The 56408-nt window shown below is 70.7% G+C and carries 53 protein-coding genes (2 of these 53 running past the window's edge); 31 read left to right on the top strand and 22 right to left on the bottom strand.

Annotated features, from left to right (window positions below; all coding sequences use genetic code 11):
- On the top strand, positions 1–2321 hold the 3' portion of the coding sequence (locus ABZ906_RS21985) for a BTAD domain-containing putative transcriptional regulator (protein WP_361385044.1). The gene continues 781 nt to the left of window position 1, outside the view; only the last 2321 of its 3102 coding nucleotides appear in the window; its start codon lies beyond the left edge, outside the window; its stop codon occupies positions 2319–2321.
- Between the two features lie 69 nt (positions 2322–2390).
- Here the strand turns inward: ABZ906_RS21985 and ABZ906_RS21980 are convergent, their stop codons facing one another.
- Positions 2391–4106 carry a bifunctional 3'-5' exonuclease/DNA polymerase gene (locus ABZ906_RS21980; RefSeq protein ID WP_361385041.1) on the bottom strand — a complete coding sequence of 572 codons (1716 nt, stop codon included), beginning with the start codon at positions 4104–4106 and terminating at the stop codon, positions 2391–2393.
- A gap of 439 nt (positions 4107–4545) precedes the next feature.
- Between ABZ906_RS21980 and ABZ906_RS21975 the strand changes: the two genes are divergently transcribed.
- The gene (locus ABZ906_RS21975; RefSeq protein ID WP_361191017.1) at positions 4546–5385 is read left to right on the top strand and encodes a nitrilase-related carbon-nitrogen hydrolase; all 840 of its coding nucleotides are present in this window, start codon (positions 4546–4548) and stop codon (positions 5383–5385) included.
- A gap of 772 nt (positions 5386–6157) precedes the next feature.
- Here ABZ906_RS21975 and ABZ906_RS21970 read toward each other — a convergent pair.
- Both ABZ906_RS21970 and ABZ906_RS21965 read right to left on the bottom strand, forming a co-directional pair.
- On the bottom strand, positions 6158–8518 hold the full coding sequence (locus ABZ906_RS21970; protein ID WP_361385038.1) for an ABC transporter permease: 2361 nt from the start codon (positions 8516–8518) through the stop codon (positions 6158–6160).
- A complete protein-coding gene (locus tag ABZ906_RS21965; protein WP_361385035.1) occupies positions 8518–9363 on the bottom strand; it encodes an ABC transporter ATP-binding protein in 846 nt (281 codons plus the stop codon). Before ABZ906_RS21965 ends, ABZ906_RS21970 begins: the two co-directional genes overlap by 1 nt.
- Positions 9364–9446: 83 nt before the next feature.
- Here ABZ906_RS21965 and ABZ906_RS21960 point away from each other — a divergent pair, with 83 nt between their 5' ends.
- Positions 9447–10634 carry a DUF2786 domain-containing protein gene (locus ABZ906_RS21960; protein ID WP_361385032.1) on the top strand — a complete coding sequence of 396 codons (1188 nt, stop codon included), beginning with the start codon at positions 9447–9449 and terminating at the stop codon, positions 10632–10634.
- A 74-nt stretch (positions 10635–10708) separates the two neighbouring features.
- Positions 10709–13054 (top strand): FUSC family protein, encoded by a 2346-nt coding sequence (locus ABZ906_RS21955; RefSeq protein ID WP_361385029.1) that lies wholly within the window; start codon positions 10709–10711, stop codon positions 13052–13054.
- Positions 13055–13085: 31 nt separating this feature from the next.
- Here the strand turns inward: ABZ906_RS21955 and ABZ906_RS21950 are convergent, their stop codons facing one another.
- The 3 genes from ABZ906_RS21950 to rpmB form a co-directional block, all read right to left on the bottom strand.
- A complete protein-coding gene (locus ABZ906_RS21950) occupies positions 13086–13595 on the bottom strand; it encodes a hypothetical protein (RefSeq protein WP_361385026.1) in 510 nt (169 codons plus the stop codon).
- Positions 13596–13736: 141 nt separating this feature from the next.
- Complete coding sequence (gene rpsN / locus ABZ906_RS21945) at positions 13737–14042, bottom strand: 30S ribosomal protein S14 (RefSeq protein ID WP_361385023.1); 306 nt, start codon at positions 14040–14042, stop codon at positions 13737–13739.
- Positions 14042–14278: a 50S ribosomal protein L28 gene (gene rpmB / locus ABZ906_RS21940; protein WP_361191030.1), complete on the bottom strand. Its 237-nt coding sequence runs from the start codon at positions 14276–14278 to the stop codon at positions 14042–14044. The genes rpsN and rpmB overlap by 1 nt, the downstream gene beginning before the upstream one ends.
- An 82-nt stretch (positions 14279–14360) precedes the next feature.
- On the opposite strand from rpmB, the gene rpmG reads away from it, so the two are divergent.
- From rpmG to ABZ906_RS21915, 5 genes are all read left to right on the top strand, one after another.
- Positions 14361–14525 carry a 50S ribosomal protein L33 gene (gene rpmG, locus ABZ906_RS21935; RefSeq protein WP_003999141.1) on the top strand — a complete coding sequence of 55 codons (165 nt, stop codon included), beginning with the start codon at positions 14361–14363 and terminating at the stop codon, positions 14523–14525.
- A gap of 5 nt (positions 14526–14530) precedes the next feature.
- The gene (locus ABZ906_RS21930; RefSeq protein ID WP_361191032.1) at positions 14531–14776 is read left to right on the top strand and encodes a type B 50S ribosomal protein L31; all 246 of its coding nucleotides are present in this window, start codon (positions 14531–14533) and stop codon (positions 14774–14776) included.
- Between the two features lie 44 nt (positions 14777–14820).
- The gene (locus tag ABZ906_RS21925) at positions 14821–15960 is read left to right on the top strand and encodes a GTP-binding protein (RefSeq protein WP_361385020.1); all 1140 of its coding nucleotides are present in this window, start codon (positions 14821–14823) and stop codon (positions 15958–15960) included.
- Positions 15961–16200 (top strand): 30S ribosomal protein S18, encoded by a 240-nt coding sequence (gene rpsR, locus ABZ906_RS21920; protein ID WP_361385017.1) that lies wholly within the window; start codon positions 15961–15963, stop codon positions 16198–16200.
- 369 nt (positions 16201–16569) lie between these two features.
- Entirely contained in the window at positions 16570–16788 is a 219-nt protein-coding gene (locus ABZ906_RS21915) for a DUF397 domain-containing protein (protein WP_361191231.1), read from the top strand.
- Between the two features lie 77 nt (positions 16789–16865).
- Here the strand turns inward: ABZ906_RS21915 and ABZ906_RS21910 are convergent, their stop codons facing one another.
- Complete coding sequence (locus tag ABZ906_RS21910; RefSeq protein ID WP_361385014.1) at positions 16866–17351, bottom strand: ATP-binding protein; 486 nt, start codon at positions 17349–17351, stop codon at positions 16866–16868.
- Positions 17352–17639: 288 nt separating this feature from the next.
- Between ABZ906_RS21910 and ABZ906_RS21905 the strand changes: the two genes are divergently transcribed.
- The 3 genes from ABZ906_RS21905 (at position 17640) to ABZ906_RS21895 (ending at position 20743) form a co-directional block, all read left to right on the top strand.
- Entirely contained in the window at positions 17640–18503 is an 864-nt protein-coding gene (locus ABZ906_RS21905; protein ID WP_361191039.1) for a helix-turn-helix transcriptional regulator, read from the top strand.
- Between the two features lie 69 nt (positions 18504–18572).
- Positions 18573–20030: an aldehyde dehydrogenase family protein gene (locus tag ABZ906_RS21900; RefSeq protein WP_361385011.1), complete on the top strand. Its 1458-nt coding sequence runs from the start codon at positions 18573–18575 to the stop codon at positions 20028–20030.
- A gap of 167 nt (positions 20031–20197) precedes the next feature.
- Entirely contained in the window at positions 20198–20743 is a 546-nt protein-coding gene (locus tag ABZ906_RS21895) for a DinB family protein (RefSeq protein ID WP_361385008.1), read from the top strand.
- On the opposite strand, the gene ABZ906_RS21890 is transcribed toward ABZ906_RS21895, so the two are convergent.
- On the bottom strand, positions 20740–21348 hold the full coding sequence (locus ABZ906_RS21890; protein WP_361385005.1) for a VOC family protein: 609 nt from the start codon (positions 21346–21348) through the stop codon (positions 20740–20742). The genes ABZ906_RS21895 and ABZ906_RS21890 overlap by 4 nt on opposite strands.
- A 42-nt stretch (positions 21349–21390) precedes the next feature.
- Here ABZ906_RS21890 and ABZ906_RS21885 point away from each other — a divergent pair, with 42 nt between their 5' ends.
- The 3 genes from ABZ906_RS21885 (at position 21391) to ABZ906_RS21875 (ending at position 23946) form a co-directional block, all read left to right on the top strand.
- Complete coding sequence (locus tag ABZ906_RS21885; protein ID WP_361385002.1) at positions 21391–22032, top strand: PadR family transcriptional regulator; 642 nt, start codon at positions 21391–21393, stop codon at positions 22030–22032.
- A gap of 118 nt (positions 22033–22150) precedes the next feature.
- Entirely contained in the window at positions 22151–23113 is a 963-nt protein-coding gene (locus ABZ906_RS21880) for an ATP-binding cassette domain-containing protein (protein ID WP_361191048.1), read from the top strand.
- Between the two features lie 83 nt (positions 23114–23196).
- Positions 23197–23946, top strand: coding sequence for an ABC transporter permease (locus ABZ906_RS21875; RefSeq protein WP_361191234.1), 750 nt, complete (start codon positions 23197–23199; stop codon positions 23944–23946).
- 24 nt (positions 23947–23970) lie between these two features.
- On the opposite strand, the gene ABZ906_RS21870 is transcribed toward ABZ906_RS21875, so the two are convergent.
- The gene (locus ABZ906_RS21870; protein WP_361191050.1) at positions 23971–25398 is read right to left on the bottom strand and encodes a glutamate decarboxylase; all 1428 of its coding nucleotides are present in this window, start codon (positions 25396–25398) and stop codon (positions 23971–23973) included.
- A 141-nt stretch (positions 25399–25539) separates the two neighbouring features.
- Here ABZ906_RS21870 and ABZ906_RS21865 point away from each other — a divergent pair, with 141 nt between their 5' ends.
- Both ABZ906_RS21865 and ABZ906_RS21860 read left to right on the top strand, forming a co-directional pair.
- Positions 25540–26298 (top strand): MerR family transcriptional regulator, encoded by a 759-nt coding sequence (locus ABZ906_RS21865; protein WP_361384999.1) that lies wholly within the window; start codon positions 25540–25542, stop codon positions 26296–26298.
- Positions 26299–26541: 243 nt separating this feature from the next.
- Complete coding sequence (locus ABZ906_RS21860; protein WP_361191054.1) at positions 26542–27234, top strand: VTT domain-containing protein; 693 nt, start codon at positions 26542–26544, stop codon at positions 27232–27234.
- Between the two features lie 75 nt (positions 27235–27309).
- Here ABZ906_RS21860 and ABZ906_RS21855 read toward each other — a convergent pair whose 3' ends face one another.
- Positions 27310–28998, bottom strand: a complete 1689-nt coding sequence (locus tag ABZ906_RS21855) for a threonine/serine exporter family protein (protein ID WP_361191056.1) — start codon at positions 28996–28998, stop codon at positions 27310–27312.
- A 133-nt stretch (positions 28999–29131) separates the two neighbouring features.
- Positions 29132–29620, bottom strand: a complete 489-nt coding sequence (locus ABZ906_RS21850) for an inorganic diphosphatase (protein ID WP_135330561.1) — start codon at positions 29618–29620, stop codon at positions 29132–29134.
- Between the two features lie 85 nt (positions 29621–29705).
- Here ABZ906_RS21850 and dacB point away from each other — a divergent pair, with 85 nt between their 5' ends.
- The 6 genes from dacB to folE all read left to right on the top strand — a co-directional run bounded on the left by dacB (position 29706) and on the right by folE (position 37856).
- Positions 29706–31328: a D-alanyl-D-alanine carboxypeptidase/D-alanyl-D-alanine-endopeptidase gene (dacB, locus tag ABZ906_RS21845; protein ID WP_361384996.1), complete on the top strand. Its 1623-nt coding sequence runs from the start codon at positions 29706–29708 to the stop codon at positions 31326–31328.
- 480 nt (positions 31329–31808) lie between these two features.
- Entirely contained in the window at positions 31809–32927 is a 1119-nt protein-coding gene (locus tag ABZ906_RS21840; RefSeq protein ID WP_361191060.1) for a zinc-dependent metalloprotease, read from the top strand.
- Between the two features lie 236 nt (positions 32928–33163).
- Positions 33164–34288, top strand: a complete 1125-nt coding sequence (gene tilS / locus ABZ906_RS21835) for a tRNA lysidine(34) synthetase TilS (RefSeq protein ID WP_361384993.1) — start codon at positions 33164–33166, stop codon at positions 34286–34288.
- 51 nt (positions 34289–34339) lie between these two features.
- Positions 34340–34900, top strand: a complete 561-nt coding sequence (gene hpt, locus ABZ906_RS21830) for a hypoxanthine phosphoribosyltransferase (RefSeq protein WP_135330538.1) — start codon at positions 34340–34342, stop codon at positions 34898–34900.
- Between the two features lie 192 nt (positions 34901–35092).
- A complete protein-coding gene (gene ftsH, locus ABZ906_RS21825) occupies positions 35093–37117 on the top strand; it encodes an ATP-dependent zinc metalloprotease FtsH (RefSeq protein WP_361191064.1) in 2025 nt (674 codons plus the stop codon).
- A gap of 133 nt (positions 37118–37250) precedes the next feature.
- Positions 37251–37856, top strand: coding sequence for a GTP cyclohydrolase I FolE (folE, locus tag ABZ906_RS21820; RefSeq protein ID WP_361191067.1), 606 nt, complete (start codon positions 37251–37253; stop codon positions 37854–37856).
- 26 nt (positions 37857–37882) lie between these two features.
- On the opposite strand, the gene ABZ906_RS21815 is transcribed toward folE, so the two are convergent.
- From ABZ906_RS21815 to ABZ906_RS21790, 6 genes are all read right to left on the bottom strand, one after another.
- Positions 37883–38368 (bottom strand): DUF3180 domain-containing protein, encoded by a 486-nt coding sequence (locus ABZ906_RS21815; protein ID WP_361191069.1) that lies wholly within the window; start codon positions 38366–38368, stop codon positions 37883–37885.
- A 72-nt stretch (positions 38369–38440) separates the two neighbouring features.
- The gene (gene folK, locus ABZ906_RS21810) at positions 38441–39052 is read right to left on the bottom strand and encodes a 2-amino-4-hydroxy-6-hydroxymethyldihydropteridine diphosphokinase (RefSeq protein WP_361191072.1); all 612 of its coding nucleotides are present in this window, start codon (positions 39050–39052) and stop codon (positions 38441–38443) included.
- Positions 39049–39408, bottom strand: a complete 360-nt coding sequence (folB, locus tag ABZ906_RS21805) for a dihydroneopterin aldolase (RefSeq protein ID WP_361191074.1) — start codon at positions 39406–39408, stop codon at positions 39049–39051. Before folB ends, folK begins: the two co-directional genes overlap by 4 nt.
- Before the next feature lie 134 nt (positions 39409–39542).
- Entirely contained in the window at positions 39543–40124 is a 582-nt protein-coding gene (locus ABZ906_RS21800) for a nuclear transport factor 2 family protein (RefSeq protein WP_361384990.1), read from the bottom strand.
- Positions 40121–40993: a dihydropteroate synthase gene (gene folP / locus ABZ906_RS21795; RefSeq protein ID WP_361191080.1), complete on the bottom strand. Its 873-nt coding sequence runs from the start codon at positions 40991–40993 to the stop codon at positions 40121–40123. Before folP ends, ABZ906_RS21800 begins: the two co-directional genes overlap by 4 nt.
- A 30-nt stretch (positions 40994–41023) precedes the next feature.
- Positions 41024–42898: a phosphatidylglycerol lysyltransferase domain-containing protein gene (locus ABZ906_RS21790; RefSeq protein ID WP_361384987.1), complete on the bottom strand. Its 1875-nt coding sequence runs from the start codon at positions 42896–42898 to the stop codon at positions 41024–41026.
- A 163-nt stretch (positions 42899–43061) separates the two neighbouring features.
- Here ABZ906_RS21790 and ABZ906_RS21785 point away from each other — a divergent pair, with 163 nt between their 5' ends.
- The gene (locus ABZ906_RS21785) at positions 43062–44186 is read left to right on the top strand and encodes an alpha/beta hydrolase-fold protein (protein WP_361384984.1); all 1125 of its coding nucleotides are present in this window, start codon (positions 43062–43064) and stop codon (positions 44184–44186) included.
- Positions 44187–44228: 42 nt separating this feature from the next.
- On the opposite strand, the gene ABZ906_RS21780 is transcribed toward ABZ906_RS21785, so the two are convergent.
- On the bottom strand, positions 44229–45386 hold the full coding sequence (locus tag ABZ906_RS21780) for a betaine/proline/choline family ABC transporter ATP-binding protein (RefSeq protein ID WP_361384981.1): 1158 nt from the start codon (positions 45384–45386) through the stop codon (positions 44229–44231).
- A gap of 131 nt (positions 45387–45517) precedes the next feature.
- On the opposite strand from ABZ906_RS21780, the gene ABZ906_RS21775 reads away from it, so the two are divergent.
- The 4 genes from ABZ906_RS21775 (at position 45518) to ABZ906_RS21760 (ending at position 49173) form a co-directional block, all read left to right on the top strand.
- Entirely contained in the window at positions 45518–46246 is a 729-nt protein-coding gene (locus ABZ906_RS21775) for an ABC transporter permease (RefSeq protein ID WP_361191089.1), read from the top strand.
- Positions 46243–46923, top strand: a complete 681-nt coding sequence (locus ABZ906_RS21770; protein ID WP_361191092.1) for an ABC transporter permease — start codon at positions 46243–46245, stop codon at positions 46921–46923. The genes ABZ906_RS21775 and ABZ906_RS21770 overlap by 4 nt, the downstream gene beginning before the upstream one ends.
- A gap of 79 nt (positions 46924–47002) precedes the next feature.
- Positions 47003–47980, top strand: coding sequence for an ABC transporter substrate-binding protein (locus ABZ906_RS21765; RefSeq protein WP_361384978.1), 978 nt, complete (start codon positions 47003–47005; stop codon positions 47978–47980).
- Positions 47981–48132: 152 nt separating this feature from the next.
- Positions 48133–49173 carry a hypothetical protein gene (locus tag ABZ906_RS21760; protein ID WP_361384975.1) on the top strand — a complete coding sequence of 347 codons (1041 nt, stop codon included), beginning with the start codon at positions 48133–48135 and terminating at the stop codon, positions 49171–49173.
- A 117-nt stretch (positions 49174–49290) separates the two neighbouring features.
- On the opposite strand, the gene ABZ906_RS21755 is transcribed toward ABZ906_RS21760, so the two are convergent.
- Entirely contained in the window at positions 49291–50616 is a 1326-nt protein-coding gene (locus ABZ906_RS21755) for a PH domain-containing protein (protein WP_361384972.1), read from the bottom strand.
- 14 nt (positions 50617–50630) lie between these two features.
- A complete protein-coding gene (locus tag ABZ906_RS21750) occupies positions 50631–51140 on the bottom strand; it encodes a PH domain-containing protein (RefSeq protein WP_361384969.1) in 510 nt (169 codons plus the stop codon).
- A 63-nt stretch (positions 51141–51203) separates the two neighbouring features.
- On the opposite strand from ABZ906_RS21750, the gene ABZ906_RS21745 reads away from it, so the two are divergent.
- Positions 51204–52355, top strand: a complete 1152-nt coding sequence (locus ABZ906_RS21745; RefSeq protein ID WP_361191104.1) for an NADH-quinone oxidoreductase subunit D — start codon at positions 51204–51206, stop codon at positions 52353–52355.
- On the opposite strand, the gene ABZ906_RS21740 is transcribed toward ABZ906_RS21745, so the two are convergent.
- A complete protein-coding gene (locus ABZ906_RS21740) occupies positions 52320–53294 on the bottom strand; it encodes an SAM-dependent methyltransferase (RefSeq protein WP_361385845.1) in 975 nt (324 codons plus the stop codon). The two genes, ABZ906_RS21745 and ABZ906_RS21740, sit on opposite strands and share 36 nt — an antisense overlap.
- A 161-nt stretch (positions 53295–53455) precedes the next feature.
- On the opposite strand from ABZ906_RS21740, the gene ABZ906_RS21735 reads away from it, so the two are divergent.
- On the top strand, positions 53456–54658 hold the full coding sequence (locus tag ABZ906_RS21735; RefSeq protein ID WP_361191105.1) for a sensor histidine kinase: 1203 nt from the start codon (positions 53456–53458) through the stop codon (positions 54656–54658).
- Between the two features lie 100 nt (positions 54659–54758).
- Positions 54759–55433 (top strand): response regulator transcription factor, encoded by a 675-nt coding sequence (locus tag ABZ906_RS21730; RefSeq protein WP_361385842.1) that lies wholly within the window; start codon positions 54759–54761, stop codon positions 55431–55433.
- 22 nt (positions 55434–55455) lie between these two features.
- On the opposite strand, the gene ABZ906_RS21725 is transcribed toward ABZ906_RS21730, so the two are convergent.
- On the bottom strand, positions 55456–56408 hold the 3' portion of the coding sequence (locus ABZ906_RS21725) for a DUF5937 family protein (protein WP_361385839.1). It continues 160 nt past the right edge of the window; the window shows 953 of its 1113 coding nt (coding positions 161–1113); its start codon lies beyond the right edge, outside the window; the stop codon is at positions 55456–55458.

Raw genomic sequence — 56408 nt, 5'->3', positions numbered from 1 at the left:
ACGCTGGGGGGAGCGAAGCGAGCGAAGTTTCCGGCGGCGCGGACCTCGCTGGAGAGACCCTGGCTGACCCGGTGGCCCCTGCGACCCCGGACGCCCCCGTGGCCCCGGTGACCCCGGACGCCCCCGCGACCGCTCCCACCCCCACCACCGCCCCCACATCCCCCTCCACCCGCCCCGCACAACTCCCCCCGTCCCCGCCCCACTTCACCGGACGCGAAGACGTCATGCGCTCCCTGGCCCGGCTCCTGACCAGAGCCGAGCAGAACGACAGCGGTGTCGTACCGCCCGTCGCCGTGCTGTCCGGAATGGCGGGCGTCGGCAAGAGCGCGCTCGCCCTGCACGTGGCGCACCGCCTGCGGGAGCACTTCCCCGACGGGCAGCTCTACGTCAATCTGCGCGGGGCCACGCCCGGAATGACGCCCCTCACCTCCGACCAGGCCCTCTCCGCCCTGCTCCGGGATCTCGGGGTCGAGCCGAGCCACAGCCCCGGCCATCCGGACGCCGCGGCCGCCTTGCTCCGCTCGCTGCTCGCGCCCACCCGCACCCTGCTCGTACTGGACGACGCGGCCACCGCAGCGCAGGTGCGGCCGCTGCTGCCCGCGGGGCCCGGCTGCGCGGTCATCGTCACCAGCCGCTCTCCGCTCACCGCGCTCGACGGCGCGGGACGTTTTCCGCTGGCGCCGCTCTCCGAGGGGGACAGCATCGCCCTGCTGCGCGCCGTATCCGGGCGCGCGGGGCTCGACGCGGGGCACCCCCTGGTCGAACTCGCGGGGCGGCTCCCGCTCGCCCTGCGCATCATCGCGGCCCGCCTCGCAGCCCGCCGCGCGCTCACCCCTGACGCCCTCGCCGAGCTCCTCACCGTAAGCGGCGGACGCCTGCACCACCTGGAGCACGACGATCTGAGCGTGCGGCGCTCGCTCGCCGTGGCCCTGGACGCGCTGCGTACCTCGGAGCGCGAGTCCGACCGGGACGCCGCCGCGGCCCTCGCCGCGATCGGCGCCCTCGACCTCCCGGCGTACGGAGTCCCGCTCGTGGCCCGCCTCCTCGGGGTGGAGGAGTGGCGCGCGGGGGCCGCGCTCGACCGGCTCGTCGACGTCGCGCTGCTCGACGAGACGGCCTACGGCCGCTATGCCCCGCACGACCTCGTACGCGACTTCGCACGCGAGGCCGCTCACCAGGACGAGGCGGGCGCGGCGCACGTCGTGGAGTCGGCGCTCCACTGGTACGCGGAGTCGGCGCGGCAGACCGTGGTGGCGATCATGCCGGAGGGACTGGACCTCGACGACCGGATGATGGGCGTCGACGACCGGCTGCGGCCCCGGCACACCGCCGACGGCTCCCCGGTCCCTGCCATGCCGCCGATGTCCTCCGACGACGCCTTCGTCTGGGGCGACACGGAACTCACCAACGTCATCGCACTCGCCGACCGCCACGGCCGCGAATCCGTCCTGCTGCCCGTCCTCGTCCGCTGCTTCTTCTCGTACCTCAAGCGCCGTGGCCGGCTCGCCGAGGCGGACCTCCTCAACCGGCTCGCGGTGACCGCGGCCCGCCACTGGAACGACACCGCCGCCGAGGCGCAGGCCCTCACCGACCTCGCGGGCCTCAACTACGTCTGCGGGCGCAGCAGCACCGCGCTCGCCCTGATCGACGAGGCCCTGGACCTGTGGCGCGAGCTCGACCTCATGTCGTTCGTGCACCGTGCCGTACTCAACCGCAGCCTCCTCCTCGAAGCCCTCGGCCGTTACGAGGAGTCCATCGAGGCCCTGCGGCAGACCCTGGAGCTGGCCAAGGCCTTGGGCGATCCGCTGAGCGAGGCGTTCGCGCTCAGCCACCTCGGCAGCATCTACGAGCACAGCGACGCGCGCGCCGCGCTCGACTATCACGAGCGCAGCCTGGCGCTCGGCGAGACCCTCGGCCACGCCGGTGTCCGGCAGGAAGCCCACTGCGACATCGGCCGCGTCTACCTCCTCCTGGGCCGGCCTGACGTCGCGCTCACGCACTTCGAGGAGAGCCTGCGCATCCACGGCGTGGCCGAGGACTGGCACAACGAGTCCAAGGTGCGCCTCGGGATGGTCCGCGCCCTGCGCGAGGTGTCCCGGCCGGGCGACGCGGCCCGCGAGTGCGCGGACCTCCTGGAGCGTGCGGAGCAGCGGGCCGACGCCCACATGGCGGGCCTGGCCCGCCACCAGCTCGGGCTCCTCCTGTACGCGGAGGGGCGCGCCGAAGAGGCGTACGCGCAGTGGCGGTCGGCGCTGGCGGCGCTGGACGGCACGGACAGCAGCGAGGTGGTCGGCGAGCTCAAGGGCTTGCTGGCGGGCTGATTACCCCGGGCCTTTCTGGGGGAGCCAGCCGGAGCCGGGATTCTTCGCGTCCGCTTACTTCGCGTCCGCTTACTTCGCGTCCGCGTAGCACTCCACCACGGCGACGGTGAACGGGAAACGCACCGGTGTCTCGCCGAACGTGATGCGCCCCGCCAGGTCACCGGCCGCGCGGATGGCCGCGGCGACCGTCTCGGCCTCCTCCTGCGGGCAGTGCACGATGACTTCGTCGTGCTGGAAGAAGACGAGCTCGGCGCGGAGCCCGGCCGCGGCCATGGACTGGCGCAGGGCGGCCAGCATCAGCAGCGCCCAGTCGGCCGCGCTGCCCTGGACGACGAAGTTACGGGTGAAACGGCCGCGGGCGCGGGTGTTGGTGGAGGCATAGCCCGGAGTGAACTCGCCGTCCCTGGCGGGGAGATCGGCCGGGTCCTCCTGGGGGATGCCCGCCTCGTCGAAGTCCTCCGCTCCGGCCGCCGGGGGGCTCGTCCTGCCCAGCCAGGTCCGTACGAGTCGGCCCTCCTCGCCCGCCTTCGCGGCGTCGTCGACGTACGCGACGGCGGCCGGGAATCTGCGGCGCAGCGCCGCCAGGTTCTTCAGGCCGTCGCCCGACGTCTGGCCGTACACCGCGCCGAGCAGGGCGATCTTGGCGTGGTCGCGGTCGCCGGAGAACGCGCGGTCCGAGAGGCGTGTGTAGAGGTCTTCGTGGCTCCCGGCGACCTCCATCAGGCCGCGGTCGCGGGAGATCGCGGCGAGGACCCGCGGCTCCATCTGATCGGCGTCGGCGACCACGAGCCGCCAGCCGGGGTCGGCGACCACCGCACGGCGGATGATCTTGGGAATCTGGAGCGCGCCGCCGCCGTTCGTCGTCCAGCGGCCGCTGACGGTGCCGCCCGGCGTGTACTCGGGACGGAAGCGGCCCTCGCGCACCCAGTCCTGGAGCCAGCTCCAGCCGTGCGCCGTCCAGATGCGGTACAGCTTTTTGTACTCGATGAGGGGCCGTACGGCGGGGTGGTCGATCCCCTCCAGTTCCCATCGCCGGGTGGACTTGACCCGGATGCCGGCCTGCGCGAAAGCCTTGATGACGTCGTTGGGCAGATCGGGGCGGACGCGGCGGCCGAAGGCGGCGGAGATCTCGTCGGCGAGCTCGGCGAGGCGGCGGGGCTCGGCCGCGCCCGCGTTCCTGCCGCCGCCCGCATAGCGCTCGCCGAGGAGCTCGGTGAGCAGGGCGTGGTGGACGTCCGCGCGCCAGGGCAGCCCCGACACGTTCATCTCGGCGGCCACCAGCATCCCCGCCGACTCGGCCGCCGTGAGCAGCCGCATCCTGCCGGGGTGCTCGGCGGCGCCGTGTCTTCGCTGCTGGTCCGCATACACCTCCAGGAGGGCGTCGAAGGGGAGGGTCGTCACGGGGGAGGGCTCGAAGAGGGAGTCCTGGGCGCCGGGGGCCGCGGCTCTGGGGGGCGGGTCGCTCGGCACGGGGGCGTTGTGCAGCCGGGCCCAGGCCGCGGCGGCCGAGCGGGGTTCGCCGAGGCGGCCCTCGTGACCGAGGAGGAGGAGCTCGGCGTCCTCGATGTCATAGCACCGGTCCACCCGGACGCCCGCCGCCAGCAGCGCGGGGTACATCTCGGCGGTGGAGCGCCAGACCCAGCGGGCCACGTCCGGTCGGGCGCGGACGGCTGTGGCGAGGTCCGGCTCGTGCAGGGTCGGTCCTGCGGGCAGGCCGTCTTCCCCGAGGGGGGCGAGGGTGGCGCCGCCGGCCTCGGTGGCGGCGAGGGCCCACCTTTCGGTCATGGGGTGAGTGTTGCAGGGGGGACTGACAATCCATGCGGGGTGCCCTGCGGGCTTGCTTGGGCGTGGGGGTGTGCGGGGCCCCGGCTTCCCTGACCGGACGGGCCTTTCCCACCCACCCGCCCGGCACCCCGCGGTCTTGCCTGGCCGAGCGGGCCTTTCCCGCCCAGCCGCGTGGCACTCTGCGGTCTTGCCTGGCCGAAGGGGCCTTTCCCACCCACCCGCCCGGCACCCCGCGTTCTTGTCTCGCCGAACAGGCCTTTCCCGCCCACCCGCCCGGCACCCCGCGTTCTTGTCTCGCCGAACAGGCCTTTCCCGCCCACCCGCCCGGCACCCCGCGTTCTTGTCTCGCCTGGCCGAACAGGCCCCTCCCACCCCCCCCCACCCACGTCCGGGGGTTCCCGACATGCGGGTGGGCGTTGGCGCTGCGAGGCTCGGTGCCATGAGAGTGGCCCTTGCGCAGACCGACTGTGTCCTCGGCGAGGTGGACGAGAACCTTGCCCAGGCCCGCGACCAGATCGGCCAGGCGGCGGCGCAGGGAGCCGACCTCGTCGTGTTTCCCGAGCTGAGTCTGCACGGCTATCACCTGGGCGGCCTGCAGCGGGACACGTCCCTTGACGCCTCGGACAACCGTCTGCGGGAGCTCTCCGCCGCCGGTCCCGATGTGATCGTGGGCCTTCACGAGCACACGAGCCTGCGCGCGTACAACACCTCCGCGTACTACGCGGACGGCCAACTCCTCCACTCCCACCGGAAGCTGTACCTCCCCAACTACCTGGCCTGGGAGGAGCGCAAGCACGTGAGCCCCGGTCAGCATCTGCGTGCGTACGACCTGCCGGGCGGGCACGGGCGCGCGGCGACCCTCATCTGCAATGACGCGTGGCAGCCGGTACTGCCGTGGCTCGCGGTGCAGGACGGTGCGGAGGTCATCGTCATCCCCACGAACAGCGCGGCGAGTCTGGATCCCGAGGCGATGGACACGGGCCTGTACTGGGACACGCTGCTCTCGTACACCGCCCGCATGCTCCAGTGCTGGGTGATCTTCGTAAACCGGGTCGGGAACGAGAACGGGGCTTCGTTCTGGGGCGGTTCGCGGGTGGTGGACCCGCGGGGGACGGTCGTCGCACAGGCCCCGAAGTGGGAGCCGAGCCTCGTCACGGTCGACATCGACGTCCACGAATCCCGCCGGCACCGGCGCGCGGTTCCTCTGGTGGCGGAGGCGCGACTAGGCCTGGTCGACCGAGAGGTACGCCGCCTGATCGACGAGGGCGGCGACAGCTAGGGCCTCACGGCAGCTTGCCCCCCTCCTCTTTGCCTCACCCCCAGCTGCGCCACCCCCGCCCAGACCTCTCCCACCCACCCGCCCGATTGCCCCGCATCCACCCCTGACCGAACAAGCTCTCCCGCCCACCCACCCGATTGCCCCGCAGCGACAGGGCGGGGTGGGCGGGTGTTCGGCAAGCGGGTGTGGGGTGGGGGGTGTTTCGGCGGAGGGGCGTGGGCCGGGCTGGGGATTCGAGCAGGCGTGAGGTGGGTGAGTAGATCGGCGGGGTGGGGGGAGCCCGCGGCCCCCGTACACCCGCACCCGGCGTCGAGGCGTGAGGGGGTGTGTCGGTATTTCCGCCCGGAGCACGGTTCGCGGCGCTCCGGAACCGAAGTGATCAGGCGCCCAGAGGCGGATGGCGAGGACGGACATACCGGCGCGCCCCCGCCCCCAAACCGACCCCGCCCCGTGCCCGTACGCGCCCGCACCCGGCATCGAGAGGCGAGGTCACCCAGCCGCGGGGCGCCGCACCGCACCGCACCTGCAACCGGGTCCGCCCCGCCCCCCGTACGCGCCCGCAGCCAGCGTCGAGAGGCGAGGTCACGCAACCGTGCGGTGCCGCCCCGCGCCGAACCGACCCCGCACCGCCCCCGTACGAACCCGCACCCGGCATCGAGAGGCGAGGTCACGTCACCCAGCCGCGCCGCGCGGCACGACTCCGCCCCCCCCAAGACGGACCCGCACCGCACCCCCGTACAACGCCAAAGCCAGCGCCAGCGCCACCGCCCCCTCACCCCCGCCGCCGCACCCCCAGCACCCCCGCCCCAACCCCCACCACGGCGCAGACCCCCGCAGCCACCCCCACCGTTTCCCACGGCACCACAACCCCCGCCGGTGCCGAAAGGCGGGTGAGGCCTGTGCTCAGGGCGCTCAGGTTCACCGCGGTGACCATCAGGCCCAGGACCGTACCCACCGCCACCGCAAGGAGCGACTCCCCGGCGACCACCATCCGTACCTGCACGCGCGTAGCCCCGGCCAGTCGGAGCGAGCGCAGCTCGGGGCCCCGTATGGACGTCGCCATCAGAAGCGTTCCGGCCAGGGAGATGGCCGTGTAGACCAGGGCGATACCCAGCAGCACAAGCAGCCCCAGCCGCGTCTGCGGCTTGGTCGCCGGATGCGTGTCCGCCAGCCACTGCTCGGCCGACCGCACCCGCACACCGCCCTTACCCCCACCCTCACCACCGGACCCGGCACCGGCCTCCGCCCCCGCCCCGTCCCCGGAACCAGCCGCCACCGCAGCCCCCAACGCCCCCGCCACCTCATCCCGATCCGCCCCCGCCCGCAGCCCCACGTCAACACGGTCCACCGGCGCCGCAGCAGCGTTCGCCGTGGTGACGTACGCCCCGTTGTCCCCCGTACCCCGCGCAAGGACCGCGACGATCCGCAGCCGCGCGGGCCTGCCGTCGCCGAGCCAGACGTCGACCCGCTCGCCCACCCGCCGCTTCTCCCACTCCTCGTTGACGACGATCGACCGGTCGTCGAGATCGCGTACGTCCCCCGCCACCACCGGAAGCCGCGACACCGAGGCGAACGCCGCCGGATCACTCACCGCGCGCGCCTCCGACCGGACAAGGGCGCTGCCTTCTTCCCGTACGAACACGGCAGTGGACGCGGACGACGCGGCCACAGCAACCCCGACCACATCCCCGGCGCCGCCCCTCAACCCGTCGCCCCTCGAACCGCCGCCCCTCAACCCTTCGCCCGTCAAACCGCCGCCCCCCAACCCGCCGCCCCTCAACCCCTCGCCCGTCACCACAAGATCAGCCCCGGTACGCTCCCGCGCCTCCACCGCCCGCGCCTCTCCCGCCGTCTCGGCGGAACCCAGCAGCGAGCCCGCCAGAGCCACCGTCACCAGAACCGGCGCGGCGACGGCCGCCGTGCGCCGCACCGACGCGGCGGAGTTCTCCCGGACCAGGAGTCCGACGGCGCCGGGAAGGCGCACGGCACGCAGGACGGGACGTACGAGAAGAGGGGTGAGCGCGGCGAGCGCGGTGATCAGGATCATCGGCTGAGTGGTGTACGTCTTCCGCTTCATCAGCGCGGACGGATCACTCCACAGGGTCCAGCCGAGCATGCCGAGCCCCGCCGCGAGCAGCGCGCCTCCCGCGATCCGGCGGCTCCACGGCATGACACCGGTATCGACGGACGCGTCCCGCAGCGCCTCGACGGGACCCACGCGCCCCGCACGCCGGGAAGCGAGCCACGCCCCCGAGAAGGCGACCGAGACCCCCACCCAGAAGGCGAGGTGGTACGGCCACACGGCCCCGCCGATGGCGAACCACTCCGGGGCGATCCCGGCGTCGACCAACATCTCCGCCAGCACCGGCGCGCCCAGCGCCCCCAGCACGCACCCCACACCGGAGGCCGCGACCCCCACCGCGAGGGCCTCCGCGAGCAGCATCCTGCGGACCTGCCCCGGCGTCGCCCCGGCCATCCGCAGCAGCCCGAACTCGCGCCGCCGCAGAGCCACCACAAAGGCGAAGGTGGAAGCGGTGACGAAGACGGAGACGAACGCGGACACCCCGCCCGCCGTCCCCAGGAACGAGTTCACCGCCACCAGCGCCTCGGCGTCCTGCGCCGGCTCGGGATCGGCGAGCCGCCGCTCACCCCCGGTCAGAACCCGGACCCGCTCCCCGGCGGCGTCCCGCTTCCCGGCGGCGTCCCGTTCCCCGGCGGCGGTGTCCGGCTCCCCGGCGGAACCCGGCGCCCCGCCGCTGTTCCGCGCCTCGACGACCCTCCGCACCTCCGCGACCGGGGCATCCACCCCCACAGCATCTCTTTTCGCCCCGTCCAGCTGCACAGGCCCGAGGCGTCGAAGGTCGCGCAGAAGTTCGATATCCACAGGGTGTGGATGAGCGAGCGGCTTCGTCACGTGCGCGGTGTTCGGCCCCCGCTTCACCGGGACGGTCAGCGTGTTCTGCCCCATGACGACCACCGGCGACCCGGCGAACCGCACGGGTTCCCGCTCCGGCGCGCTGAACGTCGAGGCAAGCCCGAGCCCCATCGCGGCGACGAGCGCCACGCCCAGCGCGACGGCGACGAACGCGCCGAGCAGCCCGGCCCAACGCGTACGAAGAGAAGCGAAGAACATCACCGACCACCCACGATCATCGACTCGCCGCCCGCGACGACCGAATCGCCGCCCGCCACCGAAGAACTGGCGCCGCCCGCCACCGAAGAACCGGCGACACCCACCCCGGAAGCCCTCGCCCCACCCACCCCGGACTCCAACCCCGCCATCCGCCGCGCCACTTCCCCCGCATCCGGCGCAAGCACCTCATCGGCCACCCGCCCGTCCACCAGGAACACCACCCGGTCCGCGTACGAAGCCGCCACGGGATCATGCGTGACCATCACCGTGGTCTGCCCTTCCCCGTCCACCAACTGCCGCAGAAGCACCAGCACTTCACGGCTGGTGGTCGTGTCGAGCGCCCCGGTCGGCTCGTCGCCGAACAGCACCGCGGGCCGCGTGACGAGCGCCCGTGCCAGCGCCACCCGCTGCTGCTGGCCGCCCGAAAGCTCCCCCGGCCGGTGCCCGGCCCGCTCGGCGAGGCCCACGTGCGCCAGCGCGTCCCTCACCTGCGTACGCGAGGGCCTGCGACCCGCGAGCCGCAGGGGCAGGGCGACGTTCTGGGCGGCGGTCAGCGACGGAAGCAGGTTGAAGGACTGGAAGACGAAGCCGATACGATCCCGCCGCAGCAGGGTCAGCCGCCGCTCGCTGAGTCCCGTCAGCTCCGTACCGCCCACCGCCACCGTCCCGGAGGTCGGCCGGTCGAGCCCGGCGGCGCACTGCAGCAGCGTCGACTTGCCGGAGCCGGAAGGGCCCATGATCGCGGTGAAGGTACCGGCACGTATCGCGAGGTCGACGCCGTCGAGGGCGGTCACGTCACGGTAGTGGCGGCGGACGGCGGTGAGCCGTACGGCAGTTGAGGTCATGCCTCAACCCAACCGTCCGGAGCCTCGCCGGGCACGACCACCAGAGGGCGTCCCGGGGGTAGGGCCAGCCATACCCTTGACGTATGGATCCGGTGACCGAGGTGATCGACAAGGCGTTCGCGGCGGCGTTGTACGCGGACGGCGACGAGGGCCTCGACATCGGCGCGTCCCTCCTCGCGGCCGCGCCCGAGGCCGACGCGGAGCTGTGGCGCAGGGGCGAGGAGCTGGTGCGCCGCGCCTGGGAGCGGGGCTGGCAGCCCGCGGACGTCATACGGATGGTCGGACGCGCCAGGGACGACATCGCGCACGGGACCGACCGCACCCACCAGACGCAGCTGGCCGCCGAGCTGATCATTGCGGAGACCAGGCGGTACGGCGACACGCTTCCGCCCCGCTGGCACGCGCAGCTCACCGAACTCGCCGAGCTTGCCCCGCAGGCGGGCCCGAAACCGGACCGCTTCTCCCGCGCCACCACCGTCCTCGCCCTCTACCGCCTCCTCCTGCGCCTGCCCGCGATCGAGCCGGTGGGTCCCGCTCCCGGCTCCCCGCTCCATACGCCCCTGCCGCCCGGTCACGACGAGCCGCGCATCCTCACCCGTATCCGCGCGCTCCTCGCCAAGGCCGAGGCCACCGGTTTCCCCGAGGAGGCGGAGGCGCTGACGGCCAAGGCGCAGGAGCTGATGGCCCGGCACACGATCGACGAGGCGCTGCTCGCCTCGCGCACCCGCGCCAAGGACGTCCCCGGTGCCTGCCGCATCGGCGTGGACGCCCCGTACGAGACGGCGAAGGCGATCCTCCTGGACGCGGTGGCCACCGCGAACCGTTGCCGCGCGGTGTGGAACGAGGCGTTCGGCTTCTCGACCGTCGTCGGCTTCGAGCCGGACCTGGAGGTCGTCGAGCTCCTCCACACCTCGCTCCTCGTGCAGGGCACGGCGGCGATGACGAAGGCGGAGGCGGGGCAGCGGGCGGGCGGCCGGAAGCGTACGAAGACGTTCCGTCAGGCGTTCCTGCTCGCGTACGCCGACCGCATCGGCGGGCGCCTGGCCGCGGCGGCGCGGGACGTCACCGCGGAGTCGCCGGACGCGGGGGAGTTGCTGCCGGTACTCGCGGCCCGCGATGTGGCCGTCACGGCCCGTGCGGAACGCATGTTCCCGCAAACCTCGACCACCCGCGTACGAGGAGCAACGGACCTCGCCGGCTGGACCCAGGGTGCCGCGGCGGCGGACGCAGCGAACGTAACCCCGAGCGGCCCCCGCCTCCCCCGGCGGTAACGGGCCCCCGCCTGATTGCCCCGCAGCACACCCCCCACCCCAACCCAGTCCGATATGCCCCGTATCATCACAGAGTGACCTGGCTTCGGGCGCTGAAGGAGACCACCCGCTCGGGGTTGACCGTCGAGCGGAAGCGGCTTGAGCCCCTTATTGCGATCCGGGGGGCGGCCGGGCTCGCGATCATCATCGGCGTCAGCCTCACCCTCTTCGGCCCCGCAGTAGCCGCCAGCTCGGCATTCGGCGCCTTCCAGGCCGCCATCGCCACGTTCCAACGCAGCTGGCGCCCCCGCCCGGAACTCGCCCTGGCCTCCGGCACGAGCCTCGCCGTCTCCACCTTCCTCGGCTACCTCACCGGCTCCCACACCCTCCTCTTCCTCGCCCTCCTCGCCCTGTGGACCTTCCTCTCGGGCCTGAGCTGGGCCGCGGGCCCGACCATCGGCATCATCGCCTCGTCCAACGTCGCGATCATGCTGGTCACGGTCACCCTGCCCGGCTCCATCGCCGCCGCCGCGGGCCACGCCGCGATGATGGTGGTGGGCGGCGCGGTCCAGGCCGCCCTCGTGGTCCTGTTCCCCGTACGCAGATGGGGTGCCCACCGCGACGCCCTCGCCGACGCGCTCGCCGCCGAGGCCGACTACGCCCGCCGCCTCCGCCACGACCCCCACGCCGACTTCGACCCGGAGCCCCTGATGGCGGCCCGCGACGCGGCGACCATCACCCCGCGCCAGGCCCGCACCCGCCCCGCCGAACTCCACGGCGCCCGCGGCCTGGCGGAACGCATCCGCCCGGTCCTCGCCTCCCTGGCCGACCCGGCGGTCGGCGTCCCGGAAGAGGGCGAAGAACGTGACCGCGTACGCGAGATCCTCGCCGCGGCAGGCGCGATCCTGGACGCGGCGGCCAGGGCGATCCGGAAGGGCGAACCCCTGAAGATCCCGCCCGCGGCCGTGGCCACCCTGCAGAGCCCCGACACCGGAGCGCTCCTCACGGGCCCGGCCCAGAGGGCGGCGAAGCGCCTGGCGGCACTGCTGCGAGACGTGGTCGAAACAGCGGGCAAACCCCCCGACAAGGCAGCCGCCCTCACCGCCACGACAGAACCGGGAGCCACCCCCGCAACAGAACCGGGAGCCACCCCCGCAACAGAACCGGGAGCCACCCCCGCAACAGAACCCGGAGCCACCCCCTCCCCAACCAGCACCCCAACCAGCACCCCCACCCCCCTCCTCCGCCCCACCTTCCCCGCCCTGCTCCCCGCGGCCCTCCGCGCCATGAGAACCGAACTCCGCCGCCGCCACGAGTCCCCCGTGACGCGCCACGCGATCCGCGTCACCGCGGTCGCCGCGGCGGGCTACCTCCTGGGCACCTGGCTCCCCCTCGGCCACGGCTACTGGGCCCCCATGGCCTCCGTCATGATCATGCGCCCGGACTTCTCACAGACGTACTCCCGCGCCGTCGCCCGCTTCGGCGGCACCCTCGTGGGCGTCGCCCTGGCCACGGGCCTGGTGCAACTGGCGAGCCCCGGCACCGGACTCTCCGCGGCGCTCGCCGTGCTCTGCGCCGGGATGATGTACCTGCTGATGCGCACGGGCCAGGTCGCCGCCCAGGCCTGCGTCGCCGCGTACGTCGTGTTCCTGCTCGGCATGGGCGGCGAGCAGTGGACGCAGACGGTGCCGGAACGCGTCGTCCTGACCCTCCTCGGCGGCATCCTCGCGATGATCGCGTACGCCGTGTACCCGGCCTGGGAGACCCCGCGCCTGCGCAACCGCCTCGCCGACTGGCTGGTGGCGGACGGCCGCTACTCCGCGGCGGTCGTCAGCCGCTACGCCGACCCCGGTGGCAGCTCGTGCCCGGACGTACGCGGTGCGCTCCTCGCAGCCCGCGACGCCCGTATCGCCTGGCAGGAAGCCGCCGCCCGCGCCAAGCACGAACCGGTACGCCATCGCGGCCTCTCCCGCGCGTCGGCCGGGGACGCCGAGGACGCCCTCGCCCAACTCGGCCGCGTGGCCATGCTGATGGAGGCCCACCTCCCGGACCGCGACGCGACCCCCGTCCCCGCCGCGGACCGCCTCGCGAAGGCCCTGCGCAAGTCGACCGAGGACGGCGCGAAGGCCGTACGGGAACGCCGCGTCCCGAAGTGGGAAGCGGTACGCAAGGCCCTGGACGAGTGGGACGGCGATGGCGTCCCCGACCGGGTCGTACGCAGAGGAGCGGGCCTCCTCCTGACGACCCTCGACGAACTCTCGGACGCCCTGGACACAGCGCCCCCGCCGATGCTGGTGGACGGCTCGGAAACAGGCACCCCACCAGGAGAAACCGCCCCACCGACAATGGCCGCCCCACCGACAGAAGGCCCCCCACCCACAGAAGCTGCCCAAAACAAAAGCGGACCGCAGGACCCCGAACAAGGCCCCGCGGCCCGCTGAGCCGCTCAACACCCCAGCACAGCTGGGAAACTCAGGACTCCGGAAGCCCCGCCGTAGGCAACCCCTCCGGCAGCTTCCCGCCCTCGGTCTTGGTGAACTGATCCTTGCCCGCGCCCTGCCAGGACACAGTCATCGAGGTCCCGTTGACCGACTCGACCGTGCCGTTGGTGCGATCGGAGTCGCCCTTGGCGCACTTGAGCGTGAGCGTGTCGCCCCCGGTGGTACCGCTGCACAGGACGTTCTCGCCGAGCAGCGTCGCCTGCTTCCCGGCGATGACCAGCGCGAGCGGATTCCCGTCGGCGGTGGCGACCCAGCTGCCCTCGGAGCTGCCGTCCTTCGCACCGGAGTCGGCCCCCGAGTCGGACCCTTCGTCCGGCGCATCCGCATCGGACGACCCCTCGGCCCCGGCGGACGACCCCGCCGAGCTCTTGTCCTTGCCCTCGTCATCACCGTCGCCGCCGTCACTGCTGCAACCGGTCAGGACGAGGGCGGCGACAAGACCCGCCGCCGCGGCAGCGATACGTACGTTCCGGACGTGCATCCGCACTGAAGTCCCCCTAGACGACACATACGCGACACCTGCCCGGCGTATGACCGGCCCATACCCAACACATACCCGGCACCCGCCCGGCACTCGAATCAGGGCATTGAATCGCGTCAGCTCACTGAATTGCGCGCCAAGCTACCAGGACGACTTGCGCACCCCGGGGAGAAAACCGGCGTGCGCTTGGTCACGCAGTTTGACCCTGGAGAGGCCGAACTTGCCCACGTATCCGCGCGGACGCCCGTCGACGCTGTCCCGATTGCGTACGCGCGTCGCACTCGCGTCCCGCGGCTGCCGCGCCAACTCGGCCTGAGCGGCGCGCCGTTCGGCTTCCTCCGTGTCGGGCCGGCGGATGAGTTCCTTCAGCTCGGCCCGTCGCGCGGCGTACCGCGCGACGATCTCGCGCCGCTTCTCGTTCTTCGCGATCTTGCTCTTCTTGGCCATCAGACCCTCACTCCACGCGCACGGATCCTGGCCACGGCGGCCTCGACGCCGATGGAGTCGACGGTCTTGATGCCCTTCGCGCTGAGCCGCAGCCGCACGAAGCGGCCCTCGCTCGGCAGCCAGTAGCGCTTGCGCTGGACGTTGACGTCGAACCGGCGTGACGTGCGCCGGTGCGAGTGGGAGATCTGGTTGCCGAAGCCCGGCGTGGCGCCGGTCAGCTGGCAGTGGGCGGACATGGTGACGCACCTCTCGGTCGGGGGGACGGGGTCCCTCGCGGAATCGTTTTGAAAACGGGATTCATTTTCATACACTACCGGTATGGCCAGAAACGAACTCCGCCCCGTCATCAAGCTCCGGTCAACGGCCGGAACCGGCTACACGTACGTGACCCGCAAGAACCGCCGTAACGACCCCGACCGCATGACGCTGCGCAAGTACGACCCGGTCGTCGGGCGGCACGTCGATTTCCGAGAGGAGCGCTGACCACCATGCGCAAGGACATCCACCCGCCGTACGGTCCCGTCGTCTTCCGCGACAAGTCCGCAGGATTCGCCTTCCTCACCCGGTCCACCGCGACCAGCGAGAAGACGGTCGACTGGGAGGACGGGCGCACCTACCCCGTCATTGACGTCGAGGTCTCCTCCGCGAGCCACCCCTTCTACACGGGCACGGCCAAGGTCCTGGACACGGCGGGCCGCGTGGAACGCTTCGAGCGCCGCTACGGCGCGCGGTGAACCCGGTGAATCCGGTGAACCCCGTGAATCCGAGGGAAGCGGCGATGGACATCGCGATCGTCGGCGGCCTGCACTCAGACGCCCGCAAGCAGGCCGTCGAGCGGCTCCTCGCCACCGTCCCCGGCAGCGTGGCGCTCCATCACGACCTGGCGACGGCCGTGCAAGGCACCGTCGTACGTACGGTGCGCGATGCCACCGGAGTGCTCTCCACCGGTGAGGCGCCGTTGGTCAACGACTGTGCGTGCTGCGCCCTGCGCGAGGACCTGGTGCCCGAACTCGAACGGCTCGCGGACTCCGGTCTCACGCGGCTCGCGGTCGTCGAGCTGTGGGACTCCGTCGAGCCCAAGGCGATGGCCGAGGTGATCACGGCGCAGGTGCACGCGCACGAGGGGCTGCGGCTGACCGGGGTGATCACGGCCGTCGACCCTGCCCTCCTCCTGCCGTACCTCGGCAACGGCGACGACCTCATGGAGGCGGGTCTCGCCGCCGCCCCCACGGATGAGCGCACGGTCGCCGACACCTGGGCACGCCAGCTGGAGTACGCCCCGGTGCTCGCCGTCGCGGACTCTCCCGAGGCCGACGACGAGGACCGCGCGCTCCTCGCCCAGCTCCACCCGACCGCCCGCCAGGTCCCGATCAGCGGTCACGGGGACCTGGCGGGCGCCGCGCTCGGCGGCTTCGACGTCGAGGCGGCCGCCGCCGCCCAGCATCCGTCCTGCGCGCTGCTGCCGACCGATGCCGACGAGGCGGGGGTCGCCACCCTCGTCTGGCACCGGGACCGGCCCTTCCATCCGGAGCGGCTCTATCAGGCCCTGGAGGACCTGACCTGTGCGGCGGCCCGCAGCCGTGGCCGGTTCTGGCTGGCCGACCATCCGGACACGCTGCTCGGCTGGGACGCGGCCGGCGGTGCGCTCTGCGTGGAGAGCGCGGGGCCCTGGCTGGCCTCGCTGCCGGATGCCGCGTGGGAGATGGTGCCGCCGGTACGGCGTGCCGCGGCGGCGCTGGACTGGCATCCGGAGCACGGCGACTGCTGCCAGCACCTGGTCTTCGTCTCGCCGGGTCTCGACCGCGAAGGGCTCGAAGAGGTCCTGGAGTCCTGCCTGCTCACCGACGAGGAGTACGCCGCCGGGCGCGACGCCTGGAAGCACCTGCCGCCCGCTTTCGACACCCTCCTGGAGGTCTGAATGTCCCCCCGCAAGCAGTCGCCGCGCGAACAGAAGCCGCGCCCCAACCCGCTGGACCAGGCGAAAGTCGCGTACATCGATTACAAGGACACGGAGTTGCTCCGGAAGTTCATCTCGGACCGGGGGAAGATCCGCTCCCGGCGGGTCACCCGGGTCAGCGCGCAGCAGCAGCGGCTCCTCGCCCGCGCGATCAAAAACGCACGGGAGATGGCACTGCTGCCGTACGGATCGGCTCGCTGATCGACATCACCACGTCATCCAGCCATCGTTTAAACCATTCAGTCATCGCGTAAACGTTGGAACAGGAACGGCATCCCGTGCGTCTCTACCTAGTACATGAACAAGCACGTGAGCACGGACATGAACACGTACGCGAACAAGCGGGCACGCTTCGTTCTGGATGGCGTTCGCATGGCATGCGGGGAGTTGGGCAGGTGCTGACAGAGCTGTAATCAAGGAAACACCCCGCGTGCACGTGCATCTGCCCATGCATCGGCATGTGAACACAGCTATGATCCGGGACAGTTGACCATTGCATCTAGAGAGATCTAGAGGCCACACCAGGCACTGCACCACCGGGGAGCGACTGTGCACGACGTGTTTAACGGCATGGCTGCCACGGAGCTTCACGGGGTGGTCTGGCAGAAGAGCAGGCACAGCAATTCGCAGGGTGCCTGCGTGGAGTTCGCGAAGCTGCCGGGCGGCGACGTCGCCGTCCGCAACTCGCGCTTTCCCGACGGTCCGGCGCTGGTCTACACGCGCGCCGAGATAGAGGCGATGCTGCTCGGGATGAAGGACGGGGAGTTCGACCACCTGATCGGCGGTTAGACCCCCTCCGCGGCCCACTCGGTCCTACGCGAGTCTTCGGCCCGCCCCGTCCTGCGCGAGTCCGCGGCCGATTGGTCCTACGCGAGCTGGAACAGCGCCCACACGACCTTGCCCCGCAGCGCGCCCGCGAGCGGGTGCCAGCCCCAGCTGTCGCTGAACGAGTCCACCAGGAACAGGCCGCGGCCGGACTCGGCGGAGAAGTCGTCGTCGGTCTCGCGCGCGACCGGACTGTCGTCGCTGGGGTCGCGCACCGCGCACACCAGGCGTGAGGTCCACCGCATCAGGTGCAGCCGCACCGGCGGGCTCTGGTCGCGCGGGGTGTCCGACGGCAGGGCGTGCCGCAGGGCGTTGGTGACCAGCTCGGAGACGACGAGGGCGATGTCGTCGAAGCGTTCTTCCAGTTCCCACTGGCTCAGCGTCGTACGGGTGAACTGCCGGGCGCTGCCCACCGCTTCGTAGCGGGCGGGCAGGGAGCAGGACGCGGCGCTGGAGACGGCTGAGGGGTCGAGTGGGGGAAGCCCCTGCCGTAACGGCTCGAGCATGGTTGATCCATTCGTCCCCATGCGAGGCACTCCCCGGTTTCGCGGTACATAGCGATGGAGCGGTGGTGCTGTGGTGCGGCAGTGAAGTACCGCGCCGACCATGGTTCCGAATGCGTACAGCAGATGCAAGGGCAGATGCACGTGCACGCGCCGGACTTGCTCGCTCCCGTGCTACTTCTTGCCTATTTCTTCCTACGACTTCTTGTGGAGACCTGTCGAAGGCTTTCCACTTCTGTAACCGAACGAGTACGCCTTGAAGCGTTTAATGGCAGACTGCTGGCTTCCAAGTGATGGGGAGGGTTGAGCGAAGTGACCGCAGGGGAGTCGAGCGGCTCGGTCGTACGGCGCATGCTCCTTGGCTCGCAACTCAGGCGCCTGAGGGAATCGCGCGGTATCACCCGTGAAGCGGCCGGCTACTCGATCCGAGCCTCCGAATCGAAGATCAGCCGCATGGAGTTGGGACGGGTGAGCTTCAAGTCCAGGGACGTAGAGGACCTGTTGACGCTGTACGGCGTCACCGACGAGGCCGAGCGGGTCGCACTGCTCTCACTCGCCAAAGAGGCCAACCTCGCCGGCTGGTGGCACAGTTATTCCGATGTCCTGCCCGGCTGGTTCCAAACCTACGTGGGGCTCGAAGGCGCCGCCTCGCTCATCAGGACCTACGAAGTCCAGTTCGTCAACGGCTTGTTGCAGACCGAGGCCTACGCGCACGCGGTCGTCGCCCGCGGCATGAAGGACGCGAGCAAGGCCGACATCGAACGCCGGGTCGCGCTGCGCCTCGAACGCCAGAAGCTGCTCATCTCCGAGCGCGCGCCCCGCTTCCACTGCGTACTGGACGAGGCGGCGCTGCGACGCCCCTACGGAGACCGGGAAGTGATGCGGGGTCAGCTCCAGCATCTGATCGACATCTCGGAACGGCCGAATGTCACCCTTCAGATCATGCCGTTCAGTTTCGGTGGGCACTCGGGCGAGAGCGGAGCGTTCACCATGCTGCGCTTCCCGGAGTCGGACCTCTCGGACGTCGTATACGTGGAACAGCTGACGGGAGCCCTGTATCTCGACAAGGCCGAGGAAGTCGCGCAGTACGAGCGCGTGGTCAGTGAACTGCAGCGCGACAGCCCGAATCCGGCCGATAGCCGCGACCTTCTCCGTGGTCTGCTCCAACTGACGTAACTCGTCAGTACGATGACGTGAACTCAGGTGTCAGCACAGTTGTAACCACAGTCTGCGGCTAGGGGTCCCATGTCCTTCTTCACTGACCTGGCTCACCAGTACATCGATGGTGAGTGGAAGGCCGGTTCCGGCTCCTGGGACATCATCAACTTCAACCCGTACAGCGGGGAGAAGCTGGCGTCGATCACCGTGGCGACGGCCGACGAGGTGGACCAGGCCTACCGGGCGGCCGAGCGCGCGCAGAAGGAGTGGGGCCACACCAGCCCCTACGCCCGGCGTGCCGTCTTCGAGCGTGCCCTGCGCATCATCGAGGACCGTGAGGAAGAGATATCCGAGGCCATCATCGCGGAGCTGGGCGGCACCCGGCTCAAGGCGGCCTTCGAGATCCACCTCACCAAGGAGTTCCTGCGCGAGGCGGTGAACTTCGCGCTGCTGCCCGAGGGACGCATCCTGCCCTCGCCCGGCGAGGGCAAGGAAAACCGCCTCTACCGCGAGCCGGTGGGCGTGGTGGGCGTCGTCAGCCCGTTCAACTTCCCGCTCTTCCTCTCCACCAAGACGATCGCCCCCGCGCTCGCCCTCGGCAACGCGGTGGTGCTCAAGCCCCACCAGAACGCCCCGGTGACGGGCGGCGGCATCCTCGCGAAGGTCTTCGAGGACGCGGGTCTGCCGGCCGGTGTGCTGAACGTCGTGGTCACCGACATCGCCGAGATCAACGACGCGTTCATCGAGCACCCGGTGCCGAGCGTCATCTCCTTCACCGGCTCGGACCGCGTGGGGCGCCATGTCGCCACGGTCTGCGCCTCGCACTTCAAGCGGTCGATCCTGGAACTCGGCGGCAACAGCGCGCTGGTCGTCCTGGACGACGCGGACGTCGACTACGCCGTGAACGCCGCGGTCTTCAGCCGCTTCGTGCACCAGGGGCAGGTCTGCATGGCTGCCAACCGCATCCTCGTGGACCAGTCGCTCCAGGCGGAGTTCACCGAGAAGTTCGTCGCCAAGGTCGCGTCCCTGAACGTCGGCGACCCGGCGGACCCGGCGACCCACATCGGCCCGCTGATCAACTCCTCGCAGGCCGACGCGGTGACGAAGATCGTCGACCAGACGGTGGCCGCGGGCGCGAAGGCCCTGCTGCACGGCCGCACCAAGGGCAACCTGGTGGCCCCCACCGTCCTGACGGACCTGCCCGCCGACTCCCCGGCCCTGTGCCAGGAGATCTTCGGCCCCGTGGCGCTCCTCGTCCCCTTCGACGGCGAGGAAGAGGCCGTACGCATCGCCAACGACACCCCGTACGGGCTCAGCGGCGCCGTCCACACCGCCGACGTCGAGCGCGGCGTGCGGTTCGCGCGGCGGATCGACAGCGGCATGTTCCACGTGAACGACGGCACCGTGCACGACGAGCCGATCGTGCCCTTCGGCGGCGAGAAGTACTCGGGCGTCGGGCGCCTGAACGGCGAGGCGACGGTGGACGCGTTCACCACGCAGAAGTGGGTCTCGGTGCAGCACGGCCGCACGCAGTTCCCCTTCTGATCCTCTTCTGGCCCCCCTCTGAGCCCTTTCAGATCCCCCCGTGAGCATGCCGCCGCGCACGTCGTGAACTCCCGGACCCTTGCGGACAGAACCTGACCGCAAGGGTCCGTAACGTCAGTGGTGTCGGAAAGCCCGGCAGGCTCCACAGGCTCCCAGAGGCGGACACCATGGTCGTTCACGTCAACGCAGAGACCCCCGGCGACGAGCGCGGCGCCCTGCTCGCCTTCCTCGACGCCGAGCGCGGCGGCATCCGGCGGGCCCTGCTCGGCCTCACCGCCGAGCAGGCGGGCACCACGCCGAGCGCCAGCGAGCTCTCGCTCTCCGGGCTGCTCAAGCATGTCGCGGAGGTCGAGGAGGGCTGGATCTCGCGGGCGCAGGGCGTCGACCCCGCAGTCCGGCGCACCGAGGCGAACTGGGACGAGTGTTTCCGCCTGATCGAGGGCGAATCGGTCGAGTCGGTTCTCGCGTACTGGGGCCGGGTGGCCGACCGCACGGAGCAGTTCATCCGCTCCCTGCCCACCCTCGACGCGACCTTCGCGCTCCCCGACGAGCCGTGGTTCCCCAAGGAGGACGTGTCGATGCGCTGGGTCCTGCTCCGCCTGATCACCGAAATGTCCCGCCACTCGGGCCACGCCGACATCATCCGCGAGTCCCTCGACGGCAAGACGGCGTTCGAACTGGTGGCCCTGGAGCGGGGCGAGAGCTGGGGCTAGAGGGCTTCGGCACCCTCCTCTTCGAGGTGCGCGGCCATCTCCGCCCGCAGGGCGCGCAGCTCCCGCAGTTGTTCGGGGGTGGGGGTGCCGTCGGCCGCGAGGGCGCGGTCGATGATGCGGACGGCCGCCGCGTGGTCCTGCTTGGACTCGCCGAGGAGGGTGGCCTGGTGCAGGGCGCGCGCGTAGCGCTCCCTGGGCACCGGCGCGTGCTCGAAGGAGTCGGCGATGGGCTGCCCGACGCGGACGCAGTTGCCCGCCGGGTCCGTCATCAGGAACTGCCGCACTCCGTAGCTCATGTCCTTCACGGTGCCGATCCGGGGCAGGCCACGGCTCGGTATCCGCCCGAGCGTCTGCTTGAGCCCGGCGCGGAAGGCCTCGTGGAGGGCGTCCACGTCGTCGGTCACCACGTAGCAGGTGCTGTACGAGGCCTGCGGGTCGTAGTCCTTGAGCCGGAAGAACTGAAGCTCCATGTCGCCGCGCCGGATCACGGCGTACTGATTGGGTGCCTTCTGGCGGAACGTCACCTCGAAGCCGATGGCTGTGTAGAAGTCGAGGGTCTCGTCGAGCTCGTGACAGGGGAACAGGGGGATCATTGTCTCGGCCATACCGCTACTCTAATCAAAGTTGATTAGAAGGAGGTGGCTTTGATGTCGGCGATCCGACTCCTTGTCCTCGGCGCCGTCCGGCAGCACGGACGGGCCCACGGCTATCAGGTGCGCAACGACCTGGAGTACTGGGGCGCCCATGAGTGGTCCAACGCCAAGCCCGGCTCGATCTATCACGCGCTGAAGCAGATGGCCAAGCAAGGCCTGCTGCTCGCGCACGAGATCGCTCCGTCGACGGCCGGCGGCCCGCCGCGCACGGAGTACGAGATCACGGAGGCGGGCACCGAGGAGTTCCTGACCATGCTCAGGTCCAACCTCGTCTCGTACGACCAGCGCCCCGACATGCTCACGGCGGCGCTCGGATTCATCGTCGACCTGCCCCGCGACGAGGTGGTCGGGCTGCTGAAGCAGCGGGTGCGGGGAATCGAGGAGTGGCGCAGCTCGGTCACGGAGTACTACACCCCCGAAGAGGGCCCGGAGCAGCTCGGGCACATCGGCGAGATCATGAACTACTGGGTCCACACGGCCGACGGGGGCGTGGAGTGGACGCGCGGTCTGATCAAGCGGATCGAGGACGGCGCGTACACGTTCGCGGGGGAGGGCGAGCCCTTCGTGGGTGTCCTCGCCGAGGGTGAGGAGAACCCGTACGCGACCGGGACGAAGCATGCGGAGGACGACCGCTGAGCGGCGGGACGGTCCCGCTGATCAAGTTTGACTAATTTCTGGTTCGGGGATACCTTCCTTCGCGTCGAGGTCGTAGTCAAGTTTGACTACGGGGTGGCAGGGGCTCGGAGGGAGACGGATGACGGACGCGATCGTCGTCGAAGGAGCACGGAAGCGGTACGGGGAGAAGCGAGCGCTCGACGGCCTTGACCTCACGGTCGGGCGCGGCACGGTGCACGGAGTGCTCGGCCCGAACGGCGCGGGCAAGACCACGGCGGTACGGGTGCTCGCCACCCTGCTGCGGGCGGACGAGGGCCGGGTGGAGGTCGCCGGGTACGACGTGCGGCGGCAACCGGACGAGGTGCGCAGGCGCATCGGCCTGCTCGGCCAGCACGCCGCCCTGGACGAGGAGCTGAGCGGCCGGCAGAACCTGGACATGTTCGGGCGGCTCTACCACCTGGGCGCCCGGCACGCGCGCGTGCGGGCCGGTGAGCTCCTGGAGCGCTTCGGGCTCGGTGACACGGGGCGCAAGGCGGTCAAGCAGTACAGCGGCGGCATGCGGCGCCGCCTGGACCTCGCGGCCTCGCTCATCACGGAGCCCGACGTGCTGTTCCTGGACGAGCCGACCACGGGCCTGGACCCGCGGGGGCGCACGGAGGTCTGGGACGCGGTGCGCTCCCTGGTCGACGGCGGCACGACGGTGCTGCTCACCACGCAGTACCTCGAAGAGGCCGACCAGCTCGCCGACCGCATCTCGGTCATCGACCGGGGCCGGGTCATCGCGGACGGCACGGCGGACGAGCTGAAGTCGAAGACCGGCGGCGACCGCATCGACGTGGTGGTGCGGGACGCGGCCCAGCTGGAGACCGCCGCGCGCCTGCTGCCCGGCGAGGCCGCCCTGGACACCGACCGCCGCCTCGCCAGCGCGCCGGTGGCGGACCGGATGGAGGCGCTCACCGGGGTCGTACAGGCCCTGCGGGAGGCCGGGGTGGACGCGGAGGACATCGCGGTGCGCAGGCCGACCCTGGACGAGGTGTTCCTGCGTCTGACGGGCACCACGGAGGACGCCGGGGCCGGGGAACGCACGAAGGAGACGGTGTGAGTACGACGACGATCACGCGGGCGGGCCGCGCACCGGCGCCGGGCGGCACCCCAGCCAAGTGGGCCGCCGTCGACTCCTGGACCATGACGCGGCGCGAACTGGCGCACTGGGCGCGGCAGCCCGTACAGGTGCTCGTCGGGCTGGTCTTCCCGGTGATGCTGCTGCTGATGTTCAACTACCTCATCGGCGGCGGAAAGGGCATCGCGGGCGACTACGCCGAGTTCCTGGTGCCCGGCATGTTCGCGCTGACCATGGCCTTCGGCCTTGACGCCACGATGGTCGCCGTCACGCAGGACCTCAACAAGGGCGTGATCGACCGCTTCCGGTCCATGCCGATGACCAACGGGGCGGTCCTGGTCGGGCGTTCGGTCGCGGACATGCTCCAGTCGTTCGCCTCGCTGCTCGTCATGATCGGCGTCGGGCTCGCGATCGGCTGGCGCTGGCACGGCTCGTTCGGCGCCGCGCTCGGCGCGGTCGGGCTGCTGCTCCTGCTGCGGTTCGCGATGCTGTGGATCGGCATCCACCTGGCGATGGTCGCGGGCAAGCCGGAGCTGGTCGTGGCCGTGCAGATCCTGGTCTGGCCGGTGGGCTTCCTCTCCAACGCCTTCACCGTCCCGCAGAACATGCCGGGCTGGCTCGGCGCCACCGTCGAGTGGAACCCGATGTCGGCGACGGCCACCGCGGTCCGCGACCTCTTTGGCAACGACCCCGGAGTGACGGGCACTTCATGGGCCGCCGAACACGCCGGCCTCCTCGCCGTGGTCTGGCCCGTGGTGCTCGTCGGGCTGTTCATGCCGCTGGCGGTACGGAGGTTCGGCGCGCTCAGCAAGTAATGACTTCGGTTGGGCCCTAGTTCCCTAGTGGTGGAACCCCGTCGCCGCGTCCTTGTCCCGCGTCAGGGGATGCGGCTGGTGGCGCAGTTCGGGCACCAGGCTGCTCAGGTCCGAGAGGAAGAGCTCCGCGAGGTCGGCCGTGAAGCCGTTGCGGCAGACCACGCGGAGCACCGCCAGGTCCTCGCGGTGGGCCGGGAAGGTGTACGCGGGAACCAGCCAGCCGCGCTCGCGAAGGCGCCGCGACACGTCGAAGACGTCGTACGCCTTCACGTCCTCCAGGGTCGTGAAGGCGAACACCGGCAGCTGATCGCCCCGGGTGAGCAGCCGGAAGTCACCGAGCGCCTCGATGCGTTCCGCGAGCCCCGTGGCGACCGTCCGCGCCGCCTGCTGGACGGCGCGGTAGCCCTCGCGGCCCAGGCGCAGGAACGTGTAGTACTGCGCGACGACCTGCGCTCCGGGGCGGGAGAAGTTCAGCGCGAACGTCGGCATGTCACCGCCGAGGTAGTTCACCCGGAAGACCAGCTCCTCCGGCAGCGCCTCCGTGTCGCGCCACAGGGCCCAGCCGACGCCCGGATAGACCAGGCCGTACTTGTGGCCCGACGTGTTGATCGACGCCACCCGCGGAAGCCGGAAGTCCCACTCCAGGTCCTCGTCCAGGAAGGGCGCCACCATCGCCCCGGACGCCCCGTCGACGTGCACGGGGATGTCGAGCCCGGTGCGCTCCTGAAGGGCGTCGAGGGCCGCGCAGAGCTCCGCCACCGGCTCGTACGACCCGTCGAAGGTGGAGCCGAGCACGGCCACGACCCCGATCGTGTTCTCGTCGCAGAGCTCGGCCGCGGCCTCCGGATCGAGGTGGAAACGGTCGCCGTCCATGGGGACCTGGCGCGCCTCGACCTCCCAGAAGTTGCAGAACTTCTCCCAGCAGACCTGGACGTTGACGCCCATGACGAGGTTCGGCCGTGCGGTGGGGGACGGATAGCGGTCGATGTTCCGCTTCGCCGTGGCCCAGCGGCGCTTGAGCGCCATCCCGGCGAGCATGCATGCCTCGCTCGACCCGGTCGTCGAACAGCCGACGGCGAGCGAGGGGTCCGGCGCGTGCCACAGATCGGCGAGCATGGCCACGCAGCGCCGCTCCAGGTCGGCGGTGTGCGGGTACTCGTCCTTGTCGATCATGTTCTTGTCCCGGCACTCGCCCATCAGGACGCCGGCCTGCGGCTCCATCCACGTCGTGACGAAGGTGGCGAGGTTGAGGCGGGAGTTGCCGTCCAGCATCAGCTCGTCGTGCACGAGCTGGTAGGCGGTCGCGGGCGGCAGCGGATTGTCCGGGAGGCGGTGCTTGGGCGGTGCCTCGGACATCCCGCTGACCGGGTTGGCCTCTCCGTAGAAGGGGTTCACCGAGAGGGTGCGCTTGGCGGGCTGCTCGGGGCCGGGGCCCGGGTGCTGGCGCGGCATGGGCGGTCTCCTCGGGCTGAGGTCTGGTGTCCCTGTTTGTCACCTGCTGGCGAGAATATTGCCGACCGCCGGGGTCTGCACTTGCACCTCACGCGGCGTGAGGAATCAGGCTGAAACTCGTACACAGAGAGGGCGGGAGCCATGAGCTACTCCGTGGGACAGATCGCCGGTTTCGCCGGAGTGACGGTGCGCACGCTGCACCACTACGACGAGATCGGCCTGCTCGTGCCGAGCGGGCGCAGCCACGCGGGTCACCGGCGCTACGGCGACGCCGACCTGGACCGGCTGCAGCAGATCCTGTTCTACCGGGAGCTCGGATTCCCGCTCGACGAGGTGGCGGCCCTCCTGGACGACCCGGACGCGGACCCGCGCGAGCACCTGCGCAGGCAGCACGCGCTCCTGTCGGACCGGATCACCAGGCTCCAGGAGATGGCCGCCGCCATCGAGACAGCCATGGAGGCGAAGAAGATGGGCATCAACCTCACGCCCGAGGAGAAGTTCGAGGTCTTCGGGGACCACGACCCCGAGCAGTACGCGGATGAGGTCGAGCGGCGCTGGGGCCACACCGAGGCCTACAAGGAGTCGCAGCGCAAGGCCGCCTCGTACACCAAGGAGGACTGGCAGCGGATCAACGACGAGCTCGACGCGGTGCACGCGCGCATGGGCGACCTGCTCGCCGCCGGCCTGCCCGCCGACTCCGGGGAGGCGATGGACGTCGCGGAGGAACACCGGCGCTTCATCACGCGCTCCCACTACGCGTGCTCGCACGAGTTGCACACCTGCCTCGGCGAGATGTACGTGGCGGACGAGCGGTTCACGGCCGTCTACGAAGCCATCCGGCCGGGGCTCGCCGTCTACATGCGGGACGCGATCCTGGCGAACGCGGTACGGAACAGCTGATCGGGGGCCACGTCCGTCGGTCCGGTCGGGCGATCACGGCGCCCCCGGACCGCACCGATAACCTGTAGTACGCCAACTCCCGGCCGCCCCGGCTCCTCGATGCCTCCGGCACACAGCTTTGTCTCAGGTCACGCACAGTGCACCCTGGGAAGAACACTGGAACCTGGGCGCGTCACCTCGCGTTGATAGCTTTGGGCGGCCGTCCCCGCCGCATCGCCCTCTCACCCTCAGGAGCCCGGAACCGTGACGACGCTTGCGCTCGGACCAAGCTGGCTGGACCCGGATTACCTCCTGAACACGTTCGGGGTCTGGGGTCTGCTCGCGATCGTCTTCGCCGAGTCGGGCCTGCTCATCGGCTTCTTCCTGCCGGGTGACTCGCTGCTGTTCACGACGGGCCTGCTGATTACGACGAACCAGCTGGACTTCCCGCTCTGGCTCTGCATCGTGCTCATCTGCATCGCCGCGATCCTCGGCGACCAGGCGGGCTATCTCTTCGGCAAGAAGGTCGGCCCCGCGCTCTTCAACCGCCCGGACTCCAAGCTGTTCAAGCAGGAGAACGTGGTCAAGGCGCACGAGTTCTTCGAGAAGTACGGCCCCAAGTCCCTGGTCCTGGCCCGCTTCGTGCCGATCGTGCGGACGTTCACGCCGATCATCGCTGGCGTCAGCGGCATGCGGTACCGCTCGTTCATCACGTTCAACATCATCGGCGGCATCCTCTGGGGCGCCGGTGTGACGATGCTCGGCGCGTGGCTCGGCAAGATCGACTTCGTGCACAAGAACATCGAGGCGATCCTCATCCTGATCGTCCTGATCTCGGTGGTCCCGATCGTGATCGAGTTCCTGCGGGCCCGCAGCAAGTCCAAGAAGGCGGCAGCCGCCGAGGGCGAGACCCCCGGAGCGGCCCCGTCGTCGCGCGGCCGGCACGCCAAGCGATAGGGAAATCAGCCGTCCGGCGTTTGAGGACTGGGGGTCCGGGGGCGAAGCCCCCGAAGGGGCCGACCGGGCCTCCGGTCAGAATCCTCGCGTCCGCTTCGCCGCACGGCGGTTCGCCGCAGAAGTGGCGCCCGGCACCTTCAGGATCAGGCGGGAGACCTCGCTGCCGAGGTTCACGCCGATCGCGATGGCCAGCGCCGTCGCCGCCGCCTTGGTGAGCGAGTTGAGGCCCGTGGTCATGTCGTTCTGGGCCAGGGCGAGCAGTCCGAAGTACGTCGCGCTACCGGGCAGCAGCGGGCCGATGGCCGCCGTGACGTACGGCAGCGAAGAGGCGAAGCGGTAGCGCGAGAACAGCTGCCCGAAGAGGCCGACGAGCCCGGCCGCGATGGCCGTCGCCGCGACCGGCGAGAGCTCGATGGACGTCTGCGCGAGTGCTCCGTACATGACCCAGGCGATACCGCCGTTCAGGGTCACGATCAGCACGGTGTGACGTTCCTGCTGGAGCAGTATCGCGAAGGCGAGGCTCAGCGCCATTGACGCCAGGATCTGGATCACCGGGCGCGAGTCGACCGCCACGAACGTCGTCTCCGGCTGCAGGCTCGTCGCGTCCAGCATCACGCCGAGCGACAGGACGAGCAGCACGCCGCAGACGATGCCCACGACGAGATAGCAGACCTCCAGGAGGCGGGCCGCCGCCGTGATGTAGTAGCCGGTCAGGCCGTCCTGGACACCGGCGACCAGGGCTCTTCCCGGGATCAGGGCGAAGAGCCCACCCGTGATCACCGCGGAGGCGTTGACCTCCTGGGAGTGCACGAGGCTGAGCGTCACGCCCATCACCGCGGGCGGCATCGCGGCGCCCACGAACTGGTAGAACTCCGGCAGCCCGCGGCCCGCGCACAGCCAGGCGAGACGGTCGCCGAGCATGGCGCCGAACGCCGCGACCAGGAAGACCAGGGCGCCACCGCCGACGAGCACGGACGCCGAGCCCGCGAGAAGACCGCCGGCGGCCGTGAGGGCCCAGCCGGGGTAGGGGTGGCGGTTACGGCGGATGCCCGCGAGCGTGCGGTAGGCCTCCTCCAGGGAGACCTCGACGTCCGTGTCGCTGATGTCGTCCACCAGTTGGAAGACGGCCGCCAGACGGGTGTAGTCGGTGCCCCGGCGCCGCACCGTCCTCGATGCCGTGACCGGGTCGTCCACCAGGGACGGCTGGTACGAGATCGAGAGCAGAGTGAACGTCACGGTCGGCTCGCAGCGGTCCAGGCCGTAGCTGCGGCAGACGGCGAACATCGCCGCCTCCACGTCCTCGGCGCCCTCGCCGCCCGCGAGCAGCAGTTCGCCGATACGCAGCGTCAGGTCGAGCACGCGCGGCACGGCGGGCCCGGTCTCGTCCTCGTGCCGCTGCGTGGCCTCCGGAGTGGGCCGCTCGGCCACGGGCATGCGCAGCATCGTGCGCATCTGGTCCTGCCAGGGCGTCTCCTTGGTGAGCTTCACCAGAGGTATGCCCTGCGGGGGAGTGAAGGCGGCCGGCGCGTTGCGGGCGCTGTATGTGTTCGGCGTCGTGAACGCCGACTTCTCGGTCTCCTGGGTGGTCGAGGAGTTCGGCAGCGACGCGAGGCTCCCCAGACCGGTGGGGATCGCGAACTCCGACGTCGTCTGCGACTCGTCCTCGGGTGCCGGTGGCTGCGGCAGCACGCCGGTGGGCTGAGTGAACGCACTCCGTGCCTCGTCCGACTGCGGTTTGCGGTCTTCGGCCTCCTGGTCAGCCACTTTCACTGCCTCGCTCCCACATACATACGTACCTTGTGCACCTCCAGTACGAACAGTATGCGCACAGATACGCGAACGGGCCGCGCGGTCTACGTGAAGATCGCGCGGCCCGTCAGAGTCGGAAGCGGGGCACTCAGTGGCCCTGCGCCTCCGCACGCTTGTACGACTTCTCGATCTCGGCCTCGGCGTCCGCGCGGCCGACCCAGTCGGCGCCCTCGACGGACTTGCCGGGCTCCAGGTCCTTGTAGACCTCGAAGAAGTGCTGGATCTCCAGGCGGTCGAACTCGGAGACGTGGTGGATGTCGCGCAGGTGCTCCACGCGGGGGTCCGAGGCCGGGACGCAGAGCAGCTTGTCGTCGCCGCCCGCCTCGTCGGTCATCCGGAACATGCCGATCGCGCGGCACTTGATGAGGCAGCCCGGGAAGGTCGGCTCGTCCAGGATGACGAGGGCGTCCAGCGGGTCACCGTCCTCGCCGAGGGTGTTCTCGACGAAGCCGTAGTCCGCGGGGTAGCTGGTCGACGTGAAGAGGCGACGGTCCAAGCGGATCCGGCCGGTCTCGTGGTCCACCTCGTACTTGTTCCGCGAACCCTTCGGAATCTCGATGGTGACGTCGAACTCCACGGGTGGCTCCTCCATGATCAGCACATACTTCGGGTGGTTAAGTGTCCCTCACGCAGATGTGTGATCGCGAAAGGGGCTGGTCGTCGTGCCTGAGCTCAAGCCTTGGCAGCAGACCCGGCAGCACGTCGGGAAACTGCTGCGGCAGCTTCCCGAGCTCTCGGCTCCCAAGATCCCTGCCGCTCTCAAGAATCCTGCGAAACTCAAGACCTGGCAGCTCACGGCGGGTGCCGCCACCGTCGGAATCGCGATCGCGGCCGGTGCGGTGGCCGCGGCCGGCCCCTGGGACTCCTCCGGTCAGCGTACGGCCGAGCGGGACTGGGCGGCTTCCCGGGAGGCCGGGGGTGGCACAGATCACGGCGGCGGTGCGTCCGGCGGGGAGCCCGAGGCCGCCCCGAGCGCCCCTTCCGTGCTCAGGGGGCTCGGCGTGCCCGCGGGGTCCTCGCACGGCGGCTCCGCGCCCGCTCCGGACACCAAGGCGCTCGCGGCCGTCCTCGATCCCCTCCTGAAGGACAAGGCCCTCGGGCCCGAGCGCTCGGCGGTCGTCATCGACGCGGGCAGCGGGCGCCGGGTCTACGGCAAGGGCGGCGGGGATGCCCTGACGCCCGCGTCCACCACCAAGATCGCCACCGCGGTCGCGGCGCTCACCTCGGCGGGGGCCGACCACCGCATCGCCACGAAGACGGTCATCGAGCCGGATTCGAACGACGTCGTCCTGGTGGGAGGCGGCGATCCCACGCTCACCGCCCGCAAGGACGGTCCCTACGCGAAGAGCGCCGCGAGCCTGCGCGACCTGGCCAAGGACACCGCGCGCGCCCTGAAGGACCGCGGCGCGGACAAGGTGTCCCTCTCGTACGACACCTCGCTGTACTCGGGAGAGCAGCAGCACCCCATCGGCCCGAACGAGAACCTCACGCTGGTCAGCGCCCTGATGGCCGACGAGGGCCGCCTCGACGACTCCTCCAGCGGCCCCGCGCCGCGCTCGGCCGAACCGGCGGCGGACGCGGCGAAGAAGTTCGCGGGCTTCCTGGAGGACGAGGGGATCGGCATCGAGGCGAAGGGGAAAGAGGGGGAGAAGGGGAAGAAGGGCAAGGGCGACAAGAAGGACGCGGACGCGGAGCCGGGGCCGTCCGCGGCGACCGACCGCGCCGAGTCCCTCGCCAAGGTGGAGTCGCCGCCGCTGTCCGCCCTCGTCGAGCGGATGCTGACGCACAGCGACAACGACATCGCCGAGGCGCTGGCCCGCCATACGGCGCTCGCCTCCAAGGAGCCGGTGAGCTTCGACGGCGCGGGGCGGGCGATCGACGCCCAGCTCAAGAAGGCGCAGGTGCCGCTCGACGGTACGAAGTTCGCCGACGGGAGCGGCCTTGACCGGGCCGACCGCAGCTCCGCCGAGCTGCTCGCCGCGCTCCTCGCTCGCGCCGCCGACCCGGCCCGCCCCGAACTGCGCTCGGTGGTGACGGGCCTGCCCGTGGCGGGCTTCACCGGAACCCTGGTCGACCGCTACCCCAAGGACTCGCCGGGCACCGGCGTCGTACGCGCCAAGACCGGCACCCTGACCGGTGTGAACACCCTCGCGGGCACGGTCGTCGACACGGACGGCCGACTCCTGGTCTTCGCCTTCATGACCACGGGCACGACCGACCCCAAGGCGGCCCAGTCGGCCCTGGACAAAATGGCCTCAGCGGTAGCGAAGTGCGGCTGCCGCTGACGCCGGGGGGTTCCCCTGCTCTCGGCTGCTCCCCACGCGGGCGCCCGCACTGACCGTCACCGCGTCCGCAGGCGCCTCATGGGCCCCATTGGTCCCGCTGACCGACTACAGACCCGGAGTGGTGCCATCTCGGAGGCCGGCCCCGCCCGTGAGCGGTGCCGGCCACGTGCGGTTGGAGCCCCTACGGGCCCGGAGCGGGTCAAGCCGGGGCCTGCTCCCTTTGGGGGTGGGGTCGGCCGCGGGTGGTCGGGGTGTGGGGAGCATCGGTGGTGCGGAGATGGTCGACTGACTGCGTTTTTCGGGGGACGACCCCCGAGCCCCCGGCCGGTGGGGCGCGGTTTTGCCCGGGGTGTCGGGCCGGTGGGGTGGCGGCTGTCTCAGGGAGCAATCGCTTCCCGCTGAGCCCCTACGGGCCCGGAGTAGGGCAATCTCGGGGGTCAACCCCCTCCGTAGGTGGGGTCGACCACGTACCGTTGACGCATGACGAGCATCGGTGGTGCGGAGATGGTCGACTGGAATCTCGCGGTGGCGACCGCGACCCGGCTCGTCCGGCCGGGTCCAGAAGTGAGCCGGGACGAGGCAAGGGCCATCGTCGCCGAGCTCCGGAAGCATGCGAAGTCCTCGGAGGAGCACGTCCGTTCCTTCACCCGGATGGGCACGGACGACATTCACGACACCCCGGTGCTCGTCGTCGACCGGGCCGGGTGGATCAAGGCGAACGTCGCCGGTTTCCGGGAGATCCTCAAGCCCCTCCTGGACAAGATGCAGGACCGCCGCAGCGGCCCCGGCGGCGCCATGCTCGGCGCGGTCGGCGGCAAGGTGACCGGCGTCGAGCTGGGCATGCTGCTCTCCTTCCTCGCCTCGCGCGTCCTCGGGCAGTACGAGACCTTCGCCCCGGCCACCCGCGACCTCCCGGCAGGGGAGGGCGGCGGCGGCAGGCTCCTGCTCGTGGCCCCGAACATCGTGCACGTCGAGCGCGAACTCGACGTGGACCCCCATGACTTCAGGCTCTGGGTCTGCCTGCACGAGGAGACGCACCGCACCCAGTTCTCGGCCGTGCCCTGGCTGCGCGACCACCTCGAAGGCGAGATCCAGGCGTTCCTCTCGGAGACCGAGGTCGACCCGATGACGGTCCTGGAGCGCATCAGGGAGACGGCCCAGTCGCTGGCCGGCGGCCGCCCCGAGGCCGAGGAGGACGACGGAGGCCGCTCCCTCGTGGAGCTGGTGCAGACCCCCGCCCAGCGAGAGATCCTGGCCCGCCTCACGGCCGTCATGTCGCTGCTCGAAGGCCACGCGGACTTCGTGATGGACGGAGTGGGCCCTGACGTGGTGCCCTCCGTCGGCGAGATCCGGGAGAAGTTCCAGCAGCGCAGGGCGCGTGGCGCGAGCCGCCTGGACCAGGCACTGCGCAAGCTGCTCGGCCTGGACGCGAAATTGCGCCAATACCGCGACGGCGAGCGCTTCGTGCGCGCCGTCGTCGGCGAGGTCGGAATGGACGGATTCAACCGCGTATGGACGTCGCCGAACACACTGCCCACCAAGTCGGAGATCGCCAAACCGGCGGACTGGGTCGCGCGGGTGCACCGTAAGGGGGAGTGAGCGCAGTAAAGGAGCGAGTTGCGGCCGATGGCAGGAGAACGCCTCCGCTATCACCCGTCCGAGGGACCGTGAGCCATGGGTGAGCGTGCAATGCTCGGGGAACGGCTCGGCTCTGTCACCATCGACACACTCTGAGTGACTAACCTCGTGGGATCTGTCTGAGGCCCGATCTCCCGAGAGTGGTCCTGAGTGACAGGTCCGAGGCTCACCCCCGAACTTCATGAAGGGAACCGGACATGGGTCCCCATCCTGCGGTCGCGGCGATACGCCTGGCGGTCCGCCGCGTACTCCACGACGTACTGACCGACGTACAGCGCACCGAAGCCCCGAGCGCCGATCCACAGCGCTCCGAAGCCCTGCGCCCCGAAGCACAGCGCATCCCCGAGCACGTCCCCCCGAGCCCTGCTCACCCCCACCCTCCACGCGAGCCGGCCGCGTCGCCACTCGTGCTCGTCGCGTGCTCCGGCGGCGCCGACTCCATGGCGCTCGCCTCCGCCCTCGCCTTCGAGGCCCCCAAACTCGGCATCCGCGCCGGCGGCGTCACCGTCGACCACGGACTGCAGGACGGTTCCGATCTGCGCGCCGCCGAGGTCGTCTCGCGGCTCACGGCTCTCGGGCTCGACCCGATCGAGTCCGTCGCCGTCGACGTCGGGCGGGACGGCGGCCCCGAAGCCGCGGCCCGCGACGCGAGATACGGCGCGCTCGACGCCGCGGCCGACCGCCACGGCGCCTCCGCGATCCTGCTCGGCCACACCCGCGACGACCAGGCGGAGACCGTCCTGCTCGGTCTCGCCCGCGGCTCCGGCATCCGCTCCCTGTCCGGGATGGCCGCCGTCTCCGGCGGACCGGGCGCCGACCGGCGCTACCGCCGCCCCTTCCTGCACATCGACCGGCAGACGGCCCGCAAGGCCTGCATGGTCCAGTCGCTGCCCGTCTGGGACGACCCGCACAACACCGACCCCGCCTACACGCGCTCCCGGCTGCGGCACGAAGGACTGCCCGCCCTGGAGAAGGCGCTCGGCAAGGGCGTCGTGGAAGCACTCGCCCGTACGGCCCAGTTGTCCCGGGATGACGCCGACGCCCTGGACCACTGGGCCGCGCAGGCGGAGGCCTCCGTGCGCGACGCCGCCGGACTCCTCGAGTGCGCCAAGCTCTACGCCCTGCCGCCCGCCGTGCGCCGCCGGATCGTGCGCCGTGCCGCCATCGACGCGGGCGCCCCGGCCGGCGCGCTCTTCGCCCGGCATCTCGAAGAGGTCGACCGCCTGATCACGGGCTGGCGCGGCCAGGGAGCCATCAATCTCCCGGGCAAAGTCGTCGCCCAGCGCCAGGGTGGCAGACTGGTGATCCGGCAAGGCTGTTGACCGAGGGGCCCCCGGGCTCTGCACAGCCGGTGTGACGGACGACCGAAAGTGATGCGGGTGGACGCGAAAGACATGGGCACCGATCTTCAGTCGGTGCTCATCACCAAGGAAGAGATCGACGCGAAGCTGGCTGAGCTGGCGGCGAAGATCGACGCGGAGTACGCGGGCAAGGACCTGCTGATCGTCGGCGTGCTCAAGGGCGCGGTGATGGTCATGGCGGACCTGGCGCGTGCGCTGTCCACCCCGCTCACCATGGACTGGATGGCCGTGTCGTCGTACGGCGCGGGCACCCAGTCCTCCGGGGTCGTGCGGATCCTGAAGGACCTGGACACCGACATCAAGGGCAAGCACGTCCTGATCGTCGAGGACATCATCGACTCCGGTCTGACGCTGTCCTGGCTGCTCTCCAACCTCGGCTCGCGCGAGCCCGCGTCGCTGAAGGTGTGCACGCTGCTCCGCAAGCCCGAGGCGGCCAAGGTCGCGATCGACGTGGAGTGGGTCGGCTTCGACATCCCGAACGAGTTCGTCATCGGGTACGGCCTGGACTACGCGGAGAAGTACCGCAACCTGCCGTTCGTCGGCACCCTCGCTCCGCACGTCTACGGCGGCTGATCACCCGGCCCCCGGCCAACTCCTCGGAGGCGGCCGGGAACCCTCACCCGTTTCCCTGCGTTGGAGCATGCGAAGACGGGTTTGTCAGCCGTCCCGTGCGACTTCGGGTGACAATGCTGGGGTACCGTCCGAAGAACAGTCTTTATCAAACTCACTATGGCAGGAGGGACGGGGCGTCATCGCTCCGTATGGATGGACGTGAAGCGATACTTCCGTGGGCCAGTCATGTGGATCGTGCTGGCCGTCCTTGCCGTGGTCGTGTTGATGCAGGTCGTCGGTTCGTCCGGTGGCTACAAGACGGTGGACACCGGCCAGGTTGTGCAGGCGATCAACGACGACAAGGTCGAGTCCGCCAAGCTCACCACCGGTGATGAGTCGACCATCAAGGTCGAGCTCAAGGACGGCCAGAAGGTCAAGGACAGCAGCAAGATCCAGGCGAGCTACATCGGCAACCAAGGTGTCGACATCGCCAAGACCTTGCAGACCAAGTACCAGGACAAGAAGATCCCGGACGGTTATACCGTCTCGCCGTCGAAGCAGAACCCGTTCGTCGGCATCCTGCTTTCCCTGCTCCCCTTCGTACTGATCGTCGTCGTCTTCCTGTTCCTGATGAATCAGATGCAGGGCGGCGGCTCCCGGGTCATGCAGTTCGGGAAGTCCAAGGCCAAGCTCATCACCAAGGACACTCCGAAGACGACGTTCTCGGATGTGGCCGGTTCGGACGAGGCCGTCGAGGAACTCCACGAGATCAAGGAGTTCCTCCAGGAGCCGGCGAAGTTCCAGGCCGTCGGAGCCAAGATCCCCAAGGGCGTGCTCCTCTACGGGCCTCCCGGTACGGGCAAGACGCTGCTCGCGCGCGCCGTCGCGGGCGAGGCAGGCGTCCCCTTCTACTCGATCTCCGGTTCCGACTTCGTCGAGATGTTCGTCGGTGTCGGTGCCTCGCGTGTGCGTGACCTCTTCGAGCAGGCCAAGGCGAACGCCCCGGCGATCGTCTTCGTCGACGAGATCGACGCCGTCGGCCGCCACCGCGGCGCCGGCATGGGCGGCGGTCACGACGAGCGCGAGCAGACGCTGAACCAGCTGCTCGTCGAGATGGACGGCTTCGACGTGAAGGGCGGCGTCATTCTGATCGCCGCCACGAACCGCCCCGACATCCTCGACCCGGCACTCCTTCGTCCCGGCCGTTTCGACCGCCAGATCGCGGTGGACCGTCCGGACATGCAGGGCCGTCTGGAGATCCTCAAGGTTCACCAGAAGGGCAAGCCGGTCGCCCCGGACGTCGACCTCGGCGCAGTGGCGCGGCGTACGCCGGGCTTCACGGGCGCCGACCTGTCGAACGTGCTGAACGAAGCGGCGCTCCTCACGGCGCGCGGCGACCGGAAGCTGATCGACAACCACTCGCTCGACGAGGCGATCGACCGTGTCGTGGCCGGTCCGCAGAAGCGGACGCGGATCATGTCCGACAAGGAGAAGAAGATCACCGCGTATCACGAGGGCGGTCACGCCCTGGTCGCGGCGGCGTCTCCGAACTCGGACCCGGTGCACAAGATCACGATCCTCTCCAGAGGCCGTGCTCTCGGTTACACGATGGTCCTGCCGGACGAGGACAAGTACTCGACCACGCGCAACGAAATGCTCGACCAGCTCGCGTACATGCTGGGCGGGCGCGCGGCCGAGGAGCTCGTCTTCCACGACCCGACGACGGGCGCGGCGAACGACATCGAGAAGGCCACCGCCACCGCACGTGCCATGGTCACGCAGTACGGCATGACCGAGCGGCTCGGCGCGATCAAGTTCGGCGGTGACAACACCGAGCCGTTCCTCGGCCGCGAGATGGGCCACCCGCGCGACTACTCCGAAGAAGTCGCCGCGCTGGTCGACGAAGAGGTCAAGAAGCTCATCGAGACCGCGCACAACGAGGCCTGGGAGATCCTCGTCGAGAACCGCGACGTTCTCGACAACCTGGTCCTCCAGCTCCTCGAGAAGGAGACGCTCAACAAGGAGCAGATCGCCGAGGTCTTCGCAGGCATCGTGAAGCGTCCGGCCCGCCCGGCGTGGACCGGTTCCTCGCGGCGCACGCCCTCGACCCGCCCGCCGGTGCTCTCCCCCCGGGAGCTGTCGCTGACGAACGGTGCGAACGGCGCCACACCCGCGGTGACCGCGGGTCCGACGGAGACCCCCGTCGACGTGACGAAGGAAGATCGCCCCGAGAGCTGATTCCCGGAGCTGATCCCCGGCGTCCCAGCAGGCCCGGAATGGAAGCTGCGCCCCCCTGGTTCTAGCCTGGGGGGCGCAGTTTTTTCGTACGCACAGACGCGCTGATGCGTGGAACGCTAGGAACGAGGCACACATGACCGATCCCGTGACGCTGGACGGCGAGGGCACGATCGGCGTGTTCGACGAGAAGCGGGCCGAGAACGCCGTGCGCGAGCTGTTGATCGCGGTCGGCGAGGACCCGGACCGTGAGGGCCTGCGGGAGACCCCCGGGCGCGTGGCTCGCGCGTACAAGGAGATATTCGGCGGACTGTGGCTCAAGCCCGAGGACGTTCTGACGACGACGTTCGACCTCGGTCACGACGAGATGGTCCTGGTGAAGGACATCGAGGTGCAGAGCTCCTGCGAGCACCACCTGGTGCCGTTCCACGGCGTCGCGCACGTCGGTTACATCCCGTCGTCCGACGGGAAGATCACCGGCCTGTCCAAGCTCGCCCGCCTCGTGGACGTGTACGCGCGCCGTCCGCAGGTCCAGGAGCGGCTGACCACGCAGATCGCGGACTCCCTGATGGAGATTCTGGAGCCGCGCGGCGTCATCGTGGTCGTGGAGTGCGAGCACATGTGCATGACCATGCGCGGGGTGCGCAAGCCCGGCGCCAAGACGATCACGTCGGCGGTCCGGGGCCAGCTCCGTGACCCCGCGACGCGCAATGAGGCGATGAGCCTGATCATGGCCCGATAGGCGCGCCCCTTCGGGGGCGCTTGCCTTCAGGCGGCTGTAGCCGTCCCGCCGTGCTCGTCCTCGTCCTCCGGGAGCCTGCAGACCCGCTCCAGGAAGAACGCGGCCGCTATCACCGCGATGCCCGCAAGGACCGAGAGGCCGGCGTAGATCGCCTGGTCGCGGCGGGACGGGACGTCCAGATACTCCAGGAGGAAGGCGCCCGTGCCGCCGTACATCCCGGCGACGAGGGCGGCGACCAGGGCGCTCGCCTGACCGAAGACGACGGCACGCGCGGCCATCATCGGCTCGACGCCCTTGGCTCCGGGACGCCGCTCACGCTGGGCGCGCAGCCGGGCGCGCAGCGAGAGCGCCGTGGCGAGGAGCACCGCCGCGATCACCGCGAGCACGATGGGCGCGGCCAGCGGGACCCGGGGCAGCGTGCCCACGGAGTCCCACAGCCGGGCGCCCGCCCAGGACAGCACCCCGGCCACCACGAAGACGCCGGCCAGTGTCCTGATGCGCAGCTGCTCCACGGATGACCCTTCGTCGCCTTCTTCGTCTAACGGACCCGCTTCTCGTCGTGCGGGTCCGTTAGACCCTAACGACTATTCGGGCAGCCGGAGTTCCAGGTCGACACGGGGGGCGACGCCGTCCCGGGTGACCTTGGCAAGCAGGTCGGCGACCGCGCCGCGTCCCGCGAGCTGCGCCTCGGGCTCCACGTCGTGCCAGGGGGCGAGGACGAAGGCGCGCTCGTGCGCACGCGGGTGGGGGAGCGTGAGGACCGGGTCGTCCGAGACGACGTCCGCGTACGCCACGATGTCGACGTCGATCGTGCGGGCGGCCCAGCGCTCGTCCCGGACGCGGTGGAAGGCCTCCTCGATGGCGTGCGCCCGCTCCAGGAGCGAGGAGGGCGGCAGGGTCGTCTTCACCACGACGACCGCGTTGAAGTACGACGGCTGGCTGTCCGGCTCGACGCCCCAGGGCTCCGTCTCGTACACGGGAGAGACGGCCTTGACGCGCAGGCCGGGGGTGTCCTCCAGGGCGTCTACGGCCCCCTGCAGCGTCTCCAGGCGGTTGCCGAGATTGCTGCCGAGGGAGATCACGGCGCGTTTCGGGTTGGAGAGCGTGGTGTCGGCTGCGTCGACCTGCTGCACCACGGCGGTGGGCACCGGCTGGACGGTCGGGTCGCTCTGCCCTTGCGTGGAAAACGCGGTCATACTCGGCTCCGGGTGATGGTGACGGTCACGTCGTCGAAGGGCACGGTGATCGGGGCGTCCGGTTTGTGGACGCACACCTCGACCTCCAGGACTCCGTCGTGCTTGAGACACGTCTGGGCGATGCGCTCGGCAAGCGTCTCGATGAGGTCGACGGGATCGCCCTCGACGGCGGCCACGACCTCCTCGGCCACGATGCCGTAGTGCACGGTCTTCGCCAGGTCGTCGTCGGCGGCGGCCGCACGGGTGTCCAGGCCAATTACCAGGTCCACGATGAAGGTCTGGCCCTCTTCGCGTTCCCGCGGAAAGACACCGTGGTGCCCACGGGCCTTGAGGCCGCGCAGCGCGACACGATCCACGCGAATCACTCCTGCAATCGTCGGTATCGGCAGGCCTGTACCGAGTGCGGTCGGCACACCAGCCTCGACCGAATCTACCTGCGCGCACTGACAGTCCTTGCCCGCGGGGGCTGCCCGCAACCGCCCCTGCCCACTCAGGAGGGTGACTCCTCGCTCTCTTCGTCGTCGGATTCGGCGAGTACGGGTGAGGCGTGGTGCGACCAGAGCTTCCATCCGTCCACTGTGCGCCGGAACACATTCGTGGCGACCACGAGCTGGCCGACGAGCGGGCCCAGTTCACCGCCGCCCTCGGGGGGCGGGCCGCCGCTGAGGATGTTCTCCGTGCAGGTCACCAGGGCGGTGTCGCCGGCCACACCGACGTGCACGTCGGTCAGGAAGAACTGGATGTACTCGGTGTTCGCCATGATCAGCGCATACGACCTGAGGACCTCGCCGCGGCCCGTGAGGACCGGCCAGCCGGGGTGCACGCAGGAGATCGCGGCTCCGTCGCCGTCCGGCGAGGCATCTGAGGCGTCCTCGGCGTCCTCGGCGGCCTCAGCGTCCTCGGCGGCCTCGCCGTCCCTGCCGTCGGGGTCTTCGCCGCCGTCCGGTTCCAGGGCCGCTTCCCCGTCCATCCAGAGGTCGGAGAGCTCGTCGAAGTCGCCGCGCTCCAGTGCTTCGTAGAAGGCGGTATTGGCCGCCTCGACCTGCTGCGCGTCGGTCCTGGCCCCGGTCACCGAGGACCGCCCGCCGCGCTCGTCACGGCGTGCGCGACACGGACGGCGTCGGCGGTGGCCCGCACCTCGTGCACACGGACCGCCCAGGCGCCCTGGTGGGCGGCGATGGCGGAGACGGCGGCGGTGGCCGCGTCACGCTCGCGGGCGGGCGGCGGCGCGCCCTCGGGGCCCGCGAGGACGCGGCCGAGGAAGCGCTTGCGGGAGGCGGCGACCAGGATCGGGTGGCCGAGCTCGCGGAGGCGGTCGAGGCCGCCGAGGAGCGCCAGGTCGTGCTCGACGTCCTTGGAGAAGCCGAGGCCCGGGTCGATGACGATGCGCTCGGGGGCGATGCCGCCCTCGATGGCGGCCGCCACGCGCGCGTGGAGCTCGTCGACGACCTCGGAGACCACGTCCTCGTAGACAGGCTTGGCGTGGATGTCGGTGAGGAAACCGCGCCAGTGCATCACCACGAAGGGCGCCCCGGCGGCGGCGACCGCGGGGACCATGCGCGCGTCGGCGAGGCCGCCGCTGACGTCGTTCACCAGGACGGCGCCCGCGGCGAGCGCCTGCTCGGCGACGGTGGCGCGCATCGTGTCCACGGAGACCGTCACGCCCTCGGACGCGAGCCCGCGCACCACGGGGACCACGCGCCGCAGCTCCTCGTCCTCGTCGACGCGCGAGGCGCCGGGACGGGTCGACTCACCCCCCACGTCGACCAGGTCGGCACCCTGTGCGACCAGGTCGATTCCATGCTTGACGGCGGCCGTGGTGTCGAACCAGCGGCCCCCGTCGGAGAAAGAGTCCGGGGTCACGTTCACGACCCCCATGACCGCGCAGCGGCCCCACTCCGGCAGTCCCTCGACCGTTCCCCGCCCGCGCAACGTACTCATGCCTCCAGCCTAGGCCCGTGCGGCCGGGGTCTATGCCGCCCGGACCTCGCGCTCCGCCGTGCGGTGGGGGCAGGGGCGGCGCTGTGCGCTCCCCCGGCGCAGGAAGCGGGGTGGCGCGAGCGTCACGAAGCCCTCGGCCTGCATGGCGGCGAAGCCGATGCGGGGGAGCTCCTTGGAGGAGCGGTAGACGACGAAGCGGGGCTCCCAGCGGGGGCGGAACTTCGCGTTGAACTTGTACAGGGACTCGATCTGGAACCAGCGCGAGAGGAAGACGAGCAGTCCGCGCCAGGCACGGAGCACCGGTCCCGCGCCGATCTTCTCGCCGCGTGCGAGTGCCGCGCGGAACATCGCGAAGTTGAGGGACACGCGCGCGATGCCGAGCTTCGGGGCGGCCTGGAGGGCGGCCACGATGAGCAGCTCGTTCATGCCGGGGTCGGCGGCGCGGTCGCGGCGCATGAGGTCCAGGGAGACGCCGTCCTCGCCCCAGGGGACGAAGTGGAGGACGGCCTTGAGGTCTCCGTAGGGGCCCGGCTCGTCGTCGGCTTTGTGGGCGGTGGCGATCAGACAGTCGCCGTCGTCCGGATCGCCGATGCGGCCGAGCGCCATGGAGAAGCCGCGTTCGGTGTCGGTGCCGCGCCAGTCGTCGGCGGCGCGCTGTATCCGTTCCAGCTCGCGCTCCCCGAGGTCACGCACGCGCCGTACGCGCGTCTCGTAGCCACCCCGCTCGATCCGTTTGACCATCTGGCGTACGTTCCGCATCGCACGCCCGGACAGGGAGAAATCCGCGACGTCCACCACCGCCTCGTCGCCCAGTTCGAGGGCGTCGAGGCCGGTCTCGCGGGTCCAGACCTCGCCGCCGGTCTCGGAGCAGCCCATGACGGCGGGCGTCCAGGAGTGGGCCTTCGCCTCGTCCATGAAGCGTTCGATCGCGCCGGGCCAGGCCTCCACGTCGCCGATGGGGTCGCCGCTCGCGAGCATCACCCCGGAGACGACGCGGTAGGTGACCGCCGCCTTGCCGCTGGGGGAGAAGACGGCGCCCTTGTCGCGGCGGAGCGCGAAGTGGCCGAGCGAGTCGCGTGCGCCGTGCTTGTCGAGCAGGGCGCGCAGCTTCGCCTCGTCGTCCTCGGTGAGGCGCGCGGCCGGGTGTTCGGGGCGGAAGGCCAGGTAGATGGTGGTGACCGCGGTGAGCAGGCCGAGGGCGCCCAGGGAGTAGGCGACCGTCCAGGACGTCCGCCCGTAGTAGTCGACCGGGCCTTCGAGGCCGAACAGGCCGTACAGGACGTGGGCGAGGCGGTCGGTGATGCTCGGGTCCCCGACGAGCCTGTGCGGATGGACGCTGACGATCAGCAGGCCCAGGAGGATGGAACCGGCGCCCAGGAGCACGAAGTTGGCGAGGGCCCGCCAACGGCTGCGCGGGTCGGGCAGCGCGGCGAACTCACGCCGGTGGCGCAGCAGCAGCGCGAGGAGCGCGAGCGAGATCAGTACGCCGATGACCGAGTGCCGGTAGGCGAACTGCGCCACGGCACCGACCGGCAGCAGCACCACGGCGGCCCGCCAGGCGCGCCGCTTGCGGCGGCGCAGGCCGTGCGCGAGCAGCAGCAGGAGGACGCCGATACTGAGGGCGAGCGCGGCGGCGAAGGGGCCGAGCGCGCCGGGCAGGACCTCGGCGATGGCGTGCATGCGGCTCTTGCGGAACCGCGGGAAGACGCCGGCCGCGATGTTCAGGAGCCCCACGAGGGCGCAGGCGCGGGCGACGAGGGTCGGTACGGTCTCGGGGCGGGGGCCGCGGAGCAGTCTGCCGAGTCTGCCGTCACGGAGCCCGCCGGTACGGCGCCGACCATCGGGGCGACTGCCCTCACGGTCCGGAACCCCACCCGACATTTCGGCATCTATCCTGACAGACATCGCATCCCGTGGTTCTGCGAGAGAGCTTGAATCCGGCACCAAAACGGCATCCGGCGACATTGCGCCCTCTAGGACGGTCTCTTCGTGAATCGGGTTCACTCCCGACCGGAAAACCGCTGGAAAAGAACGACGGAACAGGCAGAAAGCGCAGGCAGGACACCCCATGGGTCTGACGGGCAAAGCGGTTCTCGCGTTGGCGGTGCTCCTCGCCGTCGCGCTGTTCATCGGCACCATCTGGCTCTGGCCGCGCCTGGCCAGGCGCTCCTGGCGGGCCGTCACCGGACGCGTCGGCCTCCTCGTCGCCACACAGCTGGCGATCTTCGCCTCGGTCGGACTCGCCGCCAACCAGGCCTTCGGGTTCTACGCCACCTGGGCGGATCTCTTCGGCCAGGAGACGAGCCCCGGTGTCGTCGTCGACCACGATCCCGCCAAGGGCGGCACACCGGTCGATCTGCGCAGCACCCGGCCGGTGAACGTGCCGGGCGGCAACCGGCCCTCGATCGGCGGCCAGATCCAGAAGGTCGTCGTCAGCGGCAAGGAGTCGGACATAGCGAGCCCCGCGTACGTCTACCTGCCGCCCGAGTACTTCCAGCCGCGCTACAAGAAGCGCACGTTCCCCGTGTCCGTGGTCCTCACCGGCTACCCCGGCACCGCCGAGGCGCTGATCAAGGGCCTGCACTACCCGCAGACCGTCCACCAGCAGGCCAAGCGGGACCTGATGCAGCCGATGATCCTGGTCATGATGCGGCCCACCGTGGCGCCGCCGCGCGACACGGAGTGCGTGGACGTCCCCGGCGGGCCGCAGGCCGAGACGTTCTTCGCCAAGGACCTGCCCGGCGCCATCTCCGAGCACTACAGGGCGGGCCGTACCGCGGGGAGCTGGGGCGTCATCGGCGACTCCACGGGCGGCTACTGCGCCCTGAAGCTCGCCGTGCATCACCCCGACGTGTACGCCGCCGGGGTGGGCCTCTCCGCGTTCTACAAGGCGCCGATCGACGTCACGACGGGCGACCTCTTCCACGGCGACAAGGAGTTGAAGCGGCGCGCCGACCTCATGTGGTACCTCGACCACATGCCGCCGCCCAAGACGTCCCTCCTCGTCACCACCAGCAAGCAGGGAGAGGACAACTTCGGGGACACCGAGAAGTTCATCGGCAAGGTGAAGTCCCCCACGCGCGTCTCGTCGATCACGCTCGACAGCGGCGGGCACAACTTCAACACGTGGCGCCGTGAGATCCCCGCCGCGATGCAGTGGATGAGCGGCCGCCTGAACGGCGACCAGGCCTGACCCGGCCGTGTGACCAGGCCTGGTCCGGCCACTGACCCGGCCCTACCTCCCGCCGATGCCCGTGATGGTCTCCAACTCGACGTCCGAGCGCGCGATGTCGCGCGCGTCCGCCGCCGTCGACCTGCGCAGCGCCTCGTGCAGCCGGGCCGGCGTGAGGATGCCGAGGAAGCGGCCCTCGCTGTCCTTGTCGATGACCGCGATCCAGCCCGCGTCGTGCTGGAGCATCGTCGAGAACGCCTGCTTCAGGGTCGCGCCGACCGGCAGCCACGCCTCCATGCGGCGTGCGTGGTCCCGCACCGCCCCCTGGCCGCGGTGCGCGTGCTCGGCGGAGATCCAGCCGTGCAGGTTGTTCTCGCCGTCCAGGACCACGGCCCAGCGGGCGTCGAGCTTCGCGGGCAGCGGGTCGTCCAGGTGCAGGACGGGCGGCTGCTCCAGGTCGCCCTCCTCGATGGGCGTCACGGAGAGACGCTTGAGGCCGCGGTCCGCGCCGACGAAGTCCGCCACGTAGTCGTTGGCCGGCGCGCCCAAAATCGTCGACGGGGTGTCGAACTGCTCGATGCGGCCCTCTCCGTAGACGGCCATGCGATCACCGAGGCGGACCGCCTCCTCGATGTCGTGCGTCACGAAGAGCACGGTCTTGCGGACGGCCTGCTGGAGGCGGAGGAATTCGTTCTGCAGGCGCTCGCGCACCACGGGGTCGACGGCGCCGAACGGCTCGTCCATCAGGAGCACGGGCGGATCGGCCGCGAGCGCACGGGCCACGCCGACGCGCTGACGCTGGCCGCCGGAGAGCTGCTCGGGGTAGCGGTCGCCGAAGGTGGCGGGGTCGAGGCCCACCAGGTCGAGCAGTTCGGCGGCGCGCTCGCGGGCCTTGCCGCGCTTCACGCCGAGGAGGTGCGGGACGGTCGCCGTGTTCTCCAGGACCGTTTTGTGCGGGAAGAGCCCGACTTGCTGGATGACATAGCCGATACGGCGCCGGAGTTGGACCGGATCGGTGGTCGATATGTCCTCGCCTTCGACGAATATCCGGCCCTCCGTCGGCTCGATGAGACGGTTCACCATCTTCATCGTCGTCGTCTTCCCGCAGCCCGACGGGCCGACGAGCGTGACCAGTTCGCCCTCGGCGACCTCGAAGGACAGGTCGTCGACGGCGGTGGTGCCGTCCTCGTACCGCTTGGTGACGTGCTCGAACCGGATCATGATTCCCCATTGTTGCGGGCGTTGTGTAAAGCCCATGTTGCGCCTGTACGACGAGTCTCGGCGATTGTCGGTGCCCCGCGTTAGGGTCGCCAGACGGCCTCGGAAAACGGGATGCGGGGGGAGTGGGGCGGATGAGCGGGCAGAACTGTCTGGTGACGAACGACTGGATATGCGGGGAGTACGTCAGCTCCCGCAGCCAGGAGTTGATCGACGCCACCGTGCAGCACGTGGGCATCACCGCGGCATCGGTCGCCATCGGCGTCGCCGTCTCGCTGCCGCTCGCGCTGCTCGCGCGGCGCTGGCGTTTCCTCGCGGGCCCGATCCTCGGCGTGACGACCGTGCTCTACACCGTGCCCTCGCTGGCCATGTTCTCGCTCCTGCTGCCCTTCTTCGGGCTCTCGGCCTCGCTGGTCGTCACGGGCCTCGTGCTGTACTCCCTGACGATCCTCGTGCGGAACATCCTGGCGGGGCTCAGGGCCGTGCCGGAGGAGGCGCGGGACGCCGCCAGGGGGATGGGGTACGGCCCGCTGCGGCTGCTGTGGGAGGTCGAACTGCCGCTCGCGCTGCCCGCGCTGCTCGCCGGCGTCCGCATCACCACGGTCTCGACGGTGGCCCTGACGACCGTCGGCGCGATCGTCGACTACGGAGGCCTCGGGTCGCTGATCCTCGACGGCCTCGACACGACCTTCAAGGCGCAGGTGCTCACCGCCTCCGCGCTCTGTGTGCTCCTCGCCGTCGTCGCCGACCTGCTCCTGCTCGCGCTCCAGCGGTGGCTGACGCCCTGGACCCGGGTCCGTCGCATACGTACGAACCGTCCCGCTCGCCCGGAGCGCCCGGCCAAGGTGGCTGAACCTGCATGAACGCGATAACCGGCGCGTACGACTGGCTGACCACGGGCGCCAACTGGCAGGGCGAGAAGGGGGTGTGGCACCGGCTCGCCGAGCATCTCTACTTCAGCGGGGTCTGCCTCGCCGTCGCCTGTCTGATCGCGCTGCCGATCGCCCTGTACCTCGGCCACATCGGCAAGGGCGGCGCCCTCGCGGTGAACATCTCGAACATCGGCCGTGCGGTGCCGACGCTCGCGGTGCTCGTCCTGCTCACGCTCACGCCGCTCGGCGAGCACGGGGACGTGCCGACGCTGATCGCGCTCGTGCTCTTCGCGGTCCCGCCGCTGCTGACCAACGCGTACATCGGGATGCGCGAGGTCGACCGTGCGGTGGTCGAGGCCGCACGGGGTATGGGGATGAGTGGCCGCCAGCTGTTCGCCCGGGTCGAGCTGCCGCTCGCTTACCCGCTGATCATGACGGGAGTCCGTTCCGCGGGCGTGCAGGTCGTCGCCACGGCGACGCTTGCCGCCATGGCGGGCGAGGGGGGCCTCGGCCGGATCATCACGGCCGGGTTCAACCTGCAGAACACGCCTCAGGTGGTGGCAGGGGCCCTGCTCGTGGCCCTGCTCGCGCTCTTCGTGGAGGTGGTGCTCGTCGTGGTGGGCAAGGTCTTCAATCCCATGCGGGGTCGCTCGGAGATCGCGCAGTGATCGCCGGGCGGCGGTTACCGGCAGGCAGTTCGCGGCAGTTTTCAGGGTTTTCAAGGGCTTTCGAAATGGTGGTTCACCGATGAACAGCACAACGCGTCGCGCGCGACGGATCGCAGGGGCGGCGGCGGCCGTCGTGGCGCTGACCGCGGGGCTCACCGCATGCGGCGGTGACAGCCTGGAGAAGGACGGCAAGGGCGACAGCGCCGGCAAGGCGGGCGACAAGGGCAAGATCGTGGTCGGCTCGGCCCGTTTCACCGAGCAGAAGGTGCTCGCCGAGCTCTATGTGGGAGTTCTGGAGGAAGCCGGGTACGACGCGGAGGTCAAGACCGTCCAGAACCGCGAAGTCTATGAACCCGAGCTGAAGAAGGGCGCGATAGACGTCGCTCCCGAATACGCGGCGACCCTCGCGGAGTTCCTGAACCTCGGCAAGAACGGCCCGAAGGCGAAGCCCGTCGCGTCGAATGATGTGGACGACACGGTGGCCGCGCTGAAGAAGCTCGCCGAACCGCGCGGCCTGAAGGTGCTTCCCGTCGGTGAGGCGGTCGACCAGAACGCGTTCGCGGTGAGCAAGGAATACGCGAAGGAGCACAAGCTCAAGAGCCTTTCGGATCTTGGCAAGTCCGGCGAGAAGGTCAAGATCGCCGCGAGTGACGAATGCGAGTCGCGGCCGTTCTGCGCTCCGGGACTGAAGAAGACGTACGGCATCGACGTCACGGGAATCGACCCCAAGGGCGTCGGCACCACGCAGTCCAAGCAGGCCGTCAAGAACGGCACGGACCAGGTGGTGCTGACCACGACCACCGACGCGACGCTCGACAGCTTCGGTCTTGTCGCCCTTGAGGACGACAAGAAGCTGCAGAACGCGGACAACATCCTTCCGGTTGTGAACGCGAAGGAAGCGGGCGGCAAGGAGATAGCCGACGCGCTCGGGAAGCTGACCAAGACACTGACGACGGAAGATCTCGCGGAACTCGACCGGAAGGTCGATGTGGAGCGGCAGAAGGAAGCCGATGTCGCCAGGGAGTATCTGGAGTCGAAGGGATTGATCAAGAAGTAGCGCGACCGGAGGCGGCATCCTCGAAGTGGCTCGGCCGAAAGTGGAGTTGAGTGGCCGAAGAGGATCGTCAAGGGTGGGGATTCGGCACAGTGGCGTTGTCTTTTTGGCGGGCGGGGCTCCAGAGTTCGCCTACGCGCGGTAAGTTTCTGGCCATGCCACGTGGACGTCACCGCCATTCCCCACCCTTGCACAGGCTGCTTCCTCCCTCGACGGTCGCAGGTCTCTCTCTCGTCTGCGCCGGCGGCGCCTGGCTGTTCGCGGAACCTGTGGTGCTCCGCGGCCTGGCCGCAGCCGCGGCCGCGGCCGCCGTCGTGGGCTCGGTCGTCATGCGCCGCTGGGACCTGGCGGCCGGCAAACAGGTCGCCGAGCTGGGCCGGGCCCGCAAGAGCGATGAGTGGCGTTACGAGGAACGCATAGCCGAGTGCGAGTCCGACCTCGACGAGTCCCGCGAGATCCGGGGCCGTCTGGAGACGAAGCTGCGTTCCAAGCGGGCCGAGCTCGCCGCTCTGCGCAATGAACACGCGGCCCTGCTGCGGCGGTACGCGACGGCGGAGACCGAGCGGGCGAGCGCCCTGGAGGGGCGGCGGCTGCTTGCCATAGAGGCGTCCACTCCGGCGAGGGCGTTGCCGCCGGCTCCGGTGCGTACGCAGGCTTCCGTGCCCGTGCAGGCTCCGGCCGCCCGGGTGGAGGCTCCCGCTCCCGTGGTCCGTCCGGGGGCGATCGCGCCTCCGTCGCTGTACGAGCGGGCGAACTCGGCGCTCGACCGGCTGACGCCGAAGCCTTCCCCCGAGGACGCGGGGTCCCGCGCCGGGGCGGTTTCCGGCCGGAGTGCGGACGGGGACGAAGCGCGGGGGAAGTCCGGGGCGGCCGAGGGGTACGGCGGGCATGAGCGCGCGGTTGCCGTCGCGCCGCCCGCACAGAGGCTGCGTCCGGCGGTACAGGGCGGTTTCGACTTCTTCGGTACGAAGGGCGAGGCGACGGCCGGGGCCCTTGAGTCCGTCCAGAACGTGGATCTCGCCGACGTGGTGGGCGAGGAGGCACTCGCCGTGCACAAGGCGGAGGCCGAGGCGGAGTTCAAGAAGCCCGACGGCGACTCCGAGCAGCGGGGCGTGGGCCAGGTCATCGACCTGACGGCGCATGACGAGACCGAGCAGATCGATGTGGCGGGGCTGCGTACCGCTCTGCGGGCGTAGCCGGGCCCCCGGGCCTTGGGTGCCGTCATCACCGGCTCCGCCGAGTTCGTCCTCAAACGCCGGACGGGCTGAATAGTCCAGCCAGTAGTTCCGGAGGGCCAGGGAAAGGCTCTCCCGTCACGCCATCCAGCGGTCAGGACGCGCTGTCCTGCGGCCCGTGCGCGAGCGGTCGGCCTGCGACTGGAGCAGTGCAACCGCCTCCTCCGCAGGCCGCAACCGCGCGGTGACCGTCTTGTTCGCCCCCGTGTCCACCTCGACGTCCGCCACCCCCTTGAACCGCTCCCAGGGCCCCTGCGTGAGCCGTACGCTCTGCACCTTCGCGTGCGGCACCAGGGACAGGCGGCGCCGCAACAGGCCGTGCCGGGCCGCGAACACCGTGTCCGTCACCGCGAGGCCGTACCCCTTCCACCACACCGGGAGGCACCACGCGGCCCGCGCGGGAGGGCGGATCAGCTCGGCCGGTGCGGGCACCCGCACGCCCGGCAGGATCCGCGCGATCACGGACTCCGCGACCTCACGCGGCGCGACCGGGACCAGGACGCCGTTGGACGAGCCGGCCACATCCAGCTCCACCCGCACCCACCCGCGCCGCCGCCACAGCCACGGCTCCACGACGCGCACCGTCTGTACCCGGCCCGGCGGCACCGTCTCGTGCGCCTTGTCGAGCAGTCCGTGGTCGATGCGCAGGCCGTCGGGGGACTCGCCCACCTTCCAGTCGTACTCCCCGATGAACCGCCCGATGCTGCTGGCGAACGCGCCGCCCAGCATGGGAAGTCCGGTCGCGAGGACTGTCCACAGGTTGTGGGTGGCGAACCACAGGAAGGGCGGCACGACGAGCGCGGCGACGAGCATGCCCCATGTCGTGCCGGTCAGGACCAGGGAGATCGCGAGCATCCGCGGCTGTACGTGCACCAGGTTGTTGACCGGCGCCTCACCGACCTCGCGCGCCGTCTCGGGCGCGAAACCGGCCGCACGCGCGAGGAGTTCGGCCCGCAGGGACGAGGCCTCCTCCTGGCCCAGATAGGCCAGTTCGTCCTTCTTCTCCGTGCCGACGACGTCCAGCTTGAGCTTGGCCACGCCCGCGATGCGGGCCGCGAGCGGCTGCGTCACGTCCACCGCCTGGAGCCGGTCGAGCCGGATGTGCGCCGTGCGCCGGAAGATCAGCCCGGTGCGGATGCGCAGCTCGGTGTCGGTGACCGCGAAGTGCGTGAACCACCAGCTCATGAAGCCGTAGAGCGCGCCGCCCAGGAGGACGACGGCGATCCCGGCGAGGATCTGGGTCACGGGGAGCTCGGACACCCGGCGCTGTGTGCCGCTCGGGTCGTGCACCGCGAAGCCCACGACGACCGCCACCGGCGCCCATGCCTTGCGCAGGGGCGTGACGGGGTGCAGACGCCGCTCTCGTACGACCTCGGTGCCGGGGGCGTGTTCTTCCCCCGTCACCTCCCGTACGCCGCTCACAGCCCCGCCGAGCGGGCCTCGCCCAGCTCGGTGAGCCGGTCGCGCAGCCGCTCGGCCTCCTCGGGGATGAGGCCGGGAATCCGGGCGTCGGTGGCGGCGGCCGCCGTGTGCAGCTGCACGCTGGCCAGGCCGAAGTGCCGCTCCACGGGCCCCGAAGTCACCTCGACGAGCTGCATCCGGCCGTACGGGACGATCGTCTCCTCGCGCCAGAGCACACCTCTGCTGATCAGCAGGTCGTCGGCCCGCTCCGCATACCGCCAGGAGCGCCAGTTGCGCCCCAGCATCGGCCAGCCCCAGGCCACGAAGGCCAGCGGAACGGCCGCGAAGGCCGCCCAGCCGGGCCCGGCGAAGAGGCCGAGGAGCACACCGGCGGCCACCGCGAGCGGCACGAGCCAGACCACGAGGAGCAGCCGCCGCATGCGCAGCAGCCCCCGCGGCAGCCCGGTCCACACCGGCTCCGCCCCCGACTGTCCCGGCCGTGCCGGCTCTGCGGTCCCCGTTTCCATGCCCCAAGCGTACGTAGCGGAGCTGACAGTCGCGTATGGCCGCGCGTACGAGAGAATGCGCGCATGAGCCCCACGACGGAGACCACGCTCGGCATCGGCGGCGCCGCGGAGAGCACCGACATGGTGCTCAACATCGGCCCGCAGCACCCGTCCACGCACGGCGTGCTGCGGCTGCGCCTCGTCCTCGACGGCGAGCGGATCCAGCAGGCGGAACCGGTCATCGGCTATATGCACCGCGGCGCGGAGAAGCTCTTCGAGGCGCGTGACTACCGGCAGATCGTGGTGCTCGCCAACCGGCACGACTGGCTCTCCGCGTTCTCGAACGAACTCGGGGTCGTCCTCGCCGTGGAGCGGATGCTCGGCATGGAGGTGCCCGAGCGCGCCGTCTGGATGCGCACGCTGCTCGCCGAGCTGAACCGCGTGCTCAACCATCTGATGTTCCTCGGTTCGTATCCGCTCGAACTGGGCGGAATCACCCCGGTGTTCCACGCGTTCCGGGAGCGCGAGGAGCTCCAGAACGTCATGGAGGAGATCTCCGGCGGCCGTATGCACTACATGTTCAACCGGGTGGGCGGCCTCAAGGAGGACCTGCCCGCCGGATGGGCGGCACGCGCGCGTGCGGCGGTCGCATCGGTCCGCTCCCGCATGGACGTGTACGACAAGCTGGTGCTCGGCAACGAGATCTTCCGGGGGCGTACCCGCGGCGTCGGCGTGCTCTCCCCTGAGGCGGTGCACGCCTACGGAGTGAGCGGTCCCATCGCCCGCGCCTCCGGGGTCGACTTCGACCTGCGCCGCGACGAGCCCTACCTCGCGTACGGGGAGCTCCAGGACACCCTGAAGGTCGTCACGCGGCAGGAGGGCGACTGCCTGGCCCGTTTCGAATGCCTCCTGGAGCAGACCCACAACGCCCTCGACCTCGCCGACGCCTGCCTGGAGCGGCTCGCCGAGCTGCCGCAGGGGCCGGTCAACCAGCGCCTCCCGAAGGTGCTCAAGGCCCCCGAGGGCCACACGTACGCGTGGACCGAGAACCCCCTGGGCATCAACGGCTACTACCTGGTCTCCAAGGGCGAGAAGACCCCGTACCGCCTCAAGCTCCGCTCGGCGTCGTACAACAACATCCAGGCGCTCGCCGAGCTGCTGCCCGGCCAGCTGGTCGCCGACATGGTGGCGATCCTGGGCTCACTGTTCTTCGTGGTCGGGGACATCGACAAGTAGCGGACCGGCGGAGATTCCCACCGGCTGGACCAGCCACCCGAAGCCGCCGAGGCCGCCCGCGGCGGTCAGCTCGGCCGCTTCCCCCGCGCGCGTGAGGGCTCGTACGTACGCCGCCGGATCGCCGGAGGCCAGCGAGAGCGGCGGACGGCCGCCATTCACCCCCAGGGCGCGCAGGGCCGCCCGCTGGGTCAGCAGGGCGGCTCCGGGCAGCGCACACGCGTCGAGTGCCACATGGGCGGTGATGTCGCACGTGCCGTCCGGCAGGGGCGCCGTCTCGCGGCCCGCGCGAAAGCCGGTCAGCGTGCCGAAGGGCGGGCGCCCGGCGCGGTCGTGCGCGTAGTCGACGGCGACCGCGAGGCCGCGCGTCAGGGTCGCCGCGGCGCCCGCCCACGCCTCGTCCCTGGAGCGGCCGATCTCCGCACGCAGACCCGGCTCCGGGGCGAGCGGCCACCAGCGTGCGAGCCATTCGGCGTCCGCCCCTTCGACGGGGCCGCCCGGCGATTCGGTGCCGTCGTCGCGTACGAGGACGTGGCGGACGACGCCGTCCGGTGCGACCTCGGCGACGTCCAGGGGGACGTTGTCCAGCCACTCGTTGGCGAAGAGCAGCCCGGTGACCCCCTCCGGCGCCCGGTCGAGCCATTCGACGCGCGGATCGAGGCCTTCGGGGCGAGCGGCGCGCTCCACCGCGCAGGCACGCACGCGTGGCGCCACGTCCGCGGGCAGCGCCGCGAGGACGCCCGCGGTCAACTCGCCGCGTCCCGCCCCGAGATCGACGAAGGCCAGCTCGTCCGGGTGGTCGAGCGCCTCGTCCACCCGGCACAGGAGCCGGGCCACCGCGCCCGCGAAGAGCGGCGACGCGTGCACCGACGTCCGGAAGTGCCCCGCGGGTCCTTCGGGGCTCAGATAGAAGCCGCCGGGCCCGTACAGAGCCCTCTCCATGGCCTCCCGCCAGCCGCGCCGCACGTCCTGTCCCTGACTCCGGACCTCGTCTCTCACGCGAGAAGGCTAAGCGGCCTCCACCTTGGGGAGTACACGCGAGGGATACGGATCGGCCCTCCGGTTGACCCCGGAGGGCCATTGCGCTGCCTACGCTGGGTTACGTGCAACGCGTCTATGACTTCCTCCGCAGACACCCGACCGGGGTCGACGGCTTCTGGGCCGTCGTCCTGCTCGGGGTCTCCGGCGTCGGCATGGTCTCCATGGCCGACGCGGACGGCCACGACCCCACGGTCGCGGCCGCCGTCGTCGTACTCGGCATGTCCGTCGTGGTGGGGCTGCGTCGCAAGTACACCGAGAAGATGCTGGTCCTCGCCGCCGTCCTCGGCGTCGCGCAGCTGATCTTCGACGTGGAGACGATGCCGGCGGACTTCGCGATGCTGGTGATCATCTATACGGCTTCGGCCGACGGCACGAAGTGGGCCTCGCGGTTCGCCCTCATAGGGGGGCTGTGCGCGGCTCCGCTTTCCTCGCTGCGCTGGCCCGAGGAGAACATAAGCACCTTCGGCAGCATCTTCTTCGCGATCTTCCAGATGGTGCCCTTCGCCCTCGCCTGGGTGCTCGGCGACTCCATCCGCACCCGGCGCGCGTACTTCGCGCAGCTGGAGGAGCGCGCCGACCGCCTGGAGAAGGAGCGGGCCGCGCAGTCCAAGGTCGCGGTGGCGGCCGAACGGGCCCGCATCGCGCGTGAGCTGCACGACGTGGTGGCGCACAACGTCTCGGTGATGGTCGTCCAGGCCGACGGCGCCGCGTACGTCCTCGACGCGGCCCCCGAGCAGGCCAAGCAGGCACTGGAGACCATTTCGGGCACCGGGCGCCAGGCGCTCGCCGAGATGCGCAGGCTGCTCGGCGTGCTGCGCACCGGCGAGCACCAGGAGAGCGGGGAGTACGTCCCGCAGCCCGACGTCGAGCAGCTCGACGAGCTCATCGAGCAGGTGCGCACGGCAGGACTGCCCGTCGACTTCAAGGTCGAGGGCACCCCGCGCCCGCTGCCCAGCGGCGTCGAACTCACGGCGTACCGCATCGTGCAGGAGGCGCTCACCAACACCCGCAAGCACGGCGGCGAGAACACCGGCGCGAGCGTGCGCCTCGTCTACTTCGACGACGGCCTTGGGCTGCTCGTCGAGGACGACGGCAAGGGCGCGCCCCACGAGCTGTACGAGGACGGCGGCGCCGACGGCAGCGGGCACGGACTGATCGGCATGCGCGAGCGTGTCGGCATGGTCGGCGGCACCCTCGACGCGGGGCCGCGGCCGGGCGGCGGCTTCCGCATCAGCGCCCTTCTGCCGCTGAAGCCCGCAAATTGACACCTGTCACCGAAATGTCCACGCCCTAGGCTCGTGACCGCGTCCCTTCGCCCGTGACCACACCCGTACGCTCATGAACACACTCACGAAAGGGCCTTTGATGTCGATCCGCGTCATGCTCGTCGACGACCAGGCGCTGCTGCGCACGGGGTTCCGGATGGTGCTCGCCGCACAGCCGGACATGGAGGTCGTCGCCGAGGCGGGCGACGGGGTCGAGGCGCTTCAGGCGCTGCGGACGACCGCGGTCGACGTGGTGCTCATGGACGTGCGCATGCCGAAACTGGACGGCGTGGAGACGACCCGGCGCATCTGCCAGGACGAGAACCCGCCGAAGGTCCTCATCCTGACGACCTTCGACCTCGACGAGTACGCCTTCTCGGGGCTGAAGGCGGGCGCGTCCGGCTTCATGCTGAAGGACGTGCCCCCGGGGGAGCTGCTCGCCGCGATCCGCTCCGTGCACAGCGGCGACGCGGTGGTCGCGCCGTCCACGACGCGGCGCCTGCTCGACCGCTTCGCGCCGATGCTGCCGAACGCGGGGGGACAGCCGCAGCACAAGGAGCTGGAGCGGCTGACCGACCGCGAGCGCGAGGTCATGGTGCTCGTCGCCCAGGGCCTCTCGAACGGGGAGATCGCGGCGCGCCTCGTCCTGTCGGAGGCGACGGTGAAGACGCACGTGGGCCGCATCCTCACCAAGCTCGGCCTGCGGGACCGGGTGCAGGTGGTGGTTCTCGCGTACGAGACGGGTCTGGTGCGGGCGGGCGGTGGGCCGGCCTGAGGGCTGCCCGGTCCGGCGGGGGTCAGCGCAGGATGCCCTCCAGGAAGTCGCTGCCGAGGCGGGCCACCACGGTGACGTCCAGCTGGTGCATCACGTAGCGACCGCGCCGGGTGGTGGTGACCAGGCCCGCCTTCTTCAGGAGCGTGAGGTGCCGGGAGACCTCCGGCGCCGTGAGCCCGGTCGCGTGGGCCAGCTCGCCGGTGCTGAAGGGCGCGCGGGCCATGTCGCGGCACAGCCGCAGCCGCACGGGGTGCGCGAGGGCGGTGAGCCGCCGCTCCAGGGTCTCCACGGAGGTGGGCCTGGCCAGGTCCGGGGCCGACACGGGGTAGTGGATGACCGGGCGCCAGCCCGGGGCGTGCAGGACCATCAGGTGCGGCCAGGCGAAGTGCGACGGCACGAACGTGAGCCCCGCGCCCAGGGTGTGGTCCAGGGCGGTCGTGGTCCCCGGCACCAGCTTGTCCGCGGTGATGCGGCGGCCTTCCGGGTCCACCGTGAGCGCCGCCGACACCGAGGAGAGGACCTCGGCGAGGCCCTTGCGGCGCAGTATCTCGATCTTGTGCCGGGCGTCGGCGGCCAGTTGGACGCGCACCCGGCGCCAGGTGTCGGCGAAGAACGCCTCGTCGCAGTCCTCCAGGAGGCGGCGCAGCCAGGCCCGGACGGTGTGCGGGTCGGTCAGCAGGCGTTCGGCGAAGTCCAGTTGCCGGGTGCCGCGGGTGGCGGCGAGCTCCAGGGCGCGGGCGCCGCGGACGGGGTCGGTGAGCGGCGAAGGACCGCCTTCGTTGTACGTCGTGCCGCAGGTGAACTCCAGGGCCGCCATGACGAACCGCTCGTCGTCCAGGCGGTCGAGGATGTCGAGCTCCTCGGCGAGGGTCGCCCCCGGCCGGCCGTCGCCGTCGACGAGGCCCGCGAACGGCATGAAGACGTCCGAGAACGTGTTCCGCCACAGGAAGTCGGCCTCGCACAGGCGGTCGGCGA

The sequence above is a fragment of the Streptomyces sp. NPDC046925 genome (assembly GCF_040644915.1).
In the GTDB taxonomy this organism is placed as follows: domain Bacteria; phylum Actinomycetota; class Actinomycetes; order Streptomycetales; family Streptomycetaceae; genus Streptomyces.
Note: the sequence above shows the minus strand (reverse complement) of the source record. Positions and strands in the feature narration are given on the sequence as shown.

Bases quoted from the DNA above. Each gene is read 5' to 3' on its own strand.
- ABZ906_RS21840 (WP_361191060.1), top strand. From the start codon at position 31,809: ATGACGAGCATCGGTGGTGCGGAGATGGTCGACTGGAATCTCGCGGTG.
- rpmG (WP_003999141.1), top strand. From the start codon at position 14,361: ATGGCCAGAAACGAACTCCGCCCCGTCATCAAGCTCCGGTCAACGGCC.
- ABZ906_RS21925 (WP_361385020.1), top strand. From the start codon at position 14,821: ATGGACATCGCGATCGTCGGCGGCCTGCACTCAGACGCCCGCAAGCAG.
- ABZ906_RS21790 (WP_361384987.1), bottom strand. From the start codon at position 42,898: ATGTCTGTCAGGATAGATGCCGAAATGTCGGGTGGGGTTCCGGACCGT.
- ABZ906_RS21875 (WP_361191234.1), top strand. From the start codon at position 23,197: ATGACGCGGCGCGAACTGGCGCACTGGGCGCGGCAGCCCGTACAGGTG.
- rpmB (WP_361191030.1), bottom strand. From the start codon at position 14,278: ATGTCCGCCCACTGCCAGCTGACCGGCGCCACGCCGGGCTTCGGCAAC.
- ABZ906_RS21775 (WP_361191089.1), top strand. From the start codon at position 45,518: ATGAGCGGGCAGAACTGTCTGGTGACGAACGACTGGATATGCGGGGAG.
- ftsH (WP_361191064.1), top strand. From the start codon at position 35,093: ATGGACGTGAAGCGATACTTCCGTGGGCCAGTCATGTGGATCGTGCTG.
- ABZ906_RS21750 (WP_361384969.1), bottom strand. From the start codon at position 51,140: ATGGAAACGGGGACCGCAGAGCCGGCACGGCCGGGACAGTCGGGGGCG.
- ABZ906_RS21915 (WP_361191231.1), top strand. From the start codon at position 16,570: ATGGCTGCCACGGAGCTTCACGGGGTGGTCTGGCAGAAGAGCAGGCAC.
- ABZ906_RS21785 (WP_361384984.1), top strand. From the start codon at position 43,062: ATGGGTCTGACGGGCAAAGCGGTTCTCGCGTTGGCGGTGCTCCTCGCC.
- ABZ906_RS21880 (WP_361191048.1), top strand. From the start codon at position 22,151: ATGACGGACGCGATCGTCGTCGAAGGAGCACGGAAGCGGTACGGGGAG.
- ABZ906_RS21970 (WP_361385038.1), bottom strand. From the start codon at position 8,518: ATGTTCTTCGCTTCTCTTCGTACGCGTTGGGCCGGGCTGCTCGGCGCG.
- ABZ906_RS21975 (WP_361191017.1), top strand. From the start codon at position 4,546: ATGAGAGTGGCCCTTGCGCAGACCGACTGTGTCCTCGGCGAGGTGGAC.
- ABZ906_RS21895 (WP_361385008.1), top strand. From the start codon at position 20,198: ATGGTCGTTCACGTCAACGCAGAGACCCCCGGCGACGAGCGCGGCGCC.
- ABZ906_RS21965 (WP_361385035.1), bottom strand. From the start codon at position 9,363: ATGACCTCAACTGCCGTACGGCTCACCGCCGTCCGCCGCCACTACCGT.
- folP (WP_361191080.1), bottom strand. From the start codon at position 40,993: ATGAGTACGTTGCGCGGGCGGGGAACGGTCGAGGGACTGCCGGAGTGG.
- folE (WP_361191067.1), top strand. From the start codon at position 37,251: ATGACCGATCCCGTGACGCTGGACGGCGAGGGCACGATCGGCGTGTTC.
- ABZ906_RS21760 (WP_361384975.1), top strand. From the start codon at position 48,133: ATGCCACGTGGACGTCACCGCCATTCCCCACCCTTGCACAGGCTGCTT.
- tilS (WP_361384993.1), top strand. From the start codon at position 33,164: ATGGGTCCCCATCCTGCGGTCGCGGCGATACGCCTGGCGGTCCGCCGC.
- hpt (WP_135330538.1), top strand. From the start codon at position 34,340: ATGCGGGTGGACGCGAAAGACATGGGCACCGATCTTCAGTCGGTGCTC.
- ABZ906_RS21980 (WP_361385041.1), bottom strand. From the start codon at position 4,106: ATGACCGAAAGGTGGGCCCTCGCCGCCACCGAGGCCGGCGGCGCCACC.
- rpsR (WP_361385017.1), top strand. From the start codon at position 15,961: ATGTCCCCCCGCAAGCAGTCGCCGCGCGAACAGAAGCCGCGCCCCAAC.
- ABZ906_RS21740 (WP_361385845.1), bottom strand. From the start codon at position 53,294: ATGGAGAGGGCTCTGTACGGGCCCGGCGGCTTCTATCTGAGCCCCGAA.
- ABZ906_RS21890 (WP_361385005.1), bottom strand. From the start codon at position 21,348: ATGGCCGAGACAATGATCCCCCTGTTCCCCTGTCACGAGCTCGACGAG.
- folK (WP_361191072.1), bottom strand. From the start codon at position 39,052: ATGACCGCGTTTTCCACGCAAGGGCAGAGCGACCCGACCGTCCAGCCG.
- ABZ906_RS21960 (WP_361385032.1), top strand. From the start codon at position 9,447: ATGGATCCGGTGACCGAGGTGATCGACAAGGCGTTCGCGGCGGCGTTG.
- ABZ906_RS21885 (WP_361385002.1), top strand. From the start codon at position 21,391: ATGTCGGCGATCCGACTCCTTGTCCTCGGCGCCGTCCGGCAGCACGGA.
- ABZ906_RS21745 (WP_361191104.1), top strand. From the start codon at position 51,204: ATGAGCCCCACGACGGAGACCACGCTCGGCATCGGCGGCGCCGCGGAG.
- ABZ906_RS21870 (WP_361191050.1), bottom strand. From the start codon at position 25,398: ATGCCGCGCCAGCACCCGGGCCCCGGCCCCGAGCAGCCCGCCAAGCGC.
- ABZ906_RS21900 (WP_361385011.1), top strand. From the start codon at position 18,573: ATGTCCTTCTTCACTGACCTGGCTCACCAGTACATCGATGGTGAGTGG.
- ABZ906_RS21770 (WP_361191092.1), top strand. From the start codon at position 46,243: ATGAACGCGATAACCGGCGCGTACGACTGGCTGACCACGGGCGCCAAC.
- rpsN (WP_361385023.1), bottom strand. From the start codon at position 14,042: ATGGCCAAGAAGAGCAAGATCGCGAAGAACGAGAAGCGGCGCGAGATC.
- ABZ906_RS21950 (WP_361385026.1), bottom strand. From the start codon at position 13,595: ATGCACGTCCGGAACGTACGTATCGCTGCCGCGGCGGCGGGTCTTGTC.
- ABZ906_RS21730 (WP_361385842.1), top strand. From the start codon at position 54,759: ATGTCGATCCGCGTCATGCTCGTCGACGACCAGGCGCTGCTGCGCACG.
- ABZ906_RS21910 (WP_361385014.1), bottom strand. From the start codon at position 17,351: ATGGGGACGAATGGATCAACCATGCTCGAGCCGTTACGGCAGGGGCTT.
- ABZ906_RS21930 (WP_361191032.1), top strand. From the start codon at position 14,531: ATGCGCAAGGACATCCACCCGCCGTACGGTCCCGTCGTCTTCCGCGAC.
- ABZ906_RS21780 (WP_361384981.1), bottom strand. From the start codon at position 45,386: ATGATCCGGTTCGAGCACGTCACCAAGCGGTACGAGGACGGCACCACC.
- ABZ906_RS21765 (WP_361384978.1), top strand. From the start codon at position 47,003: ATGAACAGCACAACGCGTCGCGCGCGACGGATCGCAGGGGCGGCGGCG.
- ABZ906_RS21865 (WP_361384999.1), top strand. From the start codon at position 25,540: ATGAGCTACTCCGTGGGACAGATCGCCGGTTTCGCCGGAGTGACGGTG.